The sequence below is a fragment of the Streptosporangium sp. NPDC004631 genome (genome assembly GCF_053601935.1).
Genome location: NZ_JBSGCR010000019.1, coordinates 1 through 57,671 on the forward strand (window position 1 = coordinate 1; position 57,671 = coordinate 57,671).

Sequence of the window (57,671 nt, forward strand, 5' to 3'; positions counted from 1 at the left end):
GGGGACGGTGTGGGAGAGTAGGTCGCCGCCGGACAATCTTTAGAGGAAGGGTCACCCCCCCTTGTGGGGGTGGCCCTTTTTCGCGTTGTCGGGGGATGTTCCCGGGGTGGGGAGGGGCGGGTTTCCCCGGCGGGGGTGACCCCCGGGTGGGGTGTGTGGGGGGCTGTTCTGGGGGTGTCCGCCGTTTCACTGCCGGGCTTGGGTTGGCCGTGACCCGATGATCCATCCCGATAAGCAAAATGCCCTGGTCCATCGCGGACCAGGGCATTCGCCGGAATAGCAGGTTCCCTTACGGGGTGATGAACAAGCCGTCGCCCACGGGCCGTTCGGCGCCGTCCGAGGGCTGGTTGACGACCTTGTGGCCGACCACCATCGCACTGGAGCCACCGCCGTCGAGGTTGATGGCCTGCTTGGCACCCAGCCAGCGCATCAGCTGGGCCGCCTCCACCATCGAGGCGCCCACGGTGACGCCCGGAACGCGGCCGTCCACCGTGGCCAGGATCAAGCCGCCGGACTTGGTGATGCCGGCCATCGTCCGGGGGTGTCGGCGGAGCATCATGTTGACCGAGGCCTGCCCGTCGGCCAGCGCGGTGATCCTGATCCGGCCGTTGTTGACCAGCCCCACGCCGCCGCCCATGACATATGTCTCGGGGGTGAGCGGTACGGTTCGCCGTGTCCGCAGATCGACGACCTTGGTGTCCAGCCTCACGGTCGCGCTCTCCGCGGCGTGCTCCAGCAGCCAGTCGGCCATGACGCCGTTGCCGTGGAGCACCGAGGCGCCACGTGGGACGGCACCGCCGGCCTGGCGGGTGGCGATGACCCTTCCCTGGGCGTTGAGCACGACCTCGGTGCCGCCGTCGGCCGCCGTCTTGGTGCCGAACTCCTCGGTGTAGAGCACGAGCTCGTCGGCGGCGGGGGCCCGGTTGACGCCCCGTACCTCGGCCCTCGTCCCGTCGGAGGAGGTCGCGGTGACGGTCGACTTGAGCTCCGTGATCCGGATCTTGCGGCCGTTGACCACCAGGCCGCTCCGGCCGGGTACCGCCTCGCTGAGCAGCCTGCCGCCCACCACGGAGATCCCCATCGGGTCGCCCTTGATCTCCTTGACCGTGTGGATGTTGAAGAAGCCGCCGTTGACACCGGCGATGGCGCCGGTGAGCTTGGACATCGAACTGGTGGTCTCGCGCTTGGCGATGGTCTGTCCGATGCTCGTCTTGAACGATCCCCGGAAGACCTTCGGATCCACCATCAGCACCCGGACCTTCCAGGGGCCGGTGGTCTCCAGGCCGTCGTCACCGAGGTAGTCGGTCTTGGCCCGGAGGTTGAACGCCTTGAGTTCCTTGACCACCTTGTCGGCTTTGGCGCGCTGCTTGAACGTCCACATCCCGACGCGGACCACATACCGTTCCACCGCGGGGGCGTCCGCGGCGGCGGGCTGCACGATTTTCTGGACGCTCGGGGTGAACCCGGCGGCCTCGACCTCCCCGGCCTTCGTCTGAGCGGTGGTCAGGGAACCGTCATCGTGGCCGTTGGGCATCAGCACGGTCACGGTCCACCCCTGGGTGGATCGACCGTGTTGCACACTGAAGAGGCTTACTCCCTGAGCCACGCTGCGCTGGTCCTTGACCGGAGCCACGCGTTCACCGAGGGGAAACGCTGAGGCGGGGAAGGTCAGGGTGGCCCGCTCCGCCTGGGCTGGAATCGCTGTGACAGCGAGTGTTACGACTGAAAGCCCGACGATGAGACGTCGTGACATGTCTATCTCTCCCCGTTGATGACCATACTCCGGGCCACCATGGTGCCGAGATCTACCTGTCAAGGTGAGTGAAACACGCTAAACGTGCAAAGAAAGTATTCTTTCCCACGCGATCCCTTTACGGGGGGACACGGCTGGCCGTTCCGGTCGGAGTGGACGCGCCGCTCAATGTGGGGTCGCCCCTCGCCCCTCGCCGTTCCGCTGCGGAGAGTGAGGGGACGACGCTACGGTCAGGGGGACGCGTCGTCTCGGTTGCGGCAGATCAGGCGGCCTGCCAAGAGGTCGATGGCAGGGGTCGTGTGGCCGCCGCCCGCGGAGGACACGGTTGGTTAGACGGGCGCAAGCCGTACGGAGTCTGGGTCCTGTACGGCTTGCGCCGCCCCGTCCCGGGGGCCCTAGAGCATGGAGTGATACACCTTGCGAAGGGTCTCGTGGACGATCCAGGTGGTTTTGGCTCCGTCGGCGAGCAGGCAGACCGATCCCGGGACGAGATCTATGCTGACGCCGCCTTCGACCTCCACGGTGGCGCGGCCGGACAGGACCACGAAGATTTCGTCGCGTTCGACGTCGGTCACGGTGCCGGGGGTGATCTCCCAGATGCCGCGGCTCTGCGAGCCGTCGGGGGAGGACCACAGCTCGACCGAGGAGACCTGTGGTGAGCCGGCCAGGACTTGGGCGGGGTCCAGTTCGTCGGGCGACAGCCGTACGTCGTCGACGGGGACGGCGAAGACTCCGGCGGCGGTGACCATGCGGGCAAGGTCGGCGCTCTCGGGAACGAGGATCTCGGGCATGGTGGCCTTTCAGGTGCGGGGGTTGTCTCTCCGGAAGGACTCCAGCGCCAGTAGTGCGACGTGAAGGGAGAGACAGGACTCGACATCGTCCAGGTCGGTGTCGAGAACGCGTTCTAGTCTACGGAGCCGGTCGTAGAAGGCCGGACGGGACAGGTGGGCTTTCTGCGCGGCGACGGCCTTGTTGCGGCCGGCGGCCAGATAGATCCGCAGGATCCTGGTCAGGTCGCCGCCGCGCTGGGCGTCGTGGGCGAGCAGCGGGCTGAGTTCGCGTTCGGCGAAGGTCTGCAGGCGGGCGTCGTCTCGCAGCAGGTGCAGCAGGCCGCGCAGGCGCAGGTCCGGGAGGCGGTAGAAGGGGCGGCCGTCGGGCTGTCTGACGGCCACGTCGGCGACCTGCTCGGCCTCCAGAAAGCTCCGCCGTACGTCGCGGATCGACTCGACCACCGAGCCGGCGGCGAGGACGAACGGGGAGGTGAAGGTTGTGCGCAGGCGGTCGGCGAGCGCGGTCAGGGTGGGCTCGGTGAAGGTGCGAGGGGGCAGCGGGAGCAGGATGCCGACGCGGTTCTGATCCAGGGCGCCGACCAGGGCGGGGAATCGGGCGTCGCGGCAGGCGGCGGCCGCGGCATCGGCCAGTTCGCCGAGTCTCGCGAGATGCTCCTGACCCTCCGGCGGGCCCTCGGCCGACTCGGACAGTCGCAGCACCACGCTGATCAGCTTGCGGCCGGTGAGCGGCACGCCGACCGCGCGGGCGCGGGCGGCGGCCTCCTCGGGGTCGGCGTAGGCGTGGGTCAGGATGCCGGCGATGATCGTGCCGTGCGCCTGGCGCTCCAGCGACTCCTGGTGGCGCTCCAGCAGGCGGCCCAGGGCGAGGGTGGTGGCGGCGCGTTCGGCGAGCACGATGTCGCGCGGCTCTGGTGTGCCGTCGCAGAGCAGGATCAGCCGGCCCCAGTCCTGGCCGCGCGCGCCGACCATGGTGACCAGCCAGCCGGAGGCCGAGTCGTAGGCGGTGCGCCGGCTGGGCGCCACCGCGCGGGAGCGTGTCTCCCAGCTCGCCAGCAGCGCCCCGGTGTCACGTCCCGCCGTCTCGCAGGCGAGCACCTGATGGGCGAGGTTCTCCAGCAGCACCGGGCGGCCGGACAGCCGTGCGACCTGGCTGAGCACCTCGGCGGGGGAGGCGCCCTCGACGGACAGCTCGGTGAAGACCTCGTGGAGCTGCTCGGAGGCGCGTAACTCCTCCAGCTGGATGTCGATGATCCGGGCGTGCACCGACTCGGTGATCTGCACGAAGGGGGTCTCGCGGGCCAGTGTGACCAGGGGCAGGCCGTGCTCCTCCGCGGCGTTGACCACGGAGCGGGGCAGTTCTCCGATGAACCTACGGCCCAGCTCCACGATCAGGCCGGAGGCTCCCACGGCGGCGAGTTCGGCGATGTAGGCGGCCAGGCTGTCCGGATCGTCGGGGAGCGCGATGCCGGTGGTGAGCACCAGTTCCCCGCCGCGCAACAGGTGGGCGATGTCGGTGACCTCGCCGACGTGGACCCAGCGCACCCGGGTGTCCAGCCGGTCGGCTCCCGCGACCACTCGGGGATTACCTCGACGGACGGTATCCAGGGCAAGGACGTCGGCGATGGTAGGGAGCACCCGTCGAGCGTATCCCATCAGGTTGTAAGGAGGAAAAGTAGACAACTTACAGGCTGTTGCGTCAGATCTCCAGGTGAGCGGCTTTTGGGGTGGATTATCGCCCGGCCGATGGGTTGACCGTCGTCGTGGTATCGCCCGACCTCGCGTCCTCCGGGTCCTCGGCTGCCACGGGCCCCGGGGCGCGCCGGCGTCTCAGGTGCGCCTCCAGGCCGTCGAGGAGGCAGGTCAACCCGAAGTCGAAGTTGAGGGCGCGGACGGTCTCCGCGTCCACGTCGGCGTATTCCGCGTAGCGCGCGACCAGCTCGGGATGGTCGCCGGCGGTCTGGTCCAGAACGACCTTCATGGCGGCGAGCATCTCCTCGTCGTTCGTCTCCGAACCGGCCATGACGCTCCGCCAGGCGATCTCGGGACCGGTCGTGCCCAGCACGTAGGCCATCAGCGCCGACGAGGCGTGGTCCAGGGACAGGCCGGTGAATCCCGCCACCGTGAACGTGTTCAGCAGCCGGCCCGACAGCCGCATCGCGTTGGGGCCGATGGCCGGTCTGGTGCCGACGAGCGTGGTGGACCAGGGATGCGCGAAGAGCGTCGTGCGCAGGCCGTAGGCGAACACCGAGGCCGCGTCCCGCCAGCCGGTCACCTCGGGGGCGGGCAGCGGGACCTCGCCGAAGATCTCGTCGAGGACGAGTTCGAGCAGCTCGTCCTTGTTGGCCACGTGCCAGTAGATGCTCGTCGCCCCGGAGCCGAGCCTGGCGCCCAGGCGGCGCATGCTCAGGGCGTCCATTCCCTCGGCGTCGAGCAGTTCCACGGCAGCCCGCACGATCTGTGACCGGCTCAGCGTCGGACTTTTGGCGGGACGGCTCTCACGAGTCCAGACCGAGGTCAAGGGTGGCTTCACCCTTCAAGCATAAATCCCCTCGCACGCCGTTCGAGGTTTGTCGTACAGTGTGCGAGTGAAATCGAACGCTGTGCGAGTAGAGCCCGACCCCCGCCGCTGGTGGATCCTCGGAGTGCTCTGCCTCAGTCTTATGGTCCTCGTGGTGGACAACACCGTCCTGAACCTGGCCATCCCGGCCCTGATGACCGACCTGGGGGCCAGCCCCTCGGACATTCAGTGGATCATTGACGCCTACATTCTGGTCTTCGCCGGGCTGCTGCTCACCGCGGGCAGCCTGTCCGACCGTTACGGCCGCAAGCGTTTCCTGATCATCGGCCTGGTGCTGTTCGGCGGGGCCTCACTGATCGCCCTCATGGTCACCGAGCCGTGGCACCTGATCGCCGCCCGCGCGCTGATGGGGGTCGGCGGTTCCATCCTCATGCCGAGCACCCTGTCCATCCTGATCACCGTCTTCGACGACGGCGAACGCCGCAAGGCCATCGCCGCCTGGAGCGCGGTGGCCATGGTCGGTGTGATCGCCGGTCCCACTCTCGGCGGCTTCCTGCTCGAACACTACTGGTGGGGCTCGATCTTCCTGCTCAACGTGCCCATCACGCTCGTCGCCGTCGTGGCGGCGGTGGTGCTGATGCCCGAGACGCGAGGCCCGGCCCGGGGGCTCGACCCGGTTGGCGTGCTGCTCTCCACCGCGGGCATGAGCGCCCTGGTCTTCGTGGTCATCTCCGCTCCCGGCGAGGGCTGGTCCTCCCCCTCGGTCCTGGTCGCCGCCGGGGTGGCCGTACTCGGGCTGGGCGGATTCATGCTCTGGGAGCGGAGGGCGGCCCATCCGATGCTGCCGCTCGAACTGTTCCGCAACCGCAACTTCAGCGGATCGTCGTTCTCGGTCGTGCTCATGTCGTTCGGCACGGGCGCGCTGCTGCTCATGCTCACCCAGTATCTCCAGTTCGTGCTGGGCTACGGGCCGATGAAGGCCGGGCTGGCCCTGCTGCCGTACGCCGTGGCCGCCGCGCTCTTCAACGGGGTCGGCGCAGGGCTGGGGCAGCGGGTCAGCAACCGCACGCTGATCGCGGCCGGCATGACGGTGATGGCCCTCGGGTTCGTCGTGCTCGCCCTCATGACCGCCGACAGCGGGTACGGCATGCTGATCGGCGGCCTCATGCTGATGGGTGTCGGCGGTGGTCTCGCCGGGCCCGCGATCTACGCGACCCTGATGGGCGCGGTGCCGCCCGAGCACGCCGGGGTGGGGTCGGCGCTGAACGACACGGTGCAGCAGGTGGGTATGGCGCTGAGCGTCGCCGTGCTCGGCAGCGTGCTGGCCGGGGTCTACACCTCCTCGATGCCGGCGAGCGCCCCGGCCGCCGCGCGGGCGTCGATCGGCGGCGCGTTCCAGCTGGGAGACCCCGGGGTGATGCGGACCGCGAGGGAGGCGTTCCTGTCGGCCATGTCGTTCGGCTCCTGGGTGGGTGTCGTCTTCACCCTCGCCGCCGTCGCGCTGGCTCTCGCGGTGCTCCGGCCCGCCCCCAGGGTTCAGGCCGTCCCGGAGGCGGAGCTGGTCGAGACGGGGAGCTGAGCCGATCTCCCGGCCGCCGGGGGTGCCCAAAAATTCATGTATTTCAGATTGATTTAGTGGCAAATATGGGTGACCATGGGCGCATGGGCCGCTCAAGCCGGCGGAGGTGGACGTGAAGGGTGCGGTTCGCGCTCACCGGTTCGGCTGATCGCCGATGCTCGGGTGGGGAGCCTGGGGGGTGCTCTCCACCCGAACAACCCCTGTACGGCTTGCGCCAACCGTCGCGGGGCGCAAGCCGTACGGGACCCTCCCTCGGCGGCGTCGGGGGGGGGAATCCGAGGGTGACTCTGACACTCTGCTGGGTTTAGTGGAAATATCCCGACATGTTGCCGGTGGGAGCAGTCGTCCGGAACAGTGATACTCAATGTATGTCGGACCTTCTTGCGCGCCACCGTGCGGTAATGCCCAACTGGTTGGCCCTCTACTACAACGACCCCATCGAGATCGTCAGCGGCAAGGGCAACCGGGTCGTCGACGCGTCGGGCAAGAGCTACCTCGACTTCTTCGCGGGCATCCTGACCAACATGATCGGGTACAACGTGCCCGAGGTGCGCGAGGCCGTCGAGCGGCAGCTGGCCACCGGCGTCGTGCACACCTCCACGGTCTATCTGCTCCGCGGCCAGGTCGAGCTCGCCGAGAAGATCGCCAAACTGTCCGGCATCAAGGACGCCAAGGTCTTCTTCGTCAACTCGGGCACCGAGGCCAACGAGACCGCGCTGCTGCTGGCGACCTACGCGCGCAAGTCCGACCAGGTGCTCGCCATGCGGCAGAGCTATCACGGCCGCTCCTTCGGCACGGTCGGCGTGACCGGCAACCGCGCCTGGAAGAACAACTCACTGTCGCCGCTGAACGTGCACTTCCTGCACGGCGCCGACCGGCACCTCACCCAGTTCCGCGGGCTGTCGGACGCCGACTACATCGCGGCCTGCGTGGACGACCTGCGCCACGTGCTCTCCACCACCGTCGGGGGCGACGTGGCCGCGCTGATCGCCGAGCCGATCCAGGGCGTCGGCGGCTTCACCATGGCGCCCGACGGGCTGTTCGCCGCCTACCAGGAGGTCCTCGACTCCCAGGGAATCCTGTTCATCTCCGATGAGGTGCAGACCGGCTGGGGGCGCACCGGCTCGTCGTTCTTCGGCATCCAGAACCACGGTGTCACGCCCGACATGATGACCTTCGCCAAGGGCCTGGGCAACGGGTTCGCGGTCGGCGGCGTCGTGGCCAGGGGCGACCTGATGGACAACCTCCACGCGGTCGGCCTGGCCACCTTCGGCGGCAACCCGATCTCCATGGCCGCCGCCACCGCGACCCTCGACTACGTGCTCGACCACGACCTGCAGGCGAACGCGGCCCGCACCGGCACCCTGATCATCGACGGACTCCGCGAGGCCGCGCCGCGCCTGCCGATCGTCGGCGACGTCCGGGGCAAGGGCCTGATGTTCGCCGTCGAGCTGGTGGACCCGGCGACCCGCGAGCCCTCCCCGGCGCTCGCGGCACGGTTCATGGAGGAGACCAGGAAGGCCGGTCTGCTCGCCGGCAAGGGTGGCCTGTACGGCAACGTGCTGCGCATGGCCCCGCCGCTCACCCTGACCCCGGACGAGGCCGCCGAGGGCCTCGGGATCATCGTCAACGCACTTGAAGTCATCAACACCGAGGTCGTGTCGTCGTGAAGAACATCACCCACTGGATCGCCGGAGCCCCCGCCGGGGGCTCCGGCCGTACGGCCGAGATCTTCAACCCGGCGACGGGTGAGGTGGCCGGGCACGTCCAGCTGGCGTCGGTGGCCGAGGTCGACGCGGCCGTGGCCTCCGCGGTGGCGGCCTACCCGGCATGGCGCGACTCCTCGCTGGTCAAGCGCTCACAGGTGCTGTTCCGCTTCCGCGAGCTGATGTACGCCAACCGTGACGAGCTCGCCGGGCTCGTCTCCTCCGAGCACGGCAAGGTCCACTCCGACGCGCTGGGCGAGGTGACCCGCGGCCTGGAGGTCGTGGAGTTCGCCTGCGGCATCCCGCACCTGCTCAAGGGAGGGTTCTCCGAGGGCGTCTCCACCCGGGTCGACTCCTACTCGATCCGTCAGCCGCTGGGCGTGGTGGCCGGGATCACCCCGTTCAACTTCCCCGTCATGGTGCCGATGTGGATGTTCCCGATCGCGATCGCCGCGGGCAACGCCTTCATCCTCAAGCCCTCGGAGAAGGACCCGTCGGCCTCGCTGCTGATGGCCGCGCTCTGGAAGGAGGCCGGGCTGCCCGACGGGGTCTTCAACGTCGTCCAGGGCGACAAGGTGGCGGTGGACCGGCTGCTTGAGCACCCGGACGTGCGGGCCGTCTCCTTCGTCGGTTCCACGCCCATCGCCAAGTACGTCTACGAGACCGGCGCCTCCCACGGCAAGCGGGTCCAGGCGCTGGGCGGCGCCAAGAACCACATGCTCGTGCTGCCCGACGCCGATCTCGACCTGGTCGCCGACGCCGCGGTCTCGGCGGGCTTCGGCTCGGCGGGGGAGCGCTGCATGGCGATCTCCGTCGTGCTGGCGGTGGACCCGGTGGGCGACGAGCTGGTCGACAGGATCGTTTCCCGGGTCTCCGCGCTGACCGTCGGCCCCGGCGACGATCCCGCGTCCGAGATGGGCCCCCTCGTCACCGAGGCCCACAGGGACAAGGTCGCCTCCTATCTCGACCTGGGCGTCTCCGAGGGGGCCAAGCTCGTGGTGGACGGCCGGCTGACCCCGGTGTGCGGCGGCGGCGCCGCGGCGGACACCCCCGGCTTCTGGCTCGGCCCCACGGTCCTCGACCACGTCCCGGCCGACTCCCGGGTCCACCGGGAGGAGATCTTCGGCCCGGTCCTGGCGATCGTGCGCGTCTCCTCCTACGAGGAGGGGGTGGAGCTGATCAACCGCGGCGAGTTCGGCAACGGCACCGCGCTCTTCACCAACGACGGCGGCGCCGCCCGGCGTTTCCAGAACGAGGTGGAGGTCGGCATGATCGGCATCAACGTGCCGATTCCGGTGCCGATGGCCTTCTACAGCTTCGGCGGCTGGAAGGCGTCGCTCTTCGGCGACACCCACGTCCACGGCACCGAGGGTGTGCACTTCTACACCCGGGGCAAGGTCGTCACGTCACGCTGGCTCGACCCCAGCCACGGTGGCGTCAACCTCGGCTTCCCGACCGGAGGTTGATCCCCGTACGGCCCGCCCGCGCGGCCCGGCCTGCTCGAAGGCGTCTCCCCCGGCCTGAGGACCATGCCGGTGCCGGGCCGCGTGCTCGGCCCGGCCGGGGAGGGGCCGGTAGGCTCCGGGCAGGTGGGTAACGGCTTCGTGAGGGGACTTCGTGAGCAGGGACAGGCTCCGCCGTACACGTCTCGGAGCGCCGGCGGGGGCCCTGGCGCTCGTGGTCTGCGTTTTCACGGGGGCGGCCGGTGCCGACCGGCGGGCGCCGGCTCCCGTTCCCTCGGCCTCCCCGGCCGTCACGACACCCTCGGCGTCGGCGTCGGCGTCGTCCGGCTCCGATCCGAGCCCCAGCCCGACGCCCTCGGCGTCGATCGGCAAGGGCGAGGGGACGCTGCAGGTGCTCGCCTTCCAGGGACAGGTCGAGTACGGCGCGGCCGTCTCCGACGCCAACTGGGTCTCGCCCTTCGAGAAGCTGACCGGGTGCCGGGTCAGCAGGCTCGACCGGGTGCAGACGAGCGAGGAGATGGCCGACAGGCTCCGCGGCAACTCCTACGACGTCGTCTCACCCGCGCCGGAACTGGCCGGACGGCTGATGGCGGAGGGGGCGGTCGCGCCGGTCGACACCGCCCTGCTGCGCTCCTACAAGGACATCCCCAAGCGGCTGCGCGAGCTGCCCGCCGTGCGGCAGAAGGGCAAGGTCTACGGCGTTCCCTATCTCTGGGGGTTCACCCGGGTCCTCCGTGAGGGAGACGCCCCCGGCGGGCCCGACGCCCTCTACCGGACCGGAGCGGTGGCGATCCGCGACAGCCCGCTGGGCTTCGCCGACGCCGCCCTCGCGCTCCGCGAGACCAGGCCCGAGCTGCGGATCAAGGATCCGTTCCAGCTCACCCCCGCCCAGCTCGACGCCGCGGTGGAACTGCTCGCCGCCCGGAACGGCCGGGAGCGGGTCTACTGGGAGGACGGGCTGGAGGTGATTCAGGCGCTCTCGGCGGGGCAGGTGCGGCTCGCCCAGGCTCTGCCGTACCACCTGGACCTCTTCCGGCGCGCCGGCCGTCCGGTGAAGGCGGTGGACGCCCCGGCGACGACCGGGTGGGTCGGCTCGTGGATGCTCGGGGCCGGCGCCACCAGCCCGAACTGCGCCTACCGGTGGCTCGACTGGGTCGGTTCGGCGGACGTGCAGCGCTCGGCCGCCGCCTGGACGGGGCTCGCCCCCGCCAACCCGGAGGCGTGCGACGGCGACGCCCGCCGGATATGCGAGATCTACCACGTCCGTGACGCCGCATGGCTGCGGCGTGTCCTCTTCGCCGCCCGCCCGACAAGGGACTGCGGGGGGTTGGGCGGAGAGTGCACCGACTACACCGACTGGGAGAAGCGGTGGCACGACCTGGTGCGGTGAGCGCGGGATCTGAAAAATAGTCCTTTTTATGGTCATCTTCACCAGAGGTGTGAGATTTGGGGGGTTTGTCTTATTTTAGCTATCGACTGGTTGACCAGTCAGTGGATAGGATCCCGGCATGAGAATCCTTCTTGTGGGAGCGGGCGGCGTCGGCTCGGCCGTGGTACCGATCGCGGCACGGCGAGATTTCTTCGAACACATCGTGGTGGCGGACTCTAGACAGAGCCGCGCCGCCGACGTGGTGGCCAAGATCGGTGACGCGCGGTTCAGCGCCGTCGAGCTGGACGCCTCCGACCGGGCCGCGGTCGAGGCGGCCCTGACCGAGCACCGCTGTGACGTGCTCTTCAACGCGGTGGATCCGCGTTTCACCATGCCCCTGTTCCAGGCGGCGCTCAACGCGGGGGCGCACTACCTGGACATGGCGATGTCGCTGTCGCGGCCCCATCCCGGCAGGCCGTACGAGCTGACCGGGGTGAAGCTGGGCGACGAGCAGTTCGCGCTGGCGGACACCTGGCGGAGCCGGGACAGGCTGGCGCTCGTGGGCATGGGGGTGGAGCCGGGCCTGGCCGACGTGTTCGCGCGTTACGCGGCCGACCACCTGTTCGAGAGCATCGAGGAGATCGGGGTCCGCGACGGGTCGAACCTGGTGGTCGAGGGGTATGAGTTCGCGCCGACCTTCTCCATCTGGACGACCATCGAGGAGTGCCTGAACCCCCCGGTGGTCTGGGAGAACGGCGAATGGCACACCACCGAGCCGTTCAGCGAGCCCGAGGTGTTCGACTTCCCCGAGGGGATCGGGCCGGTGGAGTGCGTCAACGTCGAGCACGAGGAGGTGCTGCTCGTCCCCCGCTGGATCGACGCCGGGCGGGTGACGTTCAAGTACGGCCTCGGCCAGGAGTTCATCGGCGTGCTGAAGACCCTGCGCAAGCTCGGCCTGGACAACGCGGGCAAGATCCGGGTCGGCGGGGTCGAAACCTCACCCCGCGACGTGGTGGCGGCCAGCCTGCCCGATCCGGCCACGCTGGGCGACCGGATGAGCGGCAAGACCTGCGCGGGCACCTGGGTGAAGGGCGTCGGCAAGGACGGCGGATCCCGCGAGGTCTACCTGTACCACGTGGTCGACAACGAGTGGTCGATGCGGGAGTACGGCTGCCAGGCCGTGGTCTGGCAGACCGCGGTGCATCCGGTGGTCGCGCTGGAGCTGCTGGCCACCGGTGTCTGGACGGGATCCGGGGTGCTCGGCCCCGAGGCGTTCGACGCGGTGCCGTTCCTGGAGCTGCTCAACGCCTACGGCTCGCCGTGGCGGATGCGCGACCAGAGCCGGGAGGCTCTGCTCTCCGCCTGACGCCCACCGGACTCCGCCCCGGACGTGGAGGCCGGTCCTCAGGAGAAGGCCACCCGGCGAGGGAGAGGGTAGACGTTCTCCTCCGGCTCCCGGATCAGCGCGTCCGCGCACTCCGGGCAGGCGAACAGAGGCCCGTCGTCGGGCAGGCGGCCGACCCTGGCCCGAGGCCGGGGCCACTTCTTGTGACAGGCCACGCAGGCATCGCCCTCGCGCTGGGCCGGGGTCAGGCCCTCGGGGTCGAACGTCGTCGTGGTCCGTGCCGTCCTGGTCGGTCTCCAGTCCATCACGCCTCCCGTCTTGATCGCGCAGTCTCATACCGGAACCGTTATAACGCCGTCGCTCTCCGTGATCGCTGTGCTGGGTGTCAAGGGGCGGTTAAATCACTCCCTGTGCGCCTGCGGTAACACACTAAAAGGGGCATCCGACCTCAAGCCGGGTGCCCCTTTTGAGATGATCTAAACCATCAGACCTCGTTGATGGCCTTCTCCAGGATCATCAGGCCCTCCTCCAGCAGGTGGTCGGGGATGACGAGCGGCGGCAGGAACCGCAGCACGTTTCCGTAGGTGCCGGCGGTCAGCACGAGCAGGCCCTCGGCGTGGCACCGCCTGGCGATCTCGCCGGCCGCCGTCGGGTGCGGGTCCGTGGTGCCGGGGACGACCAGCTCGATGGCGATCATGGCGCCGCGGCCGCGCACGTCGCCGATCACCGGGCTCCTCTCGGCGATGGCCCGCAGCCGGGGAAGCATGATCTCGCCGATGTGGCGGGCCCTGCCGGTCAGGTCGTCGGCCTCGATGGTCTCCAGCACGCCCAGCGCCGCCTCGCAGGCGAGCGGGTTGCCGCCGTAGGTGCCGCCCAGCCCGCCGACATGGACCCGGTCGAGAAGCTCGGCGCGACCGGTGACGGCCGACAGCGGCAGCCCGCCCGCGATGCCCTTGGCGGTGACGATGATGTCCGGGACGATGCCCTCGTCCTCGCAGGCGAACAGGTCGCCGGTGCGGGAGAAGCCGGTCTGCACCTCGTCGGCGATGAAGACGATGCCGTTCTCGCGGCAGAACTCCGCGATCCTCGGCAGGAAGCCCTTGGCCGGCTCGATGAAGCCGCCCTCGCCCGCGATCGGCTCGATCACCACGGCGGCCACGTTCTCCGCGCCGATCTGTTTGCCGATCTGGTCGATCGCCTGGGCCGCCGCCTCCTCGGCGCAGTTCTCCGGCCCCGTGGGCCAGCGGAAGGGGTAGGCCAGCGGCACCCGGTAGACCTCGGGGGCGAACGGGCCGAACCGGTGCTTGTACGGCATGTTCTTGGCGGTCAGCGTCATCGTCAGCAGGGTCCGGCCGTGGTAGCCGTGGTCGAACACGACGACCGCCTGGCGTCCCGTGGCGTGCCGGGCCACCTTGACCGCGTTCTCCACGGCCTCGGCGCCGCTGTTGAGCAGGAAGGTGCGCTTTTCGTGGTCGCCGGGCGTGAGCTCGTTGAGCTTCTCGCAGACCTGGACGTAGGACTCGTACGGCGTGACCATGAAGCAGGTGTGGGTGAAGTCCGCGACCTGCCTGGTCACCCGCTCGACCACGCGAGGGGCGGCGTTGCCGGCGCCGGTCACCGCGATGCCGGAGCCGAAGTCGATCAGTGAGTTGCCGTCGGCGTCGACGACCACACCGCCACCGGCGTGGGTCACGAAGACCGGCAGGGTGATGCCGATGCCCGGAGGGACGGCGGCCTGCTTACGTGCGAACAGCTCGCGGGATTTCGGGCCGGGGATCTCGGTGACAACCCGGCGCTCCTGCGGAAGCGAGGGGCCGCCCTGGGTGACGGTGCTCATGCTGTGACGGTATGTCGCGCATGCCGGTATACCGATGATGCACTATGGCAAAATTATCCGGAGCACTCTAGCCGTAACGTACAAAACCGGGGGTGGTTGTGGCACCGACGCTCCGCACCGTCGTGCGACGGTTGCCGCTCGGGCTCGGCGTGCTCGCCGGGCAGGACGGGCTCGACCGGCCGGTCCGCTGGGTGGCGGTCAGCGAGCTGGAGGACCCGACGCCGTTCCTGGAGGGCGGTGAACTGGTCCTCACCACGGGCATGCGCCTCGACGCCGGCAACGCGGGACCGTACGTCGACCGGCTGGTCGGCAGGGGAGTCACCGGGCTCGGCTTCGGCGTCGGACTGGGGCACGAGACGATTCCCGCCGAACTGGTGGAGGCGGCGGCCCTGGCGGGGCTGCCGCTGATCGAGGTGCCGCGCGACACCCCGTTCGTCGCGATCGGCAAGCTGGTCAGCGACCTGATCGCCGCCGAGCAGTACGACGAGATAAGCCGCGCCTTCGCCGCCCAGGGACGTCTCACCCGTGCCGCGCTCCGCCCCGAGGGACCCTTCGCGGTGATCGACCGCCTGGCCCACGAGCTCGGCGGCTGGGCGGTCCTGCTCGACGAGGCCGGAGCCGTACGGCACGCCAGGGGAGAGAACGTCACCGGTGTGGCGCGCCTCCTTCCCGAGTTGGAGCGGCTGCGGAAACCCGGGGGGCGGGGGGCGCCGGTGAGCCTGGCGCTCTCCACGCCACAGGAGCACGTCATCGTGCAGCCGCTCGGCGCGCGCCGCGTCAGGGGGTTCTTCGCGGTCGGCGTCGACAGGCCGTTCACCCCGGTCGCGCACACCGTGGTCAACGCGGCGGGGTCCCTGCTGACACTGGCCATCGAGCACGGCAGGGAGCACGTGGCCGCCGAGCGCCGGGTCCGCTCCGCGGTGCTCCGGCTGCTGCTGGCCGGGGAGGTGGAGGCCGGGCGGGAGACCCTGGAACTGCTGGGTGACGGGCTGCCCGCCGGTCCGCTGGTGGTGCTGGCGGTCGGTGGCGATCAGGAGGCGGTGCTGGAGGCCGTGGAGGAGGGGTTCGCGGCGGCCGACGGAGACCGGGTGGTGGTCGCCGTCTCGGCGGCCCGCGCCGAGGGCACAATCGCCGCGCTCGTCGAGCACGGCCCGGTCGGTGTCGGCTCCCCGGTCGGCCCCGCCGACCTGCGGACCGGGCTCGACCAGGCGGACCGGGCGCTCGCCTCGGCCTGGCGCCGCGGGGAACGGGTGATGCGCTTCGCCGACCTCGCGGGTCAGGGCCTGCTCTCGCTGCTTGACGCCGAGGCGACCTCGGCCTTCTCCACGGCGTTGCTCGCCCCGCTCCGCGAGTACGGCTCCCGCGCCGACCTGCTGGAGTCGCTCCGCGCCTACCTGGCCTGCAACGGGCACTGGGACGCGGCGGCGCAGCGGCTCGGCGTGCACCGGCACACCCTGCGCTACCGCATGCGGCGCGTCGCCGAGCTTCTCGGCCGCGACCTGGACGACCCGGCGGCCCGCGCCGAGCTGTGGGTCGCGCTGGCCGTGGCGGGCTGAGCGGCGGGGACACGCGGGAGCGGCCCTCCCCGGAGGCCGGGACCGCTCAGAGGGGGGACGGAGTCCGGGGGCGGGGCCTCTTGGCCAGGTAGCGGGAGACGGTGGCGTAGGTGACCGCGTCGTAGGTGCGGCTGTCGCGCAGGTGACCGGCGCGCTCCAGGCTGATGGCCCCCTGAGCGGCGGCCCAGAGGGCGTCGGCGATCTTCCTGGGCTGCGTCGGGACGATGTATCCCGCCGAGATGCAGTCGGCGATCACCCGGTCGAGGACGTTGAGCGCGGCCCGTGCCAGCGTCCGGGCCCGCTCGCTCGGTACGAAGCCGGGGATCGCCCGCTCGAACATGAGGGCGTAGTAACCCGGCTCGGACAGTGCGGCCTCCCGGTAGGCGGGGCCCAGCGCGGTGAGGTGCTCCAGGGCGTTCTTACGCGCCGGCACGGCCTCAAGCCGTCGGCGGAACCGCTCGAACCCCTCAAGGTAGAGCGCCTCGGCCAGCCCCTCCTTGCTGCCGAACATGGTGTAGATGACGGTCGTCGAACATCCGGCCTCGGCGGCGATGCGGCGCATCGACAGGCTCTCCGGCCCGCTGGTGACAAGGAGCTGGCTGGCCACGTCGAGCAGTCTGCCGCGAAGCTCGTCCTGGCCGGCCCGCTCGCCGAGTAGATAGGCACCCTGCAACCCGCGCGGCGGCGGAGAGGTCATGCGGCCACGCCCTTCCGTTCTGAGGGAGTTGCAATCGGTGACTTAGCCAGGGCGAAGATCCTTCAAACCGCCGCCATATAAGAAATATCCATAAAGTGTCCTGTTTTCGTTACAGCCCGACGGAGAATTATTTTTATGCGCAAAGGTGTGTTCGCGCAAGTGTCTTGTGCACATTGGAGTAACGCCGCCTTCTGACCTGTGACGTACCGTCTGAGCCATGGACGTGCGCCCCTTCTGGCTCGCCGGTCGTCCCGCCACCGGGGACGCCGAGCTCACCGTGATCAACTCGCATGACGGCCGTGTCGTCGGCGTCTGCTCCGTGCCGACCGCCGACCAGGTCGAGCAGGCCGTCGCCGCCGCCACGGCCGTACGCGCACGGGCCGCCGCGCTCCCCCTTCACACGCGGGCCGACGCCCTCTCCCACGTCTCGCGCCGTCTGGCCGAGCGGTCCGAGGAGATCGCCCAGCTGATCATGGAGGAGAACGGCAAGCCGATCTTCTGGGCCCGAGGCGAGGTCAACCGGGCGATCTCCACCTTCCGGTTCGCCGCCGAGGAGGTCCGCCGCCTCGGCGGCGAGACCATGCGCCTGGACACCGAGGCCGCCTCCGCCGGCCGCCTGGCCTACATCTCGCGCGTCCCGCACGGCCCGATCCTGGCGATCACGCCGTTCAACTTCCCGCTCAACCTGGTGGCCCACAAGGTCGCGCCGGCCATCGCGGTCGGTGCCCCGGTCATCGTCAAGCCCGCCCCGGCGACGCCGCTCTGCTCCCTGGTGCTGGGCGAGATCCTGGCCGAGACCGATCTGCCCGAGGGCATGTTCTCCGTGCTGCCGGTGCCCAACGACCGTGCCGCCGCCCTGGTGGAGGACCCGCGCCTGCCCGTCGTCTCCTTCACCGGCTCAGGTCCGGTGGGTTACGCGATCATGGATCAGGTGCCGCGCAAGCACGTCACCCTGGAGCTCGGCGGCAACGCCGCCGCGGTCGTGCTCGCCGACGCCGACCTCGACTGGGCCGCGTCGAGGGTGGCGCTGTTCTCCAACTACCAGGCCGGGCAGAGCTGCATCGCGGTCCAGCGGGTGATCGTTGAGGAGTCGGTGCGCGAGGACTTCCTGGCCAGGCTGGTCCCGGCCGTCGAGGCGCTGGTCACCGGGGACCCCGCCGACGACAGGACCCAGGTCGGGCCGCTCGTCTCGGCCGAGGCCGCCGAGCGCGTCGAGCGGTGGGTCAAGGAGGCCGTCGCGGCCGGCGCCCGGCTGCTGACCGGAGGCACCCGCGACGGCGCCACCGTCGCCCCCACCGTGCTCGCCGACGTCCCGCACGATGCCAGGGTCTCCCGCGAGGAGGTCTTCGGCCCCGTGATGGTCGTCCAGTCGGTCTCCGGGGTGGACGCGGCCTTCGCCGCGGTCAACGACTCCGCGTACGGCCTGCAGGCCGGGGTCTTCACCCGGAACCTGGACGTCGCGTTCCGGGCGAACCGGGAACTTGAGGTCGGCGGCGTGGTCATCGGAGACGTCCCGTCCTACCGCGCGGACCAGATGCCCTACGGCGGTGTCAAGGACTCCGGTGTCGGCCGCGAGGGCATCCGCTCCGCCATGGCCGACTTCACCTACGAGAAGGTCATGGTTCTCACCGGGCTGACCCTGTAACCGGGCTGACCCTGTAAGCGGCGTGGCCGCCTCTCGGAGCGGTGTCGCGACCGGCGCCGCGGAGGCATCCGGAAGGCCGGGTACGGCCCGCACTCCGCAACCCCGGGGTGGGGGCCGTACCGGGCTTTGCCGGGGTCAGGAGTTCTGGGCCACCGTGTAGAGCTGCCGGGCGGTCTCGCCGAAGTAGGGCCCGTACATGGTGCCGCGGTCGTCGCTGTACTTGAAGCTGCTCACCGAGGTGACCGTGCCGCGCCCGGTGGCGGGGTTGAAGCCGCTCAGCCAGGGACCGCCGCTGGCCCCGGCGGTCATGTCGCAGCGCAGCCCCTGGTCGCCGGTCTGGCCGTGCGGGTCGTCACGGACCGGGCCCGCGCAGTAGACCAGGTGCTCGCCGTCGTAGGGCGTGTCGGCGGGAAAGCCGAACCCGTGGGTCTGGCGCCCCCTGGGGGTGCCGAAGGCGATGTCCTGGGCGCCGGCGACGTCACCGAGATGCCTGCCGTCACGTCGGCCGACCGCCACCATGCCGACGTCGTGGCTGTCGTCGCCGTCACGCGCCCACGGACCCGCGACGAACATCCGGCGGGCGGTGAACTGCCCGTACGGCCTGCGCCCCCGGTCGTAGCCGGGAATGAACACCCAGTTGTCGGCCCACGCGCCGCCGCCGTTCTTGACGCAGTGCCCGGCGGTCACCACGAGGTCCCGGTTGGCGCTCCTGACCGAGCTCGCCGAGCACACGAAGTCGACGCCGTCGATGGTCAGGAAGACCCGCCCCGTGGTGCGGGTCACCCATCCGCCGGTGTTCCACTGGGCCCCGCCGGTCCGGCCGTGCCGGAGATGGACGGGGACGGGGACGGAGGTCGTGCTCAGCGCCCCGGTCACCGTGCCGAGCAGGCCGATCGGGGCGGCGGCGGCCATCCGGCGCGGGGTCCAGTAGTCGAGCACCCGGCGCTGGGCGGCGACGCCGCGGGCGGCCAGGTGCCCGACGACGTCCGCGGTCTCCGAGGCCGCCACCGCCCCTTCGGCGGCCGGCCGGCCGGGCTGGGCCGACTGGACCACGGCGCTCGCGACCCGCTGCCCGTGCTCCGTGACCGCCGCGCCGGTCAGGGAGGTGCCCGTCAGCCCGGTGACGAGCGCGGCGCCCGCAAGCAGGGGGAGGCTCGAAGTCATGAGACCCGATTTTGCACTACGACATGTGTTCTTGTGACTACTTTCGGTAAATCTCGGCGGCTGCCCCGCCCCGGGGCCGTCCATGACCGGCCGGTGCGGCGCCACCGAAACACGGGCCGCACCTCCGGGCCCGCGTACCGGCGCGGCGCGGTTCGGCCGCGCGCGACGTCTCTCCCCGTCTCTCCTCGCGGGTTCCCCGCACCGCGAATTCCACGACCGGCTCGACAGGGAGACGTCAGCCGGGAGAATGGGACGGTGCAGCCAGACACCACGCGCTCCGTCGTCCTGCTCGGCTCGACCGGTTCCATCGGGACCCAGTCCCTCGACGTCGTCGCCCGCAACCCGGGCCGGTTCCGGGTGGCCGCCCTCGCCGCGGGAGGCGGCCGGATCGACCTGCTGGCCCGCCAGGCGGCCGAGTTCCGGCCCGACGCGGTGGCGGTCGCCGACGCCTCGGCCGCGCCCGCGCTGCGAGAGGCCCTGGCCGCCCACGGGGTGAGCACCGCGGTGCTCGCCGGGCCCGAGGGGGTCGCGGAGGCCGCGGCGTGGCCGTCCGACACGGTTCTCAACGGCATCACCGGAGCGCTGGGGCTGACGTCGACACTGGCCGCGCTGGAGGCGGGCCGGACGTTGGCCCTGGCCAACAAGGAGTCGCTGATCATCGGCGGCCCGCTGGTGAAGCGCCTGGCCAAGCCGGGACGGCTGATCCCGGTCGACTCCGAGCACGCCGCGCTGGCCCAGTGCCTCTGGGCCGCCGGTCCCACCGGCGCGGACGCGCGGGCCGTACACCGGCTGATCGTCACCGCCAGCGGCGGTCCCTTCCGCGGCAGGCGCCGCGCGGAGCTGGGGGCGGTGACGCCGGAACAGGCACTGGCCCATCCGACCTGGTCGATGGGGCCGGTCATCACGGTGAACTCCGCCACGCTCGTCAACAAGGGCCTGGAGGTCATCGAGGCCCACCTGCTCTTCGACATCGGCTTCGACCGGATCGACGTCGTGGTCCACCCGCAGTCGGTCGTCCACTCGATGGTGGAGTTCGTGGACGGCTCGGTCGTCGCCCAGGCCAGTCCGCCCGACATGCGGCTACCCATCGCCCTCGCCCTCGGCTGGCCGGAGCGGGTCCCCGGCGCGGCCCCCGCCGTCGACTGGACCAGGGCCCACACCTGGACCTTCGAGCCGCTCGACGACGAGGCGTTCCCCGCCGTCGCGCTGGCCCGTCACGTCGGCTCGGCCGGGGGCACGGCCCCGGCCGTCTACAACGCGGCCAACGAGGTCTGCGTCGACGCCTTCCTGGCGGGGCGGCTGCCGTTCCCCGGCATCGTCGACACCGTGGCCTCGGTGGTCTCCGAGCACACCGTCACCGGAGCCGACACGGTCGCAGAGGTGCTCGACGCCGACGGGTGGGCCAGGATCCGGGCCCGGGAGCTCACCTCGACTGCCTAGACTGGGGACGTCACCGACTCTTCAAGGGCTGAAAATGACTTCTGTTGCTCTCGGCATCCCTTCGGTCAGAACGAAGCCGATCGCCGAGCGACGCACATCCCGTCAGATCATGGTCGGCTCCGTTCCCGTGGGCGGGGACGCGCCGGTGAGCGTGCAGTCGATGACCACCACGGTCACCGCCGACATCAACGCCACGCTCCAGCAGATCGCCGAGCTGACCGCCTCCGGCTGCCAGATCGTGCGGGTGGCGGTGCCGTCCCAGGATGACGCCGAGGCGCTGCCGATCATCGCCAGGAAGTCCCAGATCCCGGTGATCGCCGACATCCACTTCCAGCCGAAGTACGTCTTCGCCGCGATCGAGGCGGGGTGCGCGGCGGTCCGGGTCAACCCGGGAAACATCAAGAGATTCGATGACAAGGTCGGCGAGATCGCGCGGGCCGCCGCCGACCACGGGGTGCCTATCCGGATCGGCGTCAACGCGGGGTCGCTGGACCCCCGGCTGCTGGAGAAGTACGGCAGGGCCACGCCCGAGGCGCTGGTGGAGTCGGCGCTGTGGGAGTGCTCCCTGTTCGAGGAGCACGGCTTCCGGGACATCAAGATCTCGGTCAAGCACAACGACCCCGTGGTGATGGTGCGGGCCTACCGGCTGCTGGCCGCGCGGTGTGACTACCCGCTGCATCTGGGGGTGACCGAGGCGGGCCCGGCGTTCCAGGGCACGATCAAGTCGGCGGTGGCCTTCGGCGCGCTACTGTCGGAGGGCATCGGCGACACCATCCGGGTCTCGCTCTCCGCGCCTCCGGTGGAGGAGGTCAAGGTGGGCGCCGCGATCCTGGAGTCGCTGAACCTGCGCGAGCGCGGCCTGGAGATCGTCTCCTGCCCGTCGTGCGGCCGGGCCCAGGTCGACGTGTACACACTGGCCGAGCAGGTCCAGGCGGGGCTGACCGGGCTGAAGGTGCCGCTCAGGGTGGCCGTGATGGGGTGCGTCGTCAACGGTCCCGGGGAGGCGCGGGAGGCCGACCTGGGAGTCGCCTCGGGGAACGGCAAGGGGCAGATCTTCGTCAAGGGCGAGGTCATCAAGACCGTGCCGGAGTCACAGATCGTGGAGACCCTCATCGAGGAGGCGCTCCGGCTCGCCGAGGAGATGGGTGTGCGGGTCGACCTCGACGAGGACGCCCCCGGCCCCGAGGTCGTCGTCCGCTAGGGCTGCGGCCCCGGGAGCTTCGGGCCGTTCGCCCCGGTGGTCGCGGTGGCGGCGTGTGATCGCCGCCCCGGCCTTCGCCGGGAAGCACCGGATGCGACGGGTGCACGCCTTGGCGAATTCGTTACACATGGCAATCCCTTGACTACAGAATGGTAAGCATCTGGCCGGGTCGCCGGTGACGCTGCCGTCTCCTGGGAGAACATCGCCTCTGCCGTAAAAGTAGGGGGGCTCTGTGAAAAGGGTTGTCGGGGTCGTCGTGGGCATCGGGATGCTGATCGTCACCGTCGGGGTGCCGCCGGGAGCGGCGGCGCAGCGGCGGGACGGGCTGGTCTGGGGGGCCTGTGACGAGCCGGGAGGGGACGCGCTGCTCGGGGATGTGCTGCCCGGGTCCGCCGAGCCGGAGGGCGTCACGGTGGAGTGCGCCTCGCTGAGGGTGCCGCTCGACTACGGCGACCCCTACCGGACCATCGGCCTGGCCCTGAACCGGATCAGGGGGAAGGCGTCGCGGGACCACAACCACCTGGGCGTGCTGCTGGTCAACCCCGGAGGCCCGGGGGCGTCCGGCCTGGAGCTGGCCAAGCAGGTCGCCGCGGAGCTCCCCGCCGGTCTGGCCGACCGGTTCGACGTGGTCGGCTTCGACCCCCGGGGGGTGGGCAGGAGCGAGCCGGCGCTCCGGTGCGTGGACCCGGACAGGTACTACGCCCCGCCCCGCCCCGACAACGTGCCGGAGAACGCCCGCGAGGAGGCCGTACTGCTTGGCCGGGCACGCCAGTACGCCGGCGCCTGCGAGAACCGGTGGAGCTGGATGCTGCCGCATCTGAGCACCGAGAACTCCGCCCGGGACATGGACGCGATCCGGGCGGCGCTGGGAGAGTCCAAGATCAGCTATCTGGGGTACTCCTACGGGACCTACCTCGGCGCGGTCTACGCGACCCTCTTCCCCGACCGGGTCAGGCGGCTGGTCCTGGACAGCGTGGTGGACCCCGGCGGCGTCTGGTACGGCGCCAACCTCGCTCAGGACGTCGCCTTCAACCGGCGTCACCAGGACTTCCTGAGGTGGACGGCCCGCCACAACGACGCCTACCGGCTCGGCGGGACCGGCAAGGCGGTGTCCTTCGCGTGGTACGCCATGCGGGAACGGCTGCGCACCCGGCCCGCCGGCGGGATGGTCGGCCCGAGCGAGCTCGACGACATCTACACCGTCGGCGGTTACTCCGATGTGGTCTGGCCGCAGCTGGCCAAGGTCTTCTCCGCCTACGTCAAGAAGGGCGACACGGCCCCGCTGCTCGCCGCCTACCGCAGGTACGCCCAGAACGACGCCGAGGACGAGAACGGCTACGCCGTCTATCTGGGGGTGCAGTGCCACGACGTCGCCTGGCCGCGTGACTGGACCAGGTGGCGGGCCGACATGGCCAGGCTGCACACCAAGGCCCCCTTTCTCACCTGGCCGAACGCCTGGTACAACGCGCCGTGCGCGTTCTGGCCCGAGCGGGGCGGGACCCCGGTGAGGCTCCAGGACAGCCGGAGACTGCCGCCGATCATGATCATTCAGTCCGAGCGCGACGCGGCCACGCCGTACGCCGGGGCGCTGAGGATGCGCGAGCTGTTCGACGGTGCCCGGCTGCTCACCGTGGCCGGGGGAAACCACGGCATCGCGCTCGGCGGGAACCGCTGCGTGGACCGGCAGCTGGCCGCCTACCTCAGAGACGGCACCCCGCCCGGCCCGGCGGCCCGGACCCCGGCTGCCCGAAACGGCCACGCCGTTCCGGACGCCCACTGCGCGGGCGCCCCCGAGCCGATGCCCGCGGCTCGCACGGGATCGAGGGCTCACCAGGGTAGATGAGAGCCTCTGTGTTGGTTCCTGCCAAAATCGTGGGGGTCGCGTAGGCTGAGCGCGTGATGCTGCGCACAATGGCGTCGCGTGTGCTCGACGACAACGACCGTGACGAGGTGCTGGCGCTCCTGGACGCCGACCCCGTCCCCAACGTCTTCGTCGCCTCCAGGGTCCGTGCCGTCGGACTCAGTCCGGCCAGGCTCGGCGGTCAGATGTGGGGGTTCGGCCCGCGCGGCGGACTGAGCTCTCTGTGCTACTCCGGGGCCAACCTGGTCCCGGTGAACGCCGGCCCCGACGCCGTGCACGCCTTCGCCGAGCGAGCCCGCAAGCAGGGCCGCCGCTGCTCCTCCATCGTCGGCCCCTCGGACGCCGTCGAACTTCTCTGGGAACGTTTGAGGCCCTACTGGGGTGCCGCCCGCGCGATCCGCTGGACCCAGCCGCTGATGGAGGCCACCCGGCCGTCCCCCGTCCCGGCCGACCCGCTGGTCAGGCGGGTCAGGCCGGAGGAGTTCGAGATCCTGCTCCCCGCCTGCGTGGCGATGTTCACCGAGGAGGTGGGCGTCTCCCCGGAGGCCGGGGACGGCGGTGCCCTCTACCGGTCCAGGGTCGCCGAGCTGATCCGGATCGGCAGGTCCTACGCGCGGATCGACAACGGCAGGGTCGTCTTCAAGGCCGAGATCGGCGCGGTGACACCGTACGCCTGCCAGGTCCAGGGGGTCTGGGTCCACCCCGACCTGCGCGGCCGGGGCCACGCGGTGGCCGGAATGGCCTCGGTGGTCAAGCACGCGCTCGACTGCTTCGCGCCGGTGGTCTCGCTGTACGTCAACGACTACAACGCGCCGGCTCGGGCCGCCTACCGCAGGGCGGGCTTCAAGGAGGTCGGCACCTTCATGTCGGTGCTCTTCTGAGCCGGTCCGCTCCTGCGACACCGGTGGTGGAGACGGTGGGACGTGCCGGGGCGGTGGCCGCCGGGCTTACGGGGCCTCGCGTCGGACCGGGCGACCGGTTCACCTCGCAGTGGCCGCCGGGCTTACAGGAGGGGCCGCACCAGCCGGGCCACCAGACGTTCCAGCTCGGCCTCCGGGTCGGCGGTGAGGCCGGCGTGGACCGGCCCGGTCTGCACGATCGTGCTGCGCGGGGCGGTCAGCCAGCGGAACCGGCCGCCGAGCGGCTCCCGGGTCAGCGGTCCCTCCTCACCGGCGCAGGAGCGCCGATAGGCGTCCAGCGCGTGCCGTACGCCGTCGACGTCCGCGTGCGCGTCGAGGGCGCGCAGCCGTGGTTCGTCCAGTTCCACCCGGGCGCACAGGTAGGCGCGCGGCTGGCAGTAGAGCAGCACGCCCGCGTTGATCGACTCGCCACGCTCCACCCGGGGGATCACCCGGATCACGGCGTACTCGTAGACGTCTCTCACCGGTCGTCCCTCCAGAACGCGCCCACCGAGCCGGTCCTCGTCTCCCGCCTCGGCGCGTCCGACGGCTCGGGCAGCCAGGTGCGCGGGGCCTGGGCCCTGGTCAGCAGGTGCTCGACATACGCCTGCCGTACGGCCTCCGCCCCGTCGAACCCGGGCTCGTCCTCCAGCCACTCGTCGGGAACCTCGTCCACCACCCCGTCGAGGAAGTCCCGGGTGATCTTCTCGCTGAACTCGGCGTCCGCCTCCGCCATCCGGGTGGCGAAGGGGGCCAGCACGTGGTCGCCCGCGTCGAAATCGCGCCGAGGGGCGGCGGTGGGCCAGTTGTGGTGGAACCACAGGGCGGCGCCGTGGTCGATCAGCCAGGGGTCGCCGTGCCAGAGGAGCAGGTTCGGGTTGCGCCAGCTCCGGTCCACGTTGTGGATCAGGGCGTCGAACCAGAGCAGCCGGGAGGCGAAACCGGGGTCCGGCGGCCAGGTGAGCGGGTCGAAGCCGAGTGCGGCGGGCAGGAAGTCGACCGCCAGGTTGAGGCCGGCGCTGGCCTTGAGCAGGTCCTGTATCTCCTCGTCGGGTTCCCGGGCCCCGAGCTGGGGATCGATGTCGATCACCTTCAGCTCCGGGGTGCGGAACCCCAGCCGCCTGGCCAGTTCGGCGGAGATCACCTCCGCGACGAGCACCCGGCGCCCCTGTCCGGCCCCCCGGAACTTCACCACATAGGTGCCGAGGTCATCGGCCTCGACCACCCCGGGCAGCGATCCGCCCTCCCGCAGGGGCGTCACGTAGCGGACGGCCGTGATCTGTTCCAGCACCCTGTCAGGGTATCGGTTCGCGCCTTTCGCCGAGCGGTGACGGAGTTCGCGCACCGGGCCGGTGACGGGGGAGTGCGCCCGGTGTCCTCATGGGTTTCCTCACCCGGTGGGGACCTCGTTATAGTCGGGTGGCATGTCGCGACCGGCTCCCCTCCGGCCCGAGGACCCTCTGAGGCTGGGTCCTTACCGGCTGGCCGGTCGTCTCGGCCAGGGGGGTCAGGGGGTCGTCTTCCTCGCCGAGTCCGCCGACCACCCCCGCGTCGCGGTGAAGCTGCTGCACGCCAGGCTGCTGGACGACGAGAAGGTCCGCCGCCGCTTCATCGGGGAGATCGAGGCCGTCCGGCGGGTCGCCCCGTTCTGCACGGCCCAGGTGCTCGACGCCGACCTCGACGGCGCCCGCCCCTACATCGTGAGCGAGTTCGTCGACGGCGTCTCGCTCCAGGAGCACGTCGTGGCGGAGGGGCCCCGCGCCGACGGCTCGCTCGACCGGGTCGCGGTCGGCACCGCCACCGCGCTGGCCGCCATCCACCGGGCCGGGGTGGTTCACCGTGACTTCAAGCCGGGCAACGTCCTGCTCGGCATGGACGGGCCGCGAGTGATCGACTTCGGCATCTCCCGCATGATGGACGCCGCGACCACCACCGGCAAGATCCCGTTCGGCACCCCGGCCTACATGTCCCCCGAGCAGATCAAGGGGGAGCCGGCCGGGCCTCCGGCCGACATGTTCAGCTGGGCGCTCACCGTGGCCTTCACCGCCACCGGCCGCCACGCCTTCTCCGCCGACTCCTACCACGCCGTGCTGGCCAGGATCCTGTACGGCAAGCCCGACCTGGGCCTGCTGGCCGGCCCGCTCCGGGAGATCGTGGTGGCCTGCATGGCCGTCGATCCGGCCGCCCGGCCCGTCGCCGAGGAGGTGCTGCACCGGCTGTACGGCCGGACGGCCGCGGTGTCCCGGCCGGACGGCACGGCCACGGCCGGTGTGACGACCGCGGAGTTACCGGTGGTGGACCTGTCGACGACGGAGTTTCCCGCGGTGGGGTTTCCGTCGGCGGAGTCGCCGGCGACGGCCCCCCGCCCGGGACGCCGGTGGTTTCCGGGGACGGCTCGGACACACCGGCGGCGTCCGGAGGCGGCCCGGTGGTCTCCGGAGGCGGCGGGGGCGGACGGCAGGTGGTTTCCGGAGGCGGGGGTGTGGCGCCGGTGGTTTCCCGCGATGACGGCGGGCGTGGTGCTGGTGGCCGTCGTGGCCGGGACGATCGCCTTCCTGTCCCGTGACGACCTCCCCGCCGAGGGACCCTACCCGGGCACCTGGACCGGCGTCGCCGACTACACCGGCGCCGAACGGATCTTCCCGGTGGAGGTCAGGTTCGCCGCCGGGGGCGGCGGAGGCGTCATGAGGTGGGGGGCCGACCTGCACTGCGACGCCCGGCTCACCGCGACAGGACCCGGCCTCGCCTACCGGCTGGACCGAATCCAGGGCAGGCAGTGCTATCCGGGCACGGTGCTGTTCTCCCGGCGGACCGCCGACAGGCTGGCCTTCGAGGTGACCAGATCGGGGGAGAGAACCCCCCGCTACTCAGGCGAGGTCACCAGGTCCCGCTGAGCGGGTCCACGAGACGCCGGCGGCGGTGGGCCGCAGGTGTCCGGCCGGGGTGGTTCCGGCGGATGGTGCCGGGTCAGCCGGAGGAGTCCCACAGGGCGAAGGCGGCGGCGAGCAGGGGCTCCCGGACGGTCGTCTCGGGCAGGTCGACCGTCTTTACCACGCTGTACTGCAGTGACCCCAGGAGCGTCCAGGCGCGTACCCGCCTGGCGGGGGCCGGGTCCGGTCCGGCCAGCCGGGTGTAGATCTCGTCCCGGAAGGCGCGGATGGCCTCGCCGGGGGAGCCGGGCGGCGCGTCGTCGGCGCAGCTGATGTCCTCCATGATCAACCCGATGATCGTCCGGTGCCGGACCATGAAGGTCACCAGCGCTCCGATGAACGCGCGCTCGTCGCCGGCGTCGGTCTGGAACAGGGCCACGATGTCCTCGGCCGCGGGGGCGATCAGCTCGGTCGCGAGCCGGTCCTTGGGGTGGAAGTGGTAGGCGACGGCGGTCTTCGTCAGCCCGACGGCCGAGGCGATGTCGGCCAGCGAGGTCGCGGCGTAGCCATGCTCGGCGAACAGCTGACGGGCGGCGTCGAGAATCCGGCTGCGCGTGTCGTCGCCGTGCTCAAGTGTGTTCATCATCTCATTTCCACGCGCTTCACGGAATTTCTTGATATTCGCCCTTACGCTCTCATAGTACGTTTTGTACGCCCGTACAGGACGGTAGTTCAGCTGCATTTCGGCTTGTGAGCAGGGTGGTCACCGATGTCGGGTTTGCTGGGACGACTGGGAGGGTGGTGCGCGCGGCACGGCAGGGCCGTGCTGGCGCTCTGGGTGATCGCGGCGGTGCTGCTGACCGCGGGCTCCATCCTGTTCCCCGGTCCGGTGAACAGCAACGCGGCCATCCCCGGCACCGACGCGCAGCGGGCCCACGACCTGATGCGTGACGGGTTCGGCCCCGGCTACGACGCGGGCGGCACGGTCCAGATCGTGCTCCACTCCCCGGACGGTCCCCTCACCTCCCCGCCGCGGACGCGCGCGGTGCAGTCGGCGATGGAGCGGATCCGTGAGGTCCCGCACGTGGTGGCGGTGGATACGCCCTACCGCCCCGGGGGCCTGGCGCCGGACACCCGGACCGGCCTGATCACGATCAGGCTGAAGGGCCACGACAACAGCAAACTGGCCGAGACCACCGAACGGCTCTCCGCCGCGGCCGAGCCCGTGCGCGCGCTCGGCGTGGAGGCGGTGGCCGCCGACGCGTCCACCCCGGCGGACAAGGAGATCAAGACCGGGACCAGCGAGATCATCGGCGTGGTCTGCGCGCTGCTGGTGCTGCTGTTCGCGTTCGGCACCCTGGTCGCCGCGATGGTTCCGATCTTCGCGGCACTGGTCAGCATCGCGACGGGGCTGGGGGTGATCAGCCTGCTCGGCCATGTCGTGGACGTGCCCAAACAGGCGTCGATCATGGCGACGATGATCGGTCTCGGTGTCGGCATCGACTACGCGCTCTTCCTGCTCAGCAGGCATCGCAAGCTGCTGGCCGACGGGGTGCCGGTGCGGGACGCGGTGCCCCGGGTCGTCGCCGGCTCGGGCGGTGCGGTGGTGTTCGCCGGCGGCACGGTGATCATCGCGCTCAGCGCGCTGATGCTCGGCGGCTTCCCGATGCTCCAGACGCTCGGCTGGATCACCGGCATCTCGGTGGTCTGCGCGGTGATCACCTCGATCACCCTGGTCCCCGCGCTGCTCGGCATGCTCGGGCACCGGATCAACGCGCTGCGCCTGCCCTTCATGGGCCGCCGCCGACGCGGCGACGGACCCTCCGGATGGAGCGCCCTGGGTACCTGGGTGGCGAAGCGGCCCTGGAGCGTGCTCGCGCTGAGCATCGCGATCCTCGGGGCGCTGGCCGCGCCCGCCCTCGGGCTCAAGCTCGGCTCGCTCGACGACGGCTACGGCGACCGGGACACCGCGGCCCGCCGCTCCTACGAGCTGATCCGTACCGGGTTCGGTCCCGGCGCGAACGGGCCGTTGATCGTGGTGGCCGCCCTCGACGAGAAGGTCGCCGGGGGCGGGTCCGTGCCCGCCGTGCTGCGGTCGCTGAAGGAGAGGGTGGGCGCGGTCGACGGCGTGGTCCACGCCGGTGACCCGGTGCTCAACGCCGACGGCACCGCCGCGCTGCTCCAGGCCGTTCCGGAGTACGCGCCCAGCGATCCGGAGGCGATCGAGGTGGTCCGGGCCGTACGCGGGGTCCGGGTCGAGGGGGCGCGGGTGCACGTGGGCGGCGAGGTCGCCGCCCTGGCGGACGCGAGCACCAGGATCGCCGAGCGCACCCCGCTGGTCGTCGGCGTGGTGGTGCTGCTCAGCGCCCTCCTGCTGCTCCTGGCGTTCCGGTCGCCGGTGGTCGCGATCAAGGCCGCGCTGATGAACCTGGTCTCACTCGGCACCGCCTTCGGGGCGCTCTCGCTGGTCTTCTCCCTCGGCCTGGGCACCCGCCTGGTCGGCATGGACCCGCCGGTCGGCGTGGACGCCCTCCTCTTCTCGGTGCCGATCGACAGCTACATCCCGCTGATGCTGTTCGCGGTGCTGTTCGGCCTGTCGATGGACTACGAGGTCTTCCTGCTCACCGCGGTACGGCAGGCGTATCTCCGGCACGGGGACAACCGCAGGGCGGTGGCGGAGGGCCTTGGGTCGACCGGCCGGGTCATCACCTCCGCGGCACTGATCATGGTCGCCGTCTTCGTCGCCTTCATCGCCTACCCCGACCCGATGGTCAAGATCTTCGGCGTCGGCCTGGCCGTGGCCGTGGCCGTGGACGCCACCGTGATCCGCGGCCTCCTGGTGCCCGCGACCATGGTCCTGCTCGGCAGGTTCAACTGGTGGTGTCCCGCGTGGCTGGAGCGGATCCTGCCCGACCTCTCCATCGAGGGACACGACGAGGAGTCCTCCACCGAGAGGCCAGGTCAGGAACTCGCCGACGCCACGCGGGCCTGACCCCCGCCCACCCCGCGTCCGGGCGCGATCCAGTGCCTGCGGCGATGGCGATCTCGCCGGTGGCGGGGGGTGACGTCGCCGGGCGGCCGACGGCCCGTGGACCTCCCAGTCGCTTCCAAGTCCTCCCCAAGTCGGCTGAGCCATGCTCACCTCCGGGAAGCACGTTTTTGGGGAGAGTAAGCGAATGTTGGGAAGACTCAGCGCCGTGGCGGGGCTGGTGCTGGCCGGTGTGCTGGCCCTGCCGGGTACCGCCCTGGCGAAGCCGAAGGACCTTGACGTCCCGGTGGGAACGTGGCTGGCGGCCAGAACGCATCCGGCCGTGCAGCTGACCTCGGTGTCCTACACGGCCGATGTGGCCGTGCCGACCCCGGTGGCGAACCTGGACGCGATCAAGTCACTGACCCAGCGGGGCATCGCCGCCGTTCAGTCAGGCAAGATCTCCTCCGATGAGAACAGCATCTACAAGTGGGTCGTCCAGCAGATGGCCAAGGAGCCCGGACGCTACTTCTCGCCGGGCGCGCCGGAGCGGGTCGTGGAGGCGACGGCCGGCGGGCTCTGCACCGGGTGGTGGGTGACGCCGGACGGCTACATGGTGACCGCGGCCCACTGCGTCGGCCAGGAGGAGACCGAGCTGGCGCGGACCTTCGCGGCGCAGGCGCTCACCGAGGTCAACGAGAAGGACGCCGCGGACCTGGTCGCAGACCTGGGTGACATCGCCTCCGACGACGAGATCGTCCGGACGGCCGCCAAGATCTTCCAGGTCTGGAACGCGGACAACATCAAGATCCGTAACGTCAAGAGCTCGCTCTCGCTGCTGCAGAGCCTGCCCGGCGGCGGGGTGGACAAGACCGCCAAGGCGGTGCCGATCGAGCTGGTCGCCAAGGGCACGGTCTACCCGGGCAAGGACGTCGCGATCCTCAAGGCCAACGGGCAGAGCAACCTGCCGACCGTGCCGCTGGGCCAGGACTCCGATGTGCGGGTGGGCGACACCCTCTACATCAGCGGGTTCCCCGGAACGGTGACGCAGACCTCGCTGTTCAACCTGGAGTCCAAGCTGGACCCGGCCTTCACCGAGGGGCCCTACAACGCCGGCCGCCAGACTCCGGAGGGCGTGCCGTACATCCAGACCCAGGCCCCGTCCTATCCGGGGAACTCGGGCGGTCCGGTGTTCAGCAAGGACGGCAACGTCATCGGCATCCTGGTCGGCGGACTGATCCAGCAGGACGGTGGTTCCACCGAGGGCGAGAGCTTCGTGCTGCCGGTCAGCATCGTCAGGGAGAAGCTGAACGAGAAGAACATCACATCGGCCGAGTCGGTGACGACGAAGATCTACAACGAGGCGCTCGACCTCTTCTTCGCCAACCACTACTCCGAGGCGCTGCCCAAGTTCCGTGAGGTACAGGCGCTCCATCCGAACCACCCGTACGTCGCCAAGTACATCACCGACTCCCAGCAGGCCGTCACCGCGGGCAAGGACGAGAGCTCGTCGCCGGTCCTGCCGTGGCTGCTCTGGGGCGGCGGCGGCCTGGTCGCCCTGTTCGTGGTCGGCGCCCTGGCCGCCGTGGTCAGGGGCAGGAGCCGGTCGAAGGTCCCGCCGTCCTCCTTCCCGCCCGCGCCCTACGGCGCGCAGCCCGTCTATCCGCCGCAGGGACAGGGCCGGCAGTACGGTCAGGGACAGCCCGGCCAACTCGGCCAGCCCGGTCAGCCGTACGGCGTGTCGCAGCACTACCGGCAGCGGCCGCCGTATCCGCTCCCGGCCGCCCCCGAGGACAGGGGAGCCGTCCCCCCGCAGCCGCCCTACGGCGCCCCGCACCAGCAGCCGCCGTCACAGCCGCCGCCGTATCCACCGGCGCAGCCACAGCCCGGCCCCGGGGCGAACACCCGGATCGCCGGACTTGAGGCGGAGCTGGAGCAGTTACGCCGCACGATGGGGCATCGCCCGCCGGACCAGGGCCGGTGACCGGTGACCGGTGGGATGGCGATGCCTCCCGGCCGGGGGACATCACGTCCCCGGCCGGGAGGCATCGCCGTTCTCAGGCCGGTACGCCCGCCCGGCGGCGGCCCCGGTAGCCGCTGTGGACCAGGACGTCGCCGTACTCCCCGGTGGGGGACGCGAGCGGGACGGCCGGGGGAGCGGGAACGGTGAGGGCGGCCGGTGTGCTCCGGGGGGCGGGAACGGCCGGCGTCGACGGCATGGTCGTGCTCACCACGGGCTCGGCCCGGCGGTGACGCCGGCCACGTAGGGGAGCGTCCTGGACAAATGTGGAGGACTCAACCACAGGGCGCTCGTGAAGGCGGCGCCTGCCCTGGTAAGGCAGGCGAGAGCCGTCGTGGCGCCGATCGCCGGGCACGGGTCGCCCGGCGTGGCGCCGGCCACGCGGCATGGTCTGCTCGCCGTACGGCACGGGGTGACCGGCGTGGACGAGCCCGCTCTGACGGGACTCCTCGACGTGGGAGAGCGGGGACGTGACCGAGGGGAACCCGGTCGTCGTGGTCGGTGGAAGCGTGGTCTCGGAGACGGCCCGCGGGGAGGCCCGGCGCTCCTCGGCGAGGACGGGCACGTTCTTGACGATCCGGCGGCGCCCTGGGGTCCGGCGGGGCGGGCGGGTGACCGCGCGGCCCTGACCGGCGAACGCGGGCCGTGTCCTCGACTGCCTGACCTTGGCGTGGGCGATGATCGCGGCCGCGGCGAGCAGGACCGGCGCGAGGATGGCGGGGGTGGCCAGCTGTGAGATGTCGAGGGGAAGGTCGTGGCGGACGGCGACCGGGGCGGGAGCGGCGATCGCGTTGGTGTCCGCGGTGGCGGGTTTGGAGTGCTTGCCGGTACGGCCGGCGGCACTCTGGGACGGGGCGGGGGTCTTGACGGTCTTTGGAGCGTTCTTCTGCCCGGTCCGGCTGTTCTTCCCCACCTCCGAGGGCGCCCTGTCCGGTGTGGAGGACGTGACGGGGGAGTCGACGGCGGGCTTGGCGTGCCGGGCGGCGGCCTTGGCCTGGGCGGTGCTCGCGGGCAGGACGGTCTCTCGCACGGGTACGGACACCATCGACAGCAGGCTGGGGCCGAGGCCGAGCGTCATCGGGGTGTCCACGGGGGCGTCGGCGGTGATGATCTCCCGCTGCTGCGCGGCCTCCTTCTCCAGCCGGGCCTTGATCCTCTCGGGGTAGCCGTATCCGACGACTTTGGCGGTGTCGCGCTTCTTGCGCTTGGCGACCCCGCCGTCGATGTTCCCCTCGATCGTGTGGATCGTCCTGCCCTCGACCCTGGTCACGACCCCGATGTGGTCGATCTTCTTGAGCTGCCTCGACCCGCCCCAGTCGAAGAAGACGATGGCGCCGGGCTTGGGGGTGGTGCCCCAGGCGCCCTGCTGCTGGAACCATCGGGCGTGGTAGACGGTGTAGGCGAACTGGCCCATCCAGTCCTCGTAGCCGAGCTTCTTGGCCGCCCACGACAGATACATGTCGCACCAGGGCGCCGCACTGTAGTCCGCGTCGAACTCGACGTTGCTGCCGTACCAGTCACCGAACTTGGTGTAGCCGCCGCTCTTCTCGGAGTATCCGAGCTGGCTCTCCAGCAGTTCGATGAACTTCTGCATCTCAGGACTCATAGGGGGTTCTGCTCACCTCCCACGGTCGTGGAGACGTGATCGCGCCGCTCCCTCGACCGGGCCGCCGGAAGGCGGGAGTTGAGCGGTGACGCGGCCGGCGAGGATTGGCCGCAGGTATGGTCGGGACACGTGTGGCAGCACCATTGGGCAGTCGCCTTCCGTGACGAGTGAGGTTACCTGGGTAAAGGGTAAGTTACGGGAAGGTAAAGTGCACGCTAATGTGCTCTTAGCCACATAGATCACCCAAAACCTGACGTCAGCGCTGTTCTCCCTGCCTTTCGGCCTTAAACCCCCTTTTAGGGATGTTTGCCAACATTCATCCCGTGGAACCACAACAGACCTCAAACGGGACCCTCTGTCCCGCGCCCCTCGACACGGACACGTTCACTCACCCTCGGTGATCAACCGAGGAGGCCGGCCTGTCACCGGTGGCGGGTGCGGGGAAGGGGCCCCGGGTTCAGAAGAGGGTGTCCTTCGAGGTGTCGTCCGGGGTTTCGGCCGGGGTTTCGGCCGAGGGTGTCCCGCCGTCGGAGGGGGGTTCGGAGACCGAGGGGCCGGGGTCCGGGACCGGAGACGGCTCGCAGGAGGGGAGATCCAGCCGTACCTCGCGGGACCGCGCCTCACCCGAGGGGACGGTGGTGATCGTCACCGTCCGCCGGGCGTACTCCCCGCACCGGGGCGGCGCGGGGAACTCGCCGGTGACCTCTCGGGTGTACGTGGTCCGGCCGGACAGCTCCAGCACCTGGACGCCGCCGCTCGGCCCGGTCCCGCCGGTGCCGATCTTCTGGGTGAAGCCCACCCTCACGGTCACCGCCGAGGTGTCGGCGGTCCGCACCTGGAAGCGGACGGTGGTGCCGTCGAAGGAGGTGATGCCCACGCTCGGCGGTGCCGGGCACGGCTCGCCCCTGACCTCTGTCGTCCGGCTCCGCTCTCCGCCGGGGAACCGGGGGGAGGTGGAGGCCGTGACCCGCCGGTAGAGGGTCTGCCCGCAGGCCGGGGCGGTGAAGTCGTACGGCACGGCCTGGGAGTAGACGTCGGCCCCGGTGAGCGTGAAGGCGCGCGGGGGCGCCTCGGTCAGCCGGTCGCGGTCCCGGCCCTCGGCGAAGGCGACGGTCAGCACGACCTTCGCCCCGGTCGACGCGCGCAGGGCGATCACGGCCCCGTCCGCGTCCATCCCGGCGATCGTCAGGTTGGTGACCGCGTGCGCGGGAGCGGGGGGCGGCGTCCGCGGGGCGGTCGTGATCGGGGCCGGTGGCCGGGGAGAGTGTTCCGGAACGGCCCGGCCGGGCACGGAGGGGCGGCTCGGATCGGCGGTCTCCGCCGGCGGTGCCGTCCAGCCGACGGCGCTCTGTGGCGGCTTCGCCGGGACGACCGGCTCAGGCGGCGGGGATCCGCCCTCCGTCCCGGGCGGCGTGTCCTGGGCGGAGGGGGATCGCGGCGGAGGGGTGAAGATCGTGTCGGCGGAGAGCCGGTCGGTCGAACGGCCGGCGGCGACCAGTCCGACGGTGACCGCGACGGTGATCACGGCCACCGAGGCCAGGATCCGGGGGGTCAGCCGGGGACGCCGTACCCCGCCCACACGGCCGGCCACGCTCCTGGCGAGCGAGGTGCTCGCCCTCGGCGCGGGCCGGGCCAGCGGGAAGGCCAGCGCCAGCAGCGTCGCCAGCTCGGCCAGGTGCCGCCGCCCGCGCTGCTCCCACTCCGGCCCGTAGGCGGCCAGAGCCGCCGTCTCCAGCTCGGCGACGAACGCCCGCGCCGTCGCCGGCCGGTCCACCGGCCTCTTCGCCATGCCCCGGGCGATCAGCTCGCGCACCGAGCCCGGCACCGTGTCCAGCGGGATCGGCGCGGTCCGGTGCTGGTGCATCAGCGCGGCGTGATGGTCGGCCCGGTACGGCCTGCGCCCGGTGAGGCACTCGAAGAACACGCAGGTGGCCGCATAGACGTCGGTCGCCGGGCCGGCCGGGCGCCCGTCCCACTGCTCCGGGGCCATGTAGGAGGGGGTGCCGGCGGGCAGGTCCGGCTCCCCGGCGCGGGTGGCGACGCCGAAGTCCGTCAGCTTGCTGGTGCCGTCGGCCTGGATCAGCACGTTCTCCGGCTTGTAGTCGCGGTGCACGATCCCGGCGGAGTGCGCGAACGCCAGGCCGAGCAGGGAGCCCTTGAGCACCACCAGCGCGGCCTCGGGGCTGGTGGTGCCGTGCTCGGCGAGGATTCTCCTGAGGGCGACCCCGTCCACCAGCTCCATGACGATCGCGGCTTCGAGCACGTCCTCGTAGTACTCGTAGAACTGGACCACGTTCGGGTCGCACAGCTCCACCATGACGCGCGCCTCCTCGCGGAAGCGCAGCAGGAACCGGCGGTCGTCCCGCAGGTCCGCGTTCAGGTACTTGATGGCCACGTAGGCACCGGTGGCGGTGTAGGTGGCCAGCACCACCCGGCCGCCTCCCCCCGCGCCAAGCTCCCGAACCTCGCGGTATCCCGGAACCATTGAGTTCCCCCTCCGAGCGCCGTCGCTTGTTCGACGGTCTCACCCCCACTGTTGGTTGTCACGGTTGGCGAACTTTGCGGGCGGAGGTGAGCTCATTGCACTGAACGCCCCAACCGGTAATGTTTCGCCCGTGACTGTCCTGCTGCCTGGTGTTGCGCTTACCGACCACGTGTTCACCGTTCCCCTCGACCACGCCGACCCCGGCGGAGCGACGATCGAGATCTTCGCCCGAGAGGCGGTGGATCCGGCCAGGCGGGATCAGGACCTGCCGTGGCTGGTCTTCTTCCAGGGCGGTCCCGGCGGCAAGTCGCCGAGGCCGACGGCGGCCGACGGCTGGCTGGGCCACGCGCTGAAGACACACCGGGTGCTCCTGCTCGACCAGCGGGGGACCGGCCGCAGCACCCCGGTGACCGCCAAGACGGTGACCGGTACGGACGCCGAGCTGGCAGCCCGGCTCAGGCACTTCCGCGCCGACGCGATCGTGGCCGACGCCGAGCTGATCCGGCGTGAGCTCAACGCCGACCGGCCCTGGGAGACCCTCGGCCAGAGCTACGGCGGGTTCATCACGCTGACCTACCTCTCCCGGGCGCCCGAGGGGCTCAGGGCCTGCTACATCACCGGCGGCCTGCCGGGGATCGACGCGACCGCCGACGACGTCTACGCCCACACCTATCCCCGGGTCCGCGCCAAGGTGGACCGTTATTTCGCCCGCTATCCCGGGGATTCGGCCCGGCTGGACGAGATAGCCGCGCACCTGCGCGAGGAGGAGGTCCGGCTCCCGGACGGCGACGTGCTGACCGTGCGCCGCCTGCAGACCATGGGCCTGTGCCTGGGCATGAGCGACGGGGCCGACTATCTGCACTGGGTCCTCGACGAGGCGTGGACCGGCGGAAAGCTCTCCGACCTGTTCCTCTACGAGGTCATGATGGCCACCGGGTTCGTCGGCAACCCCCTCTACGCGGTTCTGCACGAGCCGATCTACGCCCAGGGGGCCGGCTCCGGGTGGTCCGCCCACCGGCTGCTGCCCCCGGAGTTCGCCGAGGACGGCCGGCCGCTGCTGCCCGTCGGGGAGATGATCTATCCCTGGATGTTCGACGAGATCTCGGCCCTGCGTCCCTTCAGGGGCGCCGCCGAGATCCTCGCCTCCGACTCCGCCTGGCCCGACCTCTACGACCCCGTACGGCTGGCCGCCAACAAGGTCCCGGTGGCCGCCGCCGTCTACTACGACGACATGTACGTCGACGAGGGCCTGTCCATGCGGACCGCCCGCGCGATCGGGAACATGCGGACCTGGGTGACCAACGAGTGGGAGCACGACGGTGTCCGCGTCTCGGACGGCCGGGTTCTCGGCCGTCTGATGGACATGGTCGGCGGCGTCCACGGCTAGCGCCGGCGTTTACGGCCGGCGCGGGGGTCCATGGGCGGGGAGCCTCAGGCGGGGAGCTCGGTCAGGGGAGCTCGGTCAGCGGGAGCCGTACCTGGAAGCGGGTGTCCCCGGGGGACGACTCCACGCGCAGGTCGCCGCCGTGCCGACCGGCGACGATCCGGAAGGAGATGTCCAGGCCCAGGCCGGTGCCCTCGCCGACCGCCTTCGTGGTGAAGAACGGTTCGAAGATCCGCTCACGCAGATGTTCGGGGACGCCGGGGCCGGTGTCGCAGATCTCGATCAGGGCGGTCGTGTCGTGTTCGAGGCGGGTGCGGACGGTGAGTGTGCCGGTGCCCGCCATCGCGTCCAGCGCGTTGTGGATCAGGTTGGTCCACACCTGGTTGAGCTCCCCCGCGTAGCCGGGCAGCGGTGGCAGGTCGGCGGCGTAGTCGGTGGCCACGGTGATCCCCGGCGGGATCTTGCCCCGGAACATGGTGAGCGTGCTGTCCAGCAGCTCCCGGACGTCCACCGTCCGGTACGGCGCGCGGTCCATCTGGGAGTACTGCTTGGCCGAGGCGAGCAGCGCGGAGATCCGCTCGGTCGCGTCGGTCACCTCGTGCAGCATCTGGGCGATCTCGGTGGCCTCCGCCAGCCAGTGCACCGCCGCGGCCAGGTACTCGTCCCCGACCCTGCCGCGGACCTTGTCCAGGCTCTGCGGCCCGAAGCCGACGCTCACCAGCGGCGGCGCCAGCTCCCAGCCGTCGTCGACGCCGGCCTCCTCCAGCGCCTCGCCCAGCTCGTCCTCGGCGTCGGACACCTCAAGCGGGGAGCGCGCGGGCATGTGCTCGGCGTTCTCCGCGCAGCTCTCGTGCATGTCGATCAGCGCGCGCAGCCGTTCGGACGAGATGCCCGACTCGGTCAGCTCGGCCAGCCGCCGCCGGGAGGACCGGACCTTCTCCCGCAGATCGCCCACGGCCCGTACGGCCGCCGCCGCCGGGTTGTTGAGCTCGTGGGTGAGCCCGGCGGTGATCGTGCCGAGCGAGGTCAGCCGCTGCCGCCGGTCGATGAGCTCCCGCTGGGCGAGCCCGCCCAGGCGCACCCCGTCGAGCAGGTGCACCGCCATCGGGAACCAGTCGGCGACGATCGCGCCGTACTCCTCGGCGGGGAGCACGAAGAGCCGCGAGGGCTTGGTCGCGCGCAGCGAGTGGGTGTAGGTGCCGGGGGCGCGCTCACCGAGATAGGCCGAGACGGCTCCGGCGTAGACCCCCGCCTGGGAGGTCGGGGTCATGGCGACCGGCCCGGCCGGGGTCTCGGTGGACATGACGACCTCACCGTCGATGAGCACGACGAACAACGCGGCCGGGTCGCCCTGCCGTACGATCTGCTCGCCCGCGCCGAACTCGCGCTCCTCGCCGTGGGCGGCCAGCCACTCCAGCCTCTCGTCGTCGAGCCTCTCGAAGAGGAACAGCCCGCGGAGCACATCCGTGCCGGTCACGTCTGCTCCAGGTAGCGGTGGACCAGGGCCACGGCCATGGCCCCCTCGCCGACCGCCGAGGCCACCCGCTTGATCGAGTCGGCCCGCACGTCTCCGGCGGCGAAGACGCCGGGCACATTGGTCTCCAGGTGGTACGGCTCCCGCCGCAGCGGCCAGTTGCGGGGACGGCTCTCGGCGGCGGTCAGGTCCGGCCCGGTGAGCACGAAGCCCCTGGCGTCGCGTTCGATCGTGTCGCCGAGCCAGCCGGTGAACGGCTCGGCGCCGATGAAGACGAACAGCCATTCGGCCTCGACCGTCCGCTCGCCCTCGGGGCCCTTGAGCGTGAGCCGTTCCAGATGGCCGTCGCCGTCGGCTCCGACCACCTCGGTCCCGGTGTGCACCTCGATGTTCGGGGTCTGGGAGATCTGCTCGATCAGATAGTGGGACATGGATCTCTCCAGCCCGTCGCTCCTGACGATCAGATGGACCTTGCTGGCGTATCCCGACAGGTAGACGGCACCCTGCCCCGCCGAGTTGGCCGCGCCGACAATGTAGACCTCCCGGCCCCGGCACTCGGGCGCCTCGGTCACGGCCGCGCCGTAGTAGGTTCCCCTGCCCACGAAGTCGTCGAGGCCGGGGGCGCTCAGCCTCCGGTAGGAGACCCCGGTGGCGATGATCACGGTGTGCGCGGCGATGTCGCCGCCGTCGGCGAAGCCGACCACCCTGGCCTGTCCCCTGACCTCAAGGCTGGTGACCGTGCGGGCGGTGAGCAGTTCGGCGCCGAACTTCAGGGCCTGGCGGCGGGCGCGGTCGGCGAGCTGGGCGCCGGATACGCCGTCGGGGAAGCCCAGGTAGTTCTCGATGCGGGAGCTCTGCCCGGCCTGCCCGCCGGAGGCGTGCTGCTCCACCATGACCGTGCGCAGCCCCTCGGAGGCGCCGTAGACCGCCGCGCCCAGCCCGCCGGGGCCGCCGCCGATGACGATCAGGTCGTAGAAGTCGGTGGCGGGGGAGGTGGACAGGCCGACGGCCGTGGCCAGTGTCGAGGTGTCGGGGGCGGTGAGCTTCGCGCCCTCGGCCGTGACCACCAGGGGCAGCCTGGCCGGGCCGATCTCGCACCCCTCGCCGGCGGCGGTGAGCAACTGCGCGCCCTCGGGGGAGTCGGCCAGCATCCAGCGGTAGGGCACCTGGTTGCGGGAGAGGAAGTCGCGGATCTCGTAGGATCTCGCCGACCAGCGCGCCCCCACCACCCGCAGCTCGCCGGACTCGCGCCGGTCGGCTCGCTGCCAGGCGTCCAGCAGGGAGTCCAGTACGGGGTAGAACTTCTCCTCCGGCGGGTCCCACGGTTTGAGCATGTAGTGGTCGAGGTCCACCACGTTGATCGCCTGGATCGCCGCGTCGGTGTCGGCGTAGGCGGTCAGCAGCACACGGCGGGCGTGGGGATACAGGTCCATCGCCTGTTCGAGGAACTCCACGCCGTTCATCTGGGGCATCCGGTAGTCGGCGAGGATCGCCGCGACGTCGTCGCCGCGCAGCCGCATCTCGCGGACGCTCTCCATGCCCTGGGCCGCGGTGTCGGCCCTGACGACACGGTAGGACCGGCCGTAGCGGCGCCGTAGATCACGTGCCACCGCCCGGGAGACGCCCGGATCGTCATCAATCGTCACGATGACCGGCTTGTCCATGGCCTGCCTTCCCTCGCGGTGTGACAACCTTTCTTGAAGGATGTCACATCCGCTTTTCGGTGATCACCTCGTCGCCGGCGGGCCGTATGGTCCGCCGCCTGTACGGTCCGCCGGTCGTTCAGGGTTCGGGCAGTCCGATGGTGCGGAGCAGGGCGGCCGAGTGGCCCTGTCCGGTGCGCAGGCGGATGAGCTCGGGGTCGGTCCAGAGCTCCCGCAGTGGCCCGTGCCCGATCCGGTCGGCGATGATCTGCAGGGTGATGTCGTTTCTGACGTACTCCACCGCCGTCAGGACCACGGCCGGGTCCTCGGTGTAGACGCCCCAGGCCGAGCCGTTCACGAACCCGCCGATCAGGACCTCGCCCCGGTCGCCTGCGACGACCAGGAGACGGCAGCCCAGGTCCTCCATGACCGCCTCGGGGGTGGGGAACCGGTGCTCGTACAGGTGTCCGGCCCCGGTCTGGACAGGGCCGAAGTGGATCACCGACACGTCCACCCCGCGTTCGGCCGCTCGCCCGACCAGCGGGGAGAGCCGCCTCATCTCCTCGGGCCAGACCGACAGGAACAGGTCGGTGTGCGCGGCGGCCACCACGTCCTCGGCCCGCGTGAGCACCGCCTCCGTGCCTTTGAGGTTGTAGATCAGGTGGGCGCCGGGTGGCGCGGCGATCGTGGGCAGCGAGGACTGCAGCGCCTCGATCGAGTCGTCGAACTCCCGCCGCATGCGTTCCAGCAGCGCCCGGGGCGGTAGCGGCAGGTAGCCGGTGGCCTCCTCGGGGCCGCGTAACTCGTAGGCCGCACCCCTGGCGACCAGCTTGCCGAGCGTCTCGTAGACGGTGCTCCTTGGCACACCGGAGCGTTTGGCCACCTCGTAGCCGTTGAGTGGCTGTCCGGCGACCACCAGCGTGACATACGCCTTGGCCTCGTACCCCGACATGCCCAGGCGCTGCAACTGCTCTACCACATCCCGCATCGCAGTTATGTTACGGCGCATCGCGGTCTTTTAGCGTTGTCCTAAAGCACCTTATTCGGCTCCGTATTAATCACTGTGGAGTATTGGCCCGGGAGACGACCCCGAACGCGGCGGGCCGCGACCACCCCCGGCAGGGCGGTCACGGCCTTGACACGTGGTGGATCAGAGCTGGCCGGCCTTCTCCAGGGCGGTGCAGCAGGTGTCCACGATGAGGCGGGTCACCAGGTAGGGATCGACGTTGGCGTTGGGACGGCGGTCCTCGATGTAGCCCTTCTTCTCCACCTCGACCTGCCACGGGATGCGGACCGAGGCGCCGCGGTCGGAGACGCCGTAGCTGAACTCGTTCCACGGGGCGGTCTCGTGGTGGCCGGTGAGACGGTCCTCGATGCCGGCGCCGTAGTGCTTGACGTGCTCCATGGCGTTCTCGGCGAGGGCCTCGCAGGCGGTGATGATCGGGTCGTAGCCCTCGCGCATCGCCTTGGTGGAGAAGTTGGTGTGCGCGCCGGCGCCGTTCCAGTCACCCTTCACCGGCTTGGCGTCGAGCGTGGCGGCGATGTCGAAGTCCTCGGCCACGCGGTAGAGCAGCCAGCGGGCGATCCACAGGTGGTCGGAGACCTCGACCGGGCCCGCGGGGCCGACCTGGAACTCCCACTGGCCGGGCATGACCTCGGCGTTGATGCCGGAGATCGCCAGACCGGCCTCCAGGCACAGGTCGAGGTGCTTTTCGACGACGTCGCGGCCGAAGACCTCGTCGGCGCCGACGCCGCAGTAGTAACCACCCTGCGGGGCCGGGAAGCCGCCGCTCGGGAAGCCGAGCGGGCGGCCCTCCTTGAAGAAGGTGTACTCCTGCTCGATGCCGAACCAGGACTCCTGGTCGGCGAACCTCTCGGCCACCTCGGTGAGGGCGGCGCGGGTGTTGCTGACGTGCGGGGTCATGTCGGGGTAGAGGACCTCGCAGAGCACCAGCACGTTGCCGCCGCCGCGGATCGGGTCCTGGCAGGTGAACACCGGCTTGAGCACACGGTCCGAGGAGGGGCCGTCGGCCTGGTTGGTGCTGGATCCGTCGAAGCCCCAGAGCGGAGGCTCGGCGCCGCCGGCCAGGATCCTGGTCTTCGACCGGAGCTTGGCGGTCGGCTCGGTGCCGTCGATCCAGATGTATTCAGCCTTGAAGGTCATCGGCGGAGTCCTTGGAATCCTTGAGGAGGAGTGGTTACTGCCCTCAAAGGGTTGCAAGTCGCGATTTCTCATCTGTTGCCCGTATGTGAACAGGATGTTACATAGGTCTGTTTGGCCAGGTAGAAGCGGTGATAAAACTTTGCCGCCGTCCGCCGGGGGAGTGGTGGGCCGCTCGCGGGGCCGGGCAGGGTGAACCGGGAGGAGAGAGGGTTTCGGGGCGCGGGGAGAGATCGAGAGGGGATGTCACCCCCGCTGGGTGCTCCGCTCGCCGGTCGCCAGCCCGTCGAACAGGACCGTGATGTAGTGCTCGGCCAGGGCTGCGGTGTTCAGCCGCCCGCCCGGCCGGAACCAGCGGACCGCGACCCAGATGGTGTCGCGGATCATGCGGTAGGTCAGCTTGGGATCCATGTCGGCGCGGAACTGGCCGGCGGCCTGGCCGAGCTTGATCTGCTCGACCCACATGCGCTCGACCTCGTCCTCGGCCTTGACCAGATAGTCGAAGCGGTCGCCGGACAGGGAGAGCAGGTAGTTCCAGTCGTTCTGCATGACGGTGATCGCGGCGCGGTGCGGTTCGAGGGTGCCGAACCCGATGCGCACCATCTCCGAGAGGGTCTCGCGGGGCTCGCCCTCCCGCCCCAGCGCGGCGCGGTAACGGCCGACGAGGTCGTCGAGGAAGGTGGTCAGCACCTCGTCGACGATCGTCTCCTTGGAGTCGAAGTGGTGGTAGAGGCTCCCGGAGAGGATGCCCGCCTCCTCCGCGATCTCCCGGACGGTGGTCGCCTGGAAGCCCTTGCGCGCGAAGAGATCGGCGGCGAGCTTGACGAGGTGGTCGCGGCGCTCGGAGGCGGAGGCGGACGTGGCCGCACGCTTCGTCGTGCCCTGCCGCCTGCCGGTGGTCGTCGCGCCGCCGGAGTTCTTTCGCGTGTTCACGTCGTTCATTATGAGCCCTTGCGCAATCGCTTGTTCACCTGAACACGCCAGCTCATCCCACCTCCACCCGCCGAACGAGCGCGTGCCGGCATCGGTTTTCAGGGCCCTCCTCGGAGCCCTCCCGTCCCGGCGCTGTCGGCTCTGAGGCCGTCGGCCCCGGCGGTGTGGGTCCCGGTGGCGTGAGCCGCGGGGGCGGGAAAGCGGTGGATGCCTTTAGGTAATGTCCCCGATGTCTGATTGATACTGACATAGGGGGACATCAGGTGGGTGCTTCCGCGGCCTACGTGACTTTTACCGACCCGGAAGGGCTCGATGACGAGAAGGAGGTCGCCCTCGCAGCCTGGGCCGAGGCCGGGATCATCGGGCACGTCGTGCGCTGGGACACCCCCGGCACCGACTGGGCCGCGTTCGACGCCGTGGTGGTCCGCAGCCCGTGGGACTACGTGACCCGGCGGGCGGAGTTCGTCGGGTGGGCCCATCACGTCGAGTCGGTCACCCTCTTACTCAACCCGGCCGCGGTGCTGGAACGCAACACCGACAAGACCTACCTGCGGGACCTGGCCGCGCCGACCGTTCCCACCTCCTGGGTCGCGCCGGGCGAGCCCCTGGACCTGCCGTTCCTCGACGAGTACGTGGTGAAACCCTCGGTGTCGGCCGCGGCCCGTAACACGATCAGGACCGGGGACCGGACCGTGGCCGCGACTCACGCGGCCAGGCTGGTGGCCGAGGGGCAGACGGTGATGGTCCAGCCCTATCTGGACATGGTGGAGGCCGAGGGGGAGACCTCGATGCTCTACTTCGGCGGCCGGTTCAGCCACGCCGTACGGCGTGTCCCGATGCTCACCGGGAACGTCGCCGACCTGGTCGAGGAGAACGGCCAGGCCGAGCCGCGCACACCGGAGCCCGACCAGATCGCCCTGGCCGAGCGGGTGCTCGGCGAGTTTCCCGGAGTGCTCTACGCCCGCGTCGACCTGGTCCGGCTGGCCGACGGCACCCCCGCCCTCATCGAGCTGGAACTCACCGAGCCCTACCTGTATCTGCGCTACGCGCCCGGCGCCGCGGCCAACCTGGCCGATGCGCTGGCCGAGGCGATCGCCCGGAGAGCGGGCGGGAGCTGACGGGACCCCGCCGTTCCGCCGAACGGCGCCCGGCCCACGATGCGGGGCCCGGCTGACAGGAAATTCGGCTGGGAGGAATCCGGCCGTGCCGCCGGGCTTTCGCCGTCGGCGTCACCTCACACCGGGTACGTACCGGGCTTTCGCGCGTTCGGAGACCGAGCGCTCAGAGGCCGGGGAGGCGGCCGTTGCGGAACAGGTCGACGAAGAGGTGGTGATCGGTCCTGGCCCGCGCGCCGTAGGCGTGGGCGAAGTCGACCAGCATCCCGGTGAAGCCGTCGGTGTCGCCGCCGATCACGGTCACGATCGCGTCCTCGGTGGAGAAGTCCACCAGGTCGTGGCTGGACTCGTCGTCGGCCACCGAGTGCATGCGGGCCACGGCCCGGCCGAGGTCGCGGATCACCGAGGCGAGTTCGTCCGGCTCGTTGACGTCGCCCCAGTCGAGGTCGGCGGAGTAGGGGGAGACCTCGGCGACAAGCTGGCCGACGCCGTTCAACGTGGTGTAGCCGAGCCAGGGATCGGCGTACGCCTGCAGGGCCCGCTGCGACTCGGCCGTACGGTGCCCCTGGTGCTTGAAGTAGTCGCGCACCTTCTCGTCGGTGATGTACCGGGCCACGGCCGGAACCTGCGCCTGTTTCATGTAGAGGATGACGTCGTTCTCCAGGGCCTGGGTGTGGCCCTCCAGGAGCATGTTGTAGGAGGGCAGTCCCGCCGAGCCGATGCCGACCCCGGTGCGGAGCGCGAAGTCCTTGATCTTGTGCTCGACCTCGGAGACGGAGGGGAGCGTGGTCAGATAGTCCCGGAAGGCCGCCTCCACCGCGTGCCGGGTGTCCTCGTCGACCGGGTAACGGCCTTCCAGGGCGGCGAACCTGCGGTCGAAGTCGTCGATCGTGGTCTCCGTGTCCAGCAGCGCCACCCGGGTGTTCAACCGGGCGATCTGCAGGACCCGATGGAGCACACCGGTGGTGGTCTCCAGCGTCAGCGAGCCGATCGCGTCGTCCCCGCCCTCCGAGATGCCGGTCAGCTCGGTGAGGTAGGCGTGGGCGAACTCGGTCACCAGTTCGGTGATCACCTGGTCCGACAGGGCCTTGGCGTAGCCGATGAGCGCGACACTGGCCACGAACCGCTTGAGATCCCAGACGTAGGGGCCGACGTAGGCCTCGTCGAAGTCGTTGACGTTGAAGACCAGCACACCCGAGGCGTTCATGTAGGTGCCGAAGTTCTCGGCGTGCAGATCGCCGTGGATCCACACCCGGCGGGTCTGGTCGTCGAGAAAGTCCTCGCAGGCGAAGGCCCCGGTCATGTCCGCGTAGAACAGGCTGGCGCTGCCCCGGTAGAAGGCGAAGGGGGACGCGGCCATCTTCCGGAACTTGCGCCGGAAGGCTGCCGGATCACGCCTGATGGATTCGCCGAACTCGGTGATCAGGACGTTGAGAATGTGGGCTGAGCGCCCATCGGTGGTCATGATGCGCACGTTAGAGGTACGGAGCGAAATTTCGCCACACAGGAGGCGTCACAGATCTGGAACGCACCAACCGGGAGTGGCTCGCCAGGCTCCCCGGCCGGACGGGTAGGGCTCTCGCCGCGGTGGGCGGGAGCCGTACCTCTCGTTCGGGGCCGTATTTCCGTTCGGAGGCGTAGCGGGGGCTCAGGTGCAGGTGAGGTCGGGGTTGGGCTGTGGGGCGCAGGGGCCCTTGTTGCCGCCGCCGTCGACCACCTGGCCGGGTGGTGCCCAGATGAGGGGTCCGGCGTTGCCCGCGCCGGTGTTGCGGGTCAGGGTGATCAGGTTCGGGCGGCTGGGGTCGGCCGAGATGCTGCGGATGTGGATGCCGCCCTGGACCGGGTTTCCCTCCTGGTCAGTGACCCCACTGGGGGTGCGGCCGTTGCCCAGGAAGACGTTCTCGGCGATCGGGTACGGGTTGCGAGGCGGAAGGTTGTTGTTCATGAAGATTCCGGCGGTGCGATTGCCGGTGAACAGGTTCCTTTTCACGTCTATGCCGTCGAACCGCTGGATGCCCAGGCCGATGGAGTTGCCGTTGAAAACGTTGTACTCGACCGTGATCGCGTGCCTGTCGACATAGTCGAGCTCAAGAGCGGTGCCGGCGTTCTTGAAGACGTTGTTTCTCAGCAGGGTGTTGCGGGAGAGCGCGATGACCCTCACCGGGAAGTTGTCGAAGACGTTTCCGGTGATGACGCCGTTGTTCGCCGCGGCGATGTTCAGGGAGCCGTTGGTCAGGATGCTCGACCGCACCGCCAGCGGCGTGTATCCGTCGAAGGTGCTGACGTCGCCGTGCACGGTGCAGTTGTCGATCGTCAACCCGATGTACTTCGCGGCGGACACCCCCTCGACGAGGCAGGTTCTGGGGGTTCCGTTGATGGCGACCAGCGTGCGGTTGCCCCGTGCCAGCACTTTCGCTCCGACGAGGCGCACGCCGGAGAATGTCACGGAGGCGCCCCCGGTGGCGTAGAGGCCGTTTGAGATGCCGGTGATGGTGCCGTTCTTCACGGTCAGGCCCACGTGCCCGTCGATGTCGATGCCGGCTCCGGTGAGGGTGTGGCCGGCGAGGTCGACGGTCACGTTGTCGGCGTCGACCGTCAGGCTGCCATAGCTGGAGCAGGTCAGGTCGGAGGTGAGGGTGACGTCGGCGGTGAGGGTGTCGCCACAGTTCACCGTGGTGTCGGCCGCGGCGGGCAGGGCCGTCGTCAGGGCGGTCAGCAGGACGAGCACCAGGGTCGCGGCCGTGGTGCGCAGCCGCCGTCCCGTTTTCACCGTGTGGTTTACGGTCATTTCTCTCCCGACTCTTCGATGGATTGTTTCCGGCCTCTCCGTCGAGCCACCCCGAAACATTCATCGGCGGGATGGATCACCGCCCTCATCGAGGAGGGGCGGGGGTTGGCTGGGAGGGGGACGGCCGTTCCGCTGTCCGAGCGCCGCCGGGCCCACGCGTAACGGCACGGGGCCCACCGTGGGCGGAGGGCGGCGAGCAGGCGGGGACCTGTCCGGAGACTCCCCGGTCGGACGGGTAGGGCTCTCGCCGCGGTGGGCGGGAGCCGTACTCTCGTTCGGGGCCGTATTTCCGTTCGGAGGCGTAGCGGGGGGCTCAGGTGCAGGTGAGGTCGGGGTTGGGTTGTGGGGCGCAGGGGCCCTTGTTGCCGCCGCCGTCGACCACCTGGCCGGGTGGTGCCCAGATGAGGGGTCCGGCGTTGCCCGCTCCGGTGTTGCGGGTCAGGGTGATCGGATACCGAGGGTCGTCGATCAGGAGGTGAATGCCGCCCTGGACGGGGTTGCCCGCCCTGTCGGTGGTTCCGCCGGGTGAGTGGCCGTTGCCCAGGAAGACGTTCTCGGACACCGGATAGGGGTTGAGGCGCGGGAACCTGTTGTAGATGTTCATCCCGGCCACGCGGTTGCCGGCGAACAGGTTTTTTCTCACGTTTATGTTGTAGAAGCGCTGCGGGACGCTCAGGCCGACGGAGTTCTTCGTGAAGAGGTTGTACTCGACGGTGATCGCCGCTGTGGACACATAGTCGAGCTCAAGACCGGTGCCGGCGTTCTTGAAGACGTTGTTCCGCAGCAGGGTGTTACGGGAGTCTCCGACGACCGATACCGGGAAGTCGTCGAAGACGTTTCCGGTGATGACCCCGTTGTCCGCCTGGTTGACGGCCAGGGAGCCGTTGGTGAGGACGCTCGACCGCACCGCCAGCACCCCGTCCCCGTCGAAGGCGCCGACAGCGCCGTGCACGGTGCAGTTGTCGATCGTCAGTGAGCCGTCGATGACGTACGCCCCCTCCAGGAGGCAGGTGTGGGGTGTCCCGCCGACGGCCAGAGCCGTCTGACCGGTTGCTTTCACCTTCGAGCCGACAAGGCGCACTCCGGACAGGGCCACAGTGCCGCCGTCCATGAGCCAGAGGCCGTATTCGACCCCCGTGATGGTGCCGTTCCTCACGGTCAGGCCCCCGTGTTTGGTCATCCTGAGGACGACCCCGGTGAGGGTGTGGCCGGCGAGGTCGACGGTCACGTTGTCGGCGTCGATCGTCAGCGAACCATTGGCGCAGGTCAGGTCGGCGGTTAGGGTGACATTGGCGGTCAGTGTGTCGTCGCAGCCGACCGTGGTGTCGGCCGCGGCGGGCGGAGCCGTCGTCAGGGCGGCCGACAGGACGAGCGCGAGGGCCGCGGCGGCCGTGTACAAGCGCCGCCCCACCTCGGTCACATGATTTACCGTCATTTCTCTCCCGGCTCTTCGGTGGATTGTTTCCAGTTTCTCCGCCGAGCCGCCCCGAAACATTTATCGGCAGGAGGGATCACTGCCCTAGAATGCGCGAGATACGATGAGATGAAAAGCCAGTGAAAGGGCACCGCCAGGGATCATTAATGACCCCTTCCCAGTAATGGTCTTATGGTGGGAGACGTACGGCGGGCCGCACCTGTGGCGCCCGCCGTGGCAGGCTCATCTCCGGTTCCGGGACGGTACGGCGGACCGGTGCCCGTAGTCCTTCAGGGTGATGGCGCTCGCCGTTTTCCGGACGCTCTTGGCGATCAGCCCCTTCCACGGCACATATGGCAGGAGCCTGTAGTTCTGGTTCATGAACCAGGCGATGAACCGGTTCTCGGGAACCATCCACCTGTCCACTCCCTCCCCCGACTTCTGGCAGCCCGTTGCGTAGTCGCGCATGGCCTCCTCGTAGCGGGCGAAGCCCACGCGGTGGTCGCCGCCCGCAGCGGCGAGTTCCCCGGCGAGGACGTAGGCCCCGACCATGGCCAGGCCGGTTCCCATGCCCGACAGAGGCGAGGCGCAGCAGGCGGCGTCCCCGAGGAGTACGGCCCGGCCCCGTGACCAGCTCTCCATGTGGACCTGGCTGATCGAGTCGAAGTAGAAGTCCGGCGCCTCCCACATGGCCTCCAGCAGCCGGGGAGTCTCCCAGCCGATCCCGGCGAACGCCTCGGCGAGGATCCTCCTCTGCTGATCGTCGTCGTGGCGGTCGTAGCTCAGCTTGCCCGTGCTGTTGACATACGACATCGCCCCCATGTTCGTCCGCTCACGCTCCACGTCGGCCAGGATGCCCATCCGGTCGAGCACGGTGAGGTGCGCCTCGCCCCGGAAGTCGACCGCGTAGCCGCCGTCGCGGAGGGCGGGCGTCCGCTCCACCACCGTGGGGGTGAATCCGTGACGGTGCAGCCAGTAGGCCAGCGCCGGGCCGGCGACGCCCGCCCCCGAGATCAGGATGTCCTTGTTCTTGAGCCGCGCTGTGGTGTCCATGTCAGCGACCCTGTCCGGCGGGGCTCACCGCCCCCTCACCGCCCCCTCACCGCGTGGGGGCGGTGTGGTGACCCGTGCGGTGCGGGCTCACCGGGCGCGGTTGCGGCTCAGGCCGTGTCCGGCGACGGCGTTGATCGGTGACGATCGGATGACGGACTCGGATATCCCGGCCAGGCGGAGCGCGTCTGTCCGGGAGAGCCGCGCTCCCCGGCGGTGCAGGGCCTCGTAGCGCTCGTCGCCCAGGGCCGCCCGCGCGGCGGCGGCCGTCCGGGAGACGTCGGGGTCGTCCTCCACGAACACCCCCCGCAGGGCGACGGTCGCGCCGAGCAGCATGGCCGCGGCCGAGGCGTCGCCCTCCAGCAGCGCGATCCCCGCCAGGGCCTCGAACGGGCGGGTGCTCTCGGTGGTCGCCCCCGTCTTCACCGTGACCTCGACGGCCTGCCGGTGCAGCCGGCGGGCCTTCTCCAGGTCGCCGCCGTCCTCGGCGATCCTGCCGAGGCCGAAGAGCGCTCCCGTCCGGCTCCCCGCGCTTTTCACCCAGTGCGTCTCGAACCGCTCCAGCGCCTGCTCGTACAGCCGCCGCGCCCCGGCCGGATCGCCTTCCAACCGCGCGATGTCGCCGAGGCCGCGCAGCGCCGCGGCCAGGTAGGTGGTGCTGCCCGCGCGGCGTGCGATCTCCGCGGCCCGCTCGTAGTCGGCGCGCGCCGCCGAGAGACCGGCGTCCGCCGAGTCGGTGCCGGCCGATGCGGCGGGGGCGGTTGGTGGGGCCGGTGCGGTCGGCGTGGCCTGCGCCGCCTGCCCGGCCTGTGTCACCCGCCCGGCCTGGGGCGACTGTCCGATCTGTGCCACCGGTGTGGTCCGCCCGGCCTGGGCGGCGCGGACGCGATAGTCGCCGCGCAGCCCGGCCAGTCCGGCCAGCGCGTCCAGGGCCAGCGCCGTGCCCCACCGGTCGCCCAGCGATCGGAAGGCGTCGGCGGCCGAGGTGAACTCGTGCTCGGCCCGTACCAGATCTCCGCCGCCGAGCTGCGGATATCCCCAGAGCAGGTGGACGACGGCCCGCTCCCAGGGGTCGCTGCCGGCCTCCCCCCGGGCGATCACCGAGAGCGTGGCCCGGAGGTCTTCCGCACCGGCGTCGACCATCGGCCAGAGGAGGGTGACGACCGGGTGGCGGTGCGGCCGGTCCGGATCGACGACGATCGACGCGGCCGTCCGCCGGTGGCGTTCCCACTCCTCCCGGCCGGTTTCACCGGCCGCCGCGTGCAGGGCGCACAGGACGTACTCGTCCCCGAGCCCCTGCGGCGGGCTGTCGCCGATCATGTCCAGGAGGGTGACGGCCTGCGCCGTCGGCGAGGTGCGCATGCCGCGCATCCACAGATACGACGACAGCGAGGCGAGCAGCCTGAGCGCGAGCGCGATCTCCCCGGACTCGACGGCCCGGCGCAGGGCGGCCTGGAGGTTCTCGTGCTCGGCGGAGAGGATCTCCAGCCATTCGAGTCGACGAGTGAGTCCAGCACGTCCTCCGCGTCGGGAACCCCGCAGACGCGCTCCGCGGCCTCGGCGGTCGCGCCGCCGGAGAACACCGTCACCCGGGCGGCCATCACCCGCTCGGCCTCGGACAGCAGGTCCCAGCTCCACGCCACGACCGCCCGGAGCGTCCGGTGCCTGGCCTCCGCCGTACGGCTGCCGCGTGACAGCAGGCGGAAACGGTCACCCAGCCGCGCGGCCTTTCCCGCAGCGGGTGACGGCCGACCAGCTCCCGCAGCTCCGGTACGGCGGCCCGGTGCTCGCCTCGCCGCAGGTCGGCCTCGATCCGGCCCTCCAGGGTGCCGAGCCTCCGCTCCTCCAACTCCATGATCCGAGCCTGGACGGACCCGGCCTCCACCGCGTCGGCCAGCGCGGGGCCCCGCCACAGGCCGAGGGCCTCACGCAGGAGTATCGAGGCCCGGCCGGGGTTCCCGTCCCCGAGGGCGAGCCGCCCCTCGTCGGACAGTCGTCTGAAACGGTGGGCGTCGACGTCTCCGGGGTCGGCGGCGAGCCGGTAGCCCGCGGGGGCGAGTTCGATGACGGCATCCCGGCCGAGGGCCTGCCGGAGCCGGGACACCTGTGACCGCAGGGCGTGCGCGGCCCCGTCCGGTGCCCGCGCCCCGTAGAGGTCGTCGATCAGGCGGTCGGCCGTCACCACCTCGCCGGGATCGGTGAGCAACAGGGCCGGCAGCGCGCGCCGGGCCGGGCCGCCGAGGGGCACCTCGTCCCCGTCGTCACGCCAGGCCCGCGTGGTGCCCAGGATCCCGAATCGCATGGGGCGATTGTCTCCCGCATTCCATGATCCTGTCTCCGCGTCGTCCGCCGTCTCCCCGCCTTCGTCCCCGTGCCGCCGGTCTCTTCTCGGCCGTCTCGCGGGCCGGAGTGGCCCGTGGCTCACGGCTGGAACCGGCCGTAGCCACCCCGGAAGAAGACCAGCGGGCCGCCGTCGGCGTGGACGCCGAGGTCGTGGACCCTGGCGACGACGATGAGGTGGTCGCCCGCCGGGTGCTCCGCCTCGACCGAGCAGTCGATCCAGGCCAGTGCGCCGTCGATCACCGGGTTGCCCGCGGGGGAGCCGGTCCACCCGAGGTCGGCGAACTTGTCGCCGGCCCTGCTCGCCAGCGCGGCGCAGATCGGCCGCTGGTGCTCGGCGAGCACGTTGACGGTCTGGATCTTGGCGGCGCGCAGCCGCGGCCAGCTCGTGCTGGTGTGCGCCACGCAGAAGGCGATCAGCGGGGGATCCAGCGAGACCGAGGTGAAGGAGTTGGCGACCAGGCCGCACGGCTCGTCGTTGCCGGGCTCCACGGCGGTGATGGCGACGACGCCGGTCGCGAAGTGCCCGAGCACGGTGCGGAACCACCGGTCGTCCACGGTCTGGAGGGGGTCGCAGGTCTCCTCCGGCGGGTCCTGGGGCGGGTCACGGCGCGTGACGTCTCCGTCGGGAGGGATGTCGGGAGGGATTTCCCGCCCCCCGGGGACGGTGCGCGGGTGGGTGTCCTGCTTCATCGGCCGGGCCGGCCGTACCTCGCCTTCGGCGCCAAGGCGTCCGGCGGTGCGCTGCCGGTCAACACGCACGGGGGGTTCCTCTCGGAGGGAGACCTGCACGGGGTCGGCCGCGTCACCGGGGCCGTCTCATCGGGGCGGGACGGCGCCGGTGGCAGTCGAGACGGTGCCGAGGTGATGATCCTGTCCACCGCCGTCCGTCGTCCGGCTACATCCTTTCCCGCCGTCCGCGCTCTTACCCGCGGGGATGGGACGGGGGCGCGGCCGGTCACCGATCATGACGCGGCGGGGACGCCGGCGGGATGACTCGGCGTGCCCGGGGGCTTCCCGCCGTCATCGGTGGGCGATCCCGGGATCGGTCCGGGCCGCCGGGGCGTCGCACGGTGTCCCACGGTGTTCGTGGCGTGCCGGAGCGCGGAGCCGCCGCGCGGGGGCCGCCCGGAGATCCCACGGTCGCGCGGGAGCCCTCAGACGATCCATAGGAAGGCTCGGGGATCAGAGACGTTCGGGGTGTTCCAGGGCGCTCGGGAGGTCTCGAAGTCCGTCATGGATTCCGGGGAGACGGCCCGCGTGCCCGGGGTGCCCGGAGATGAAGGCGCGTCCTGGCGGGCGTGGGGGACCCGCCAGGACGCGCTCTTCCCCGGCGCGGTGGTGCGAGGACCCCGGCGAGGGTTGGGGTCCTCGCACCGTCTAGACGCGCACGGAGCCGGTGACGGGAGAGGCGCGGACCTGGGGAACCGCGCCCTCCTCGAAGGGGTCGTCACCGGAGATCGACCTCCGGTGGTGCCATGAGATGAGGCGCGCCGTCCCGGCCGGATCACCGGCCGGATGAGGGGTCTCCCGCCTCTCCCCATTCCAGATAAAAAGCCCGTTTCTACACCATACGGTGAGATCTGTCGGTGCGGAAAGCATCGACAGCTCGCCCCCGTCGCTCTGATGCGTACGGGTGAGGTCGTGGCGACGCAACGGGTAGCGCAGTGGACCCGTTGCCTCGTGAGGGCCGCGCCCCGGCGGATCTGACGCCCCCAGACGGACCGACAGCATCGACCCCCACCCCCTCGCCGACCTTTCGATGGTTTTGTACCAACGATTGGATAATGCGGGTAGATAGAGGTTGGGTCAAGAGGCTGTTCCCCGGTAGAACCAGATCGTCTAGTTTTGTTGGCACAAAGGGGACTAAATGGCGCGGTCAACGCTGTATCAGTTGGTGGCCTCCGAGCTTCGGAGGACCATCTACTCCGGTGCGCTCGGCCCGGGGGATCAGCTGCCGACCGAAGTGGAACTCATGACGGTGCATCAGGTCAGCCGCAACACCGTGCGGCTCGCCCTGGGTGAGCTGGTCAACGAGGGTTTGATCACCCGTACCCCGCGCAGGGGCACCGTGGTCAGGGAGCGCCGCCCCCTGCTCATCCACCCCCAGCGAGAGCTCCAGCCGCAGCCGGAGGAGACCAGGGAGGCGTTCGCCTGGGCCGTCTCCCAGGAGGGGCGCGTGCCGAGCCAGAACATCGAGGTCTCGATCGTGCATCCGGCCGAGGACATCGCCAGCCGGCTGGGACTGGCCGACGACGAGCTCGCCGTGGTCCGCCGCAGGCTGCGGTTCGTGGACGGCCAGCCGTACAACACCAACGACTCCTACTTTCCGCTGGCGCTGGTCGCCGACTCCGAGATCACCCGGCCCGGCGACATCATGCGCGGAGCCAACAGGGTGCTGGCCGAGCTCGGCCATCTGCAGGTCCGCATGGTGGACGACATCTGGGCGCGTATGCCCAACAGCTCCGAGACCGAGCGACTCCAGCTCCAGTCGGGCACGCCGGTGGTCGTCTACATCCGGGTCGGCTACGACGAGAACGACGCCCCCGTGCGGGTCGCGGTGTCGGTGCTCCCGGCCGACAAGCACCTGATCAGATACGAGCTGGAAAGCCGTTGACGTTTCCGTGACCGCCCTGACGGGCCGGCCCCCTCTCTGCCCGCGCCGCGGGCGACCATCGGGCCGCGCTCGCCGGGCGGGTAGGCGCGGCGCCGTTTCGCCGCTCCCTCAAGACCCCTAGGCGTTCCGCCTGGGCCAGGCATGGATGTCGTGCGCCATTGTTCGGCCACTCTCCGTGTCCATTCACGCACCCCGTGCGACGAAGGGATGAACCATGCACTCGAACACCGTCAACTCCGTCACCGCGCGTCCGCTCACCCTGCGCAGGGCCGTCGAGGCCGACCTCCCGGGAGTGCTCGCGCTTCTCGCGGAGACCGCCGGCTGGCTGAACGGCCGGGGCGTACGGCAGTGGCCCGTCGGGGGCTTCCCCGCCGAGCGCATCGCCCCGCTGATCGAGGAGGGCAGCATGTACCTGCTGGACGGCGAGGAGAGGCCCGTGGCCACCATCGCCCTGGACGGCCACGCCGACCCCGAGTTCTGGGCCGCCGAGGACGTGCCCGGATCGGCGCTCTACGTCCACAAGCTGTCCGTGGCGCGCGGCTGCTCCGGCCGGGGTCTCGGCCAGGCGCTGCTCGACTGGGCCGGCCTGCGCGTACTGGCGACGGGAAGGCGCTGGCTCCGGCTTGACTGTTCCAAGGACAACCCCGGACTCCAGGACTACTATCGGGGCCAGCGTTTCACCCACCTCCGCACGGTCGACCTTCCGCACCGCGCTTCGGGAGCACTGTTCCAGCGGGCCGGCGGCCTGCGCGGCGGTGCCTTCGGAACCGCGCTGCCGTTCGTGGACCGCCGTGGGGCGTCGGTGGAGTCTCGTGAGCCGTCGGCGCAGCGTCCGGAATCCTCCGAGAGCAGCCGGGGATCCTCCGTGGCGGAGCATGTCTGAACCACGGCGATCCCAGGACAAAGTCATCCGATAGCCTCACCCCATGACCGGATCCTTGCTTGAGGTGATCGCGCTCAACGCGCGTGACGCCGTCGCGGCCGAAGAGGGCGGAGCCGACCGCCTGGAAGTCGTCGTCGACGTGGCGTCCGGCGGGCTCACCCCGGCGGCGGAGACGGTCGCGGCGATCTCCAAGAGGTGTGCGCTGCCGCAGATGGTGATGTTGCGGGCCGAGCCCTCGTTCCTGGCTCGGCCCGATTCACTGGAGAGCCTCCGGTGTGACGTCAAGGCCCTGGCCGAGGCGGGCGCCGCGGGGTTCGTCTTCGGCTTCCTCGACTCGGCCGGGGCCGTCGACCTGGTGGCCACCGAGGCGCTCATCCACGCCGTCGCCCCGCTGCCCTGGACGTTCCACCGGGCGGTCGACCACGCGGCCGACATCCAGGCCGGCTGGCGCGCGATCCGGCTGCTGCCCAACCTCGCCACCGTGCTCACCTCGGGCGCTCCCGGTGGCGTGGCGGACGGTTTGGCGGTGCTCAAGACCAGGTGCGAGGCCGGCGACGGCCCGTTGATCCTGGCGGGCGGAGGGCTCAGGCCGAGCCATGTCCCGGCGCTGCTGGAGTACGGCGTGCGGGCCTTCCACATCGGCGGCGCGGTACGGGCGTCGTGGGCCGATCCGGTCGACGCCCGGCGGGTCCGCGAGTGGCGGGCCCTGATCGACTGACGGTGATGACGGAGGTGAGCGCCTCCCGGGGCGGTCACCGGTTGAGCGCGTCGAGCATCGCCGCGAGGCCGACGAGCTTGACGCGCTCGCCCCGGTTCAGCGTCCTGGCCAGGGCGGCCTCGGCGGCCTCGATGGACAGCCACTGCTCGTAGGTGACGGGGGAGACGCCCCGCGAGGCGAGGAGCGCCTCCAGGTCGGCGTGGTGTACGGGCTCCCGGCCGGCGAGGTCGGCCAGCAGGGTGCGGACCGTCTCGGCGGCGTCGGACTTGTTGGTGCCGATCACCCCGGTGGGGCCGCGCTTGAGCCAGCCCGCCACGTACTCGCGGTCGCGCACCCGGCCGGCCTCGTTCGGCACGGTCATGGTGGACTCGGAGAACG

The 57,671-nt window shown here is 70.7% G+C and carries 45 protein-coding genes (1 of these 45 running past the window's edge); 19 read left to right on the forward strand and 26 right to left on the reverse strand.

What is annotated here, in order from left to right; genetic code table 11:
• Positions 1 to 289: 289 nt before the first annotated feature.
• From ACWEF2_RS19650 to ACWEF2_RS19665, 4 genes are all read right to left on the reverse strand, one after another.
• The gene (locus ACWEF2_RS19650) at positions 290 to 1,579 is read right to left on the reverse strand and encodes a phosphodiester glycosidase family protein (RefSeq protein WP_453817065.1); all 1,290 of its coding nucleotides are present in this window, start codon (positions 1,577 to 1,579) and stop codon (positions 290 to 292) included.
• A 569-nt stretch (positions 1,580 to 2,148) separates the two neighbouring features.
• Positions 2,149 to 2,544 carry a cupin domain-containing protein gene (locus ACWEF2_RS19655; protein ID WP_453817066.1) on the reverse strand — a complete coding sequence of 132 codons (396 nt, stop codon included), beginning with the start codon at positions 2,542 to 2,544 and terminating at the stop codon, positions 2,149 to 2,151.
• 9 nt (positions 2,545 to 2,553) lie between these two features.
• Positions 2,554 to 4,179 (reverse strand): PucR family transcriptional regulator, encoded by a 1,626-nt coding sequence (locus ACWEF2_RS19660; RefSeq protein WP_453817067.1) that lies wholly within the window; start codon positions 4,177 to 4,179, stop codon positions 2,554 to 2,556.
• 94 nt (positions 4,180 to 4,273) lie between these two features.
• Complete coding sequence (locus ACWEF2_RS19665) at positions 4,274 to 5,062, reverse strand: TetR/AcrR family transcriptional regulator C-terminal domain-containing protein (RefSeq protein ID WP_453817069.1); 789 nt, start codon at positions 5,060 to 5,062, stop codon at positions 4,274 to 4,276.
• Between the two features lie 67 nt (positions 5,063 to 5,129).
• Between ACWEF2_RS19665 and ACWEF2_RS19670 the strand changes: the two genes are divergently transcribed.
• From ACWEF2_RS19670 to ACWEF2_RS19690, 5 genes are all read left to right on the forward strand, one after another.
• Positions 5,130 to 6,641 (forward strand): MFS transporter, encoded by a 1,512-nt coding sequence (locus ACWEF2_RS19670; RefSeq protein WP_453817071.1) that lies wholly within the window; start codon positions 5,130 to 5,132, stop codon positions 6,639 to 6,641.
• A gap of 368 nt (positions 6,642 to 7,009) precedes the next feature.
• Positions 7,010 to 8,311 carry an aspartate aminotransferase family protein gene (locus ACWEF2_RS19675; RefSeq protein WP_453817073.1) on the forward strand — a complete coding sequence of 434 codons (1,302 nt, stop codon included), beginning with the start codon at positions 7,010 to 7,012 and terminating at the stop codon, positions 8,309 to 8,311.
• Positions 8,308 to 9,813, forward strand: a complete 1,506-nt coding sequence (locus tag ACWEF2_RS19680) for a CoA-acylating methylmalonate-semialdehyde dehydrogenase (RefSeq protein ID WP_453817075.1) — start codon at positions 8,308 to 8,310, stop codon at positions 9,811 to 9,813. Before ACWEF2_RS19675 ends, ACWEF2_RS19680 begins: the two co-directional genes overlap by 4 nt.
• Before the next feature lie 151 nt (positions 9,814 to 9,964).
• Positions 9,965 to 11,200, forward strand: a complete 1,236-nt coding sequence (locus tag ACWEF2_RS19685; RefSeq protein WP_453817077.1) for an extracellular solute-binding protein — start codon at positions 9,965 to 9,967, stop codon at positions 11,198 to 11,200.
• A gap of 118 nt (positions 11,201 to 11,318) precedes the next feature.
• A complete protein-coding gene (locus ACWEF2_RS19690; protein ID WP_453817079.1) occupies positions 11,319 to 12,545 on the forward strand; it encodes a saccharopine dehydrogenase family protein in 1,227 nt (408 codons plus the stop codon).
• A 38-nt stretch (positions 12,546 to 12,583) separates the two neighbouring features.
• On the opposite strand, the gene ACWEF2_RS19695 is transcribed toward ACWEF2_RS19690, so the two are convergent.
• Together ACWEF2_RS19695 and gabT are read right to left on the reverse strand one after the other, a co-directional pair.
• A complete protein-coding gene (locus ACWEF2_RS19695; protein ID WP_355597601.1) occupies positions 12,584 to 12,829 on the reverse strand; it encodes a hypothetical protein in 246 nt (81 codons plus the stop codon).
• Positions 12,830 to 13,008: 179 nt separating this feature from the next.
• A complete protein-coding gene (gene gabT, locus ACWEF2_RS19700) occupies positions 13,009 to 14,361 on the reverse strand; it encodes a 4-aminobutyrate--2-oxoglutarate transaminase (RefSeq protein ID WP_453817081.1) in 1,353 nt (450 codons plus the stop codon).
• Between the two features lie 98 nt (positions 14,362 to 14,459).
• Here gabT and ACWEF2_RS19705 point away from each other — a divergent pair, with 98 nt between their 5' ends.
• A complete protein-coding gene (locus ACWEF2_RS19705; protein WP_453817083.1) occupies positions 14,460 to 15,917 on the forward strand; it encodes a PucR family transcriptional regulator in 1,458 nt (485 codons plus the stop codon).
• Between the two features lie 46 nt (positions 15,918 to 15,963).
• Here the strand turns inward: ACWEF2_RS19705 and ACWEF2_RS19710 are convergent, their stop codons facing one another.
• On the reverse strand, positions 15,964 to 16,614 hold the full coding sequence (locus tag ACWEF2_RS19710; protein WP_453817084.1) for a TetR/AcrR family transcriptional regulator: 651 nt from the start codon (positions 16,612 to 16,614) through the stop codon (positions 15,964 to 15,966).
• 217 nt (positions 16,615 to 16,831) lie between these two features.
• On the opposite strand from ACWEF2_RS19710, the gene ACWEF2_RS19715 reads away from it, so the two are divergent.
• The gene (locus tag ACWEF2_RS19715; protein ID WP_453817086.1) at positions 16,832 to 18,259 is read left to right on the forward strand and encodes an aldehyde dehydrogenase family protein; all 1,428 of its coding nucleotides are present in this window, start codon (positions 16,832 to 16,834) and stop codon (positions 18,257 to 18,259) included.
• A 135-nt stretch (positions 18,260 to 18,394) separates the two neighbouring features.
• Here ACWEF2_RS19715 and ACWEF2_RS19720 read toward each other — a convergent pair whose 3' ends face one another.
• Entirely contained in the window at positions 18,395 to 19,423 is a 1,029-nt protein-coding gene (locus tag ACWEF2_RS19720; protein WP_453817087.1) for a trypsin-like serine peptidase, read from the reverse strand.
• Positions 19,424 to 19,678: 255 nt separating this feature from the next.
• On the opposite strand from ACWEF2_RS19720, the gene dxr reads away from it, so the two are divergent.
• The 4 genes from dxr (at position 19,679) to ACWEF2_RS19740 (ending at position 24,806) form a co-directional block, all read left to right on the forward strand.
• Positions 19,679 to 20,863: a 1-deoxy-D-xylulose-5-phosphate reductoisomerase gene (dxr, locus tag ACWEF2_RS19725; protein WP_453817089.1), complete on the forward strand. Its 1,185-nt coding sequence runs from the start codon at positions 19,679 to 19,681 to the stop codon at positions 20,861 to 20,863.
• 34 nt (positions 20,864 to 20,897) lie between these two features.
• A complete protein-coding gene (gene ispG, locus ACWEF2_RS19730) occupies positions 20,898 to 22,064 on the forward strand; it encodes a flavodoxin-dependent (E)-4-hydroxy-3-methylbut-2-enyl-diphosphate synthase (RefSeq protein ID WP_453817091.1) in 1,167 nt (388 codons plus the stop codon).
• Positions 22,065 to 22,296: 232 nt separating this feature from the next.
• Positions 22,297 to 23,907 carry an alpha/beta hydrolase gene (locus ACWEF2_RS19735; protein ID WP_453817093.1) on the forward strand — a complete coding sequence of 537 codons (1,611 nt, stop codon included), beginning with the start codon at positions 22,297 to 22,299 and terminating at the stop codon, positions 23,905 to 23,907.
• Positions 23,908 to 23,963: 56 nt separating this feature from the next.
• Positions 23,964 to 24,806: a GNAT family N-acetyltransferase gene (locus tag ACWEF2_RS19740; protein WP_453817261.1), complete on the forward strand. Its 843-nt coding sequence runs from the start codon at positions 23,964 to 23,966 to the stop codon at positions 24,804 to 24,806.
• A 122-nt stretch (positions 24,807 to 24,928) separates the two neighbouring features.
• On the opposite strand, the gene ACWEF2_RS19745 is transcribed toward ACWEF2_RS19740, so the two are convergent.
• Positions 24,929 to 25,309 carry a DUF3037 domain-containing protein gene (locus ACWEF2_RS19745; RefSeq protein WP_453817095.1) on the reverse strand — a complete coding sequence of 127 codons (381 nt, stop codon included), beginning with the start codon at positions 25,307 to 25,309 and terminating at the stop codon, positions 24,929 to 24,931.
• On the reverse strand, positions 25,306 to 26,115 hold the full coding sequence (locus tag ACWEF2_RS19750) for a HipA family kinase (RefSeq protein WP_453817097.1): 810 nt from the start codon (positions 26,113 to 26,115) through the stop codon (positions 25,306 to 25,308). Before ACWEF2_RS19750 ends, ACWEF2_RS19745 begins: the two co-directional genes overlap by 4 nt.
• 133 nt (positions 26,116 to 26,248) lie before the next feature.
• Here ACWEF2_RS19750 and ACWEF2_RS19755 point away from each other — a divergent pair, with 133 nt between their 5' ends.
• The gene (locus tag ACWEF2_RS19755; protein ID WP_453817099.1) at positions 26,249 to 27,718 is read left to right on the forward strand and encodes a serine/threonine-protein kinase; all 1,470 of its coding nucleotides are present in this window, start codon (positions 26,249 to 26,251) and stop codon (positions 27,716 to 27,718) included.
• 73 nt (positions 27,719 to 27,791) lie between these two features.
• Here the strand turns inward: ACWEF2_RS19755 and ACWEF2_RS19760 are convergent, their stop codons facing one another.
• The gene (locus ACWEF2_RS19760) at positions 27,792 to 28,340 is read right to left on the reverse strand and encodes a TetR/AcrR family transcriptional regulator (RefSeq protein WP_453817101.1); all 549 of its coding nucleotides are present in this window, start codon (positions 28,338 to 28,340) and stop codon (positions 27,792 to 27,794) included.
• 123 nt (positions 28,341 to 28,463) lie between these two features.
• Here ACWEF2_RS19760 and ACWEF2_RS19765 point away from each other — a divergent pair, with 123 nt between their 5' ends.
• Together ACWEF2_RS19765 and ACWEF2_RS19770 are read left to right on the forward strand one after the other, a co-directional pair.
• On the forward strand, positions 28,464 to 30,686 hold the full coding sequence (locus ACWEF2_RS19765) for an MMPL family transporter (protein ID WP_453817103.1): 2,223 nt from the start codon (positions 28,464 to 28,466) through the stop codon (positions 30,684 to 30,686).
• 184 nt (positions 30,687 to 30,870) lie between these two features.
• Positions 30,871 to 32,646 (forward strand): trypsin-like peptidase domain-containing protein, encoded by a 1,776-nt coding sequence (locus ACWEF2_RS19770; protein ID WP_453817105.1) that lies wholly within the window; start codon positions 30,871 to 30,873, stop codon positions 32,644 to 32,646.
• A 73-nt stretch (positions 32,647 to 32,719) separates the two neighbouring features.
• Here the strand turns inward: ACWEF2_RS19770 and ACWEF2_RS19775 are convergent, their stop codons facing one another.
• Positions 32,720 to 34,288 (reverse strand): CHAP domain-containing protein, encoded by a 1,569-nt coding sequence (locus tag ACWEF2_RS19775; protein WP_453817107.1) that lies wholly within the window; start codon positions 34,286 to 34,288, stop codon positions 32,720 to 32,722.
• Between the two features lie 457 nt (positions 34,289 to 34,745).
• The gene (locus ACWEF2_RS19780) at positions 34,746 to 36,773 is read right to left on the reverse strand and encodes a protein kinase domain-containing protein (protein ID WP_453817109.1); all 2,028 of its coding nucleotides are present in this window, start codon (positions 36,771 to 36,773) and stop codon (positions 34,746 to 34,748) included.
• Positions 36,774 to 36,903: 130 nt separating this feature from the next.
• Here ACWEF2_RS19780 and ACWEF2_RS19785 point away from each other — a divergent pair, with 130 nt between their 5' ends.
• Positions 36,904 to 38,160 carry an alpha/beta fold hydrolase gene (locus ACWEF2_RS19785; RefSeq protein WP_453817111.1) on the forward strand — a complete coding sequence of 419 codons (1,257 nt, stop codon included), beginning with the start codon at positions 36,904 to 36,906 and terminating at the stop codon, positions 38,158 to 38,160.
• Positions 38,161 to 38,221: 61 nt separating this feature from the next.
• Here ACWEF2_RS19785 and ACWEF2_RS19790 read toward each other — a convergent pair whose 3' ends face one another.
• The 5 genes from ACWEF2_RS19790 to ACWEF2_RS19810 all read right to left on the reverse strand — a co-directional run bounded on the left by ACWEF2_RS19790 (position 38,222) and on the right by ACWEF2_RS19810 (position 44,377).
• Positions 38,222 to 39,634 carry an ATP-binding protein gene (locus tag ACWEF2_RS19790; RefSeq protein WP_453817113.1) on the reverse strand — a complete coding sequence of 471 codons (1,413 nt, stop codon included), beginning with the start codon at positions 39,632 to 39,634 and terminating at the stop codon, positions 38,222 to 38,224.
• Positions 39,631 to 41,295, reverse strand: coding sequence for an FAD-dependent oxidoreductase (locus ACWEF2_RS19795; RefSeq protein ID WP_453817115.1), 1,665 nt, complete (start codon positions 41,293 to 41,295; stop codon positions 39,631 to 39,633). Before ACWEF2_RS19795 ends, ACWEF2_RS19790 begins: the two co-directional genes overlap by 4 nt.
• A gap of 118 nt (positions 41,296 to 41,413) precedes the next feature.
• Positions 41,414 to 42,262: a TrmB family transcriptional regulator gene (locus tag ACWEF2_RS19800; RefSeq protein WP_453817117.1), complete on the reverse strand. Its 849-nt coding sequence runs from the start codon at positions 42,260 to 42,262 to the stop codon at positions 41,414 to 41,416.
• Positions 42,263 to 42,424: 162 nt separating this feature from the next.
• Positions 42,425 to 43,438 carry a glutamine synthetase gene (glnII, locus tag ACWEF2_RS19805; protein ID WP_453817119.1) on the reverse strand — a complete coding sequence of 338 codons (1,014 nt, stop codon included), beginning with the start codon at positions 43,436 to 43,438 and terminating at the stop codon, positions 42,425 to 42,427.
• 243 nt (positions 43,439 to 43,681) lie between these two features.
• Positions 43,682 to 44,377: a TetR/AcrR family transcriptional regulator gene (locus ACWEF2_RS19810; protein ID WP_453817121.1), complete on the reverse strand. Its 696-nt coding sequence runs from the start codon at positions 44,375 to 44,377 to the stop codon at positions 43,682 to 43,684.
• Positions 44,378 to 44,631: 254 nt separating this feature from the next.
• Between ACWEF2_RS19810 and ACWEF2_RS19815 the strand changes: the two genes are divergently transcribed.
• Positions 44,632 to 45,486 (forward strand): ATP-grasp domain-containing protein, encoded by an 855-nt coding sequence (locus ACWEF2_RS19815; protein WP_453817123.1) that lies wholly within the window; start codon positions 44,632 to 44,634, stop codon positions 45,484 to 45,486.
• A 163-nt stretch (positions 45,487 to 45,649) separates the two neighbouring features.
• On the opposite strand, the gene ACWEF2_RS19820 is transcribed toward ACWEF2_RS19815, so the two are convergent.
• From ACWEF2_RS19820 to ACWEF2_RS19850, 7 genes are all read right to left on the reverse strand, one after another.
• Positions 45,650 to 46,948: a DUF2252 domain-containing protein gene (locus ACWEF2_RS19820; RefSeq protein WP_453817125.1), complete on the reverse strand. Its 1,299-nt coding sequence runs from the start codon at positions 46,946 to 46,948 to the stop codon at positions 45,650 to 45,652.
• Positions 46,949 to 47,131: 183 nt separating this feature from the next.
• On the reverse strand, positions 47,132 to 48,271 hold the full coding sequence (locus ACWEF2_RS19825; protein WP_453817127.1) for a right-handed parallel beta-helix repeat-containing protein: 1,140 nt from the start codon (positions 48,269 to 48,271) through the stop codon (positions 47,132 to 47,134).
• Positions 48,272 to 48,584: 313 nt separating this feature from the next.
• Entirely contained in the window at positions 48,585 to 49,670 is a 1,086-nt protein-coding gene (locus ACWEF2_RS19830; RefSeq protein ID WP_453817129.1) for a right-handed parallel beta-helix repeat-containing protein, read from the reverse strand.
• A gap of 258 nt (positions 49,671 to 49,928) precedes the next feature.
• On the reverse strand, positions 49,929 to 50,738 hold the full coding sequence (locus ACWEF2_RS19835; RefSeq protein WP_453817131.1) for an FAD-dependent monooxygenase: 810 nt from the start codon (positions 50,736 to 50,738) through the stop codon (positions 49,929 to 49,931).
• Positions 50,739 to 50,825: 87 nt separating this feature from the next.
• Positions 50,826 to 52,373 carry a tetratricopeptide repeat protein gene (locus tag ACWEF2_RS19840; protein WP_453817133.1) on the reverse strand — a complete coding sequence of 516 codons (1,548 nt, stop codon included), beginning with the start codon at positions 52,371 to 52,373 and terminating at the stop codon, positions 50,826 to 50,828.
• Positions 52,336 to 53,037 carry an AfsR/SARP family transcriptional regulator gene (locus ACWEF2_RS19845; protein WP_453817135.1) on the reverse strand — a complete coding sequence of 234 codons (702 nt, stop codon included), beginning with the start codon at positions 53,035 to 53,037 and terminating at the stop codon, positions 52,336 to 52,338. Before ACWEF2_RS19845 ends, ACWEF2_RS19840 begins: the two co-directional genes overlap by 38 nt.
• 119 nt (positions 53,038 to 53,156) lie before the next feature.
• On the reverse strand, positions 53,157 to 53,837 hold the full coding sequence (locus ACWEF2_RS19850; RefSeq protein ID WP_453817137.1) for a flavin reductase family protein: 681 nt from the start codon (positions 53,835 to 53,837) through the stop codon (positions 53,157 to 53,159).
• Between the two features lie 1,108 nt (positions 53,838 to 54,945).
• On the opposite strand from ACWEF2_RS19850, the gene ACWEF2_RS19855 reads away from it, so the two are divergent.
• The 3 genes from ACWEF2_RS19855 (at position 54,946) to ACWEF2_RS19865 (ending at position 57,293) form a co-directional block, all read left to right on the forward strand.
• Complete coding sequence (locus ACWEF2_RS19855) at positions 54,946 to 55,692, forward strand: GntR family transcriptional regulator (RefSeq protein WP_453817139.1); 747 nt, start codon at positions 54,946 to 54,948, stop codon at positions 55,690 to 55,692.
• Positions 55,693 to 55,906: 214 nt separating this feature from the next.
• A complete protein-coding gene (locus tag ACWEF2_RS19860; RefSeq protein ID WP_453817141.1) occupies positions 55,907 to 56,575 on the forward strand; it encodes a GNAT family N-acetyltransferase in 669 nt (222 codons plus the stop codon).
• A 43-nt stretch (positions 56,576 to 56,618) separates the two neighbouring features.
• Complete coding sequence (locus ACWEF2_RS19865; RefSeq protein ID WP_453817143.1) at positions 56,619 to 57,293, forward strand: copper homeostasis protein CutC; 675 nt, start codon at positions 56,619 to 56,621, stop codon at positions 57,291 to 57,293.
• Between the two features lie 34 nt (positions 57,294 to 57,327).
• On the opposite strand, the gene ACWEF2_RS19870 is transcribed toward ACWEF2_RS19865, so the two are convergent.
• A protein-coding gene (locus tag ACWEF2_RS19870; RefSeq protein ID WP_453817145.1) for an FAD-dependent oxidoreductase crosses the window boundary here: on the reverse strand, positions 57,328 to 57,671 show its end. The gene runs 955 nt beyond the window's last position; only the last 344 of its 1,299 coding nucleotides appear in the window; the start codon falls outside the window, past its right edge; it ends in the stop codon at positions 57,328 to 57,330.

Excerpts from the sequence above, each read along its gene's own strand:
- ACWEF2_RS19740 (WP_453817261.1), top strand. The coding sequence starts at position 23,964 with ATGCTGCGCACAATGGCGTCGCGTGTGCTCGACGACAACGACCGTGAC.
- ACWEF2_RS19765 (WP_453817103.1), top strand. The coding sequence starts at position 28,464 with ATGTCGGGTTTGCTGGGACGACTGGGAGGGTGGTGCGCGCGGCACGGC.
- ACWEF2_RS19855 (WP_453817139.1), top strand. The coding sequence starts at position 54,946 with ATGGCGCGGTCAACGCTGTATCAGTTGGTGGCCTCCGAGCTTCGGAGG.
- ACWEF2_RS19755 (WP_453817099.1), top strand. The coding sequence starts at position 26,249 with ATGTCGCGACCGGCTCCCCTCCGGCCCGAGGACCCTCTGAGGCTGGGT.
- ACWEF2_RS19775 (WP_453817107.1), bottom strand. The coding sequence starts at position 34,288 with ATGAGTCCTGAGATGCAGAAGTTCATCGAACTGCTGGAGAGCCAGCTC.
- ACWEF2_RS19770 (WP_453817105.1), top strand. The coding sequence starts at position 30,871 with ATGTTGGGAAGACTCAGCGCCGTGGCGGGGCTGGTGCTGGCCGGTGTG.
- ACWEF2_RS19690 (WP_453817079.1), top strand. The coding sequence starts at position 11,319 with ATGAGAATCCTTCTTGTGGGAGCGGGCGGCGTCGGCTCGGCCGTGGTA.
- ACWEF2_RS19820 (WP_453817125.1), bottom strand. The coding sequence starts at position 46,948 with ATGACCACCGATGGGCGCTCAGCCCACATTCTCAACGTCCTGATCACC.
- ACWEF2_RS19695 (WP_355597601.1), bottom strand. The coding sequence starts at position 12,829 with ATGGACTGGAGACCGACCAGGACGGCACGGACCACGACGACGTTCGAC.
- ACWEF2_RS19720 (WP_453817087.1), bottom strand. The coding sequence starts at position 19,423 with ATGACTTCGAGCCTCCCCCTGCTTGCGGGCGCCGCGCTCGTCACCGGG.
- gabT (WP_453817081.1), bottom strand. The coding sequence starts at position 14,361 with ATGAGCACCGTCACCCAGGGCGGCCCCTCGCTTCCGCAGGAGCGCCGG.
- ACWEF2_RS19780 (WP_453817109.1), bottom strand. The coding sequence starts at position 36,773 with ATGGTTCCGGGATACCGCGAGGTTCGGGAGCTTGGCGCGGGGGGAGGC.
- ACWEF2_RS19675 (WP_453817073.1), top strand. The coding sequence starts at position 7,010 with ATGTCGGACCTTCTTGCGCGCCACCGTGCGGTAATGCCCAACTGGTTG.
- ACWEF2_RS19825 (WP_453817127.1), bottom strand. The coding sequence starts at position 48,271 with ATGACCGTAAACCACACGGTGAAAACGGGACGGCGGCTGCGCACCACG.
- ACWEF2_RS19655 (WP_453817066.1), bottom strand. The coding sequence starts at position 2,544 with ATGCCCGAGATCCTCGTTCCCGAGAGCGCCGACCTTGCCCGCATGGTC.
- ACWEF2_RS19865 (WP_453817143.1), top strand. The coding sequence starts at position 56,619 with ATGACCGGATCCTTGCTTGAGGTGATCGCGCTCAACGCGCGTGACGCC.
- ispG (WP_453817091.1), top strand. The coding sequence starts at position 20,898 with ATGACTTCTGTTGCTCTCGGCATCCCTTCGGTCAGAACGAAGCCGATC.
- ACWEF2_RS19760 (WP_453817101.1), bottom strand. The coding sequence starts at position 28,340 with ATGATGAACACACTTGAGCACGGCGACGACACGCGCAGCCGGATTCTC.
- ACWEF2_RS19795 (WP_453817115.1), bottom strand. The coding sequence starts at position 41,295 with ATGGACAAGCCGGTCATCGTGACGATTGATGACGATCCGGGCGTCTCC.
- ACWEF2_RS19860 (WP_453817141.1), top strand. The coding sequence starts at position 55,907 with ATGCACTCGAACACCGTCAACTCCGTCACCGCGCGTCCGCTCACCCTG.
- ACWEF2_RS19845 (WP_453817135.1), bottom strand. The coding sequence starts at position 53,037 with ATGCGATTCGGGATCCTGGGCACCACGCGGGCCTGGCGTGACGACGGG.
- glnII (WP_453817119.1), bottom strand. The coding sequence starts at position 43,438 with ATGACCTTCAAGGCTGAATACATCTGGATCGACGGCACCGAGCCGACC.
- ACWEF2_RS19835 (WP_453817131.1), bottom strand. The coding sequence starts at position 50,738 with ATGGACACCACAGCGCGGCTCAAGAACAAGGACATCCTGATCTCGGGG.
- ACWEF2_RS19800 (WP_453817117.1), bottom strand. The coding sequence starts at position 42,262 with ATGCGGGATGTGGTAGAGCAGTTGCAGCGCCTGGGCATGTCGGGGTAC.
- ACWEF2_RS19810 (WP_453817121.1), bottom strand. The coding sequence starts at position 44,377 with ATGAACGACGTGAACACGCGAAAGAACTCCGGCGGCGCGACGACCACC.
- ACWEF2_RS19710 (WP_453817084.1), bottom strand. The coding sequence starts at position 16,614 with ATGACCTCTCCGCCGCCGCGCGGGTTGCAGGGTGCCTATCTACTCGGC.
- ACWEF2_RS19715 (WP_453817086.1), top strand. The coding sequence starts at position 16,832 with ATGGACGTGCGCCCCTTCTGGCTCGCCGGTCGTCCCGCCACCGGGGAC.